70 protein-coding genes and 1 pseudogene are annotated in these 45,689 nt (G+C 62.1%); 19 read left to right on the plus strand and 52 right to left on the minus strand.

The window, feature by feature from the left end; genetic code table 11:
- Positions 1–763: 763 nt before the first annotated feature.
- The 51 genes from AB3X94_RS37115 to AB3X94_RS37365 all read right to left on the minus strand — a co-directional run bounded on the left by AB3X94_RS37115 (position 764) and on the right by AB3X94_RS37365 (position 34,926).
- Positions 764–1,225: a hypothetical protein gene (locus AB3X94_RS37115; RefSeq protein ID WP_368614113.1), complete on the minus strand. Its 462-nt coding sequence runs from the start codon at positions 1,223–1,225 to the stop codon at positions 764–766.
- 46 nt (positions 1,226–1,271) lie between these two features.
- Positions 1,272–1,838 (minus strand): hypothetical protein, encoded by a 567-nt coding sequence (locus AB3X94_RS37120; protein WP_368614114.1) that lies wholly within the window; start codon positions 1,836–1,838, stop codon positions 1,272–1,274.
- 41 nt (positions 1,839–1,879) lie between these two features.
- The gene (locus AB3X94_RS37125) at positions 1,880–2,092 is read right to left on the minus strand and encodes a hypothetical protein (RefSeq protein ID WP_368614115.1); all 213 of its coding nucleotides are present in this window, start codon (positions 2,090–2,092) and stop codon (positions 1,880–1,882) included.
- Position 2,093: 1 nt separating this feature from the next.
- Entirely contained in the window at positions 2,094–2,504 is a 411-nt protein-coding gene (locus tag AB3X94_RS37130; protein WP_368614116.1) for a hypothetical protein, read from the minus strand.
- A 5-nt stretch (positions 2,505–2,509) separates the two neighbouring features.
- Positions 2,510–2,683: a hypothetical protein gene (locus AB3X94_RS37135; RefSeq protein ID WP_368614117.1), complete on the minus strand. Its 174-nt coding sequence runs from the start codon at positions 2,681–2,683 to the stop codon at positions 2,510–2,512.
- 2 nt (positions 2,684–2,685) lie between these two features.
- Complete coding sequence (locus tag AB3X94_RS37140) at positions 2,686–2,853, minus strand: hypothetical protein (protein WP_368614118.1); 168 nt, start codon at positions 2,851–2,853, stop codon at positions 2,686–2,688.
- 22 nt (positions 2,854–2,875) lie between these two features.
- Entirely contained in the window at positions 2,876–3,190 is a 315-nt protein-coding gene (locus AB3X94_RS37145; protein ID WP_368614119.1) for a hypothetical protein, read from the minus strand.
- Positions 3,191–3,397: 207 nt separating this feature from the next.
- Positions 3,398–3,751 (minus strand): hypothetical protein, encoded by a 354-nt coding sequence (locus tag AB3X94_RS37150; RefSeq protein WP_368614120.1) that lies wholly within the window; start codon positions 3,749–3,751, stop codon positions 3,398–3,400.
- Positions 3,748–4,422: a division plane positioning ATPase MipZ gene (locus tag AB3X94_RS37155; protein ID WP_368614121.1), complete on the minus strand. Its 675-nt coding sequence runs from the start codon at positions 4,420–4,422 to the stop codon at positions 3,748–3,750. The genes AB3X94_RS37150 and AB3X94_RS37155 overlap by 4 nt, the downstream gene beginning before the upstream one ends.
- Before the next feature lie 115 nt (positions 4,423–4,537).
- Entirely contained in the window at positions 4,538–4,792 is a 255-nt protein-coding gene (locus tag AB3X94_RS37160; RefSeq protein ID WP_368614122.1) for a hypothetical protein, read from the minus strand.
- A gap of 98 nt (positions 4,793–4,890) precedes the next feature.
- Positions 4,891–5,082 carry a hypothetical protein gene (locus tag AB3X94_RS37165; RefSeq protein WP_368614123.1) on the minus strand — a complete coding sequence of 64 codons (192 nt, stop codon included), beginning with the start codon at positions 5,080–5,082 and terminating at the stop codon, positions 4,891–4,893.
- Between the two features lie 12 nt (positions 5,083–5,094).
- Positions 5,095–6,042 carry a hypothetical protein gene (locus AB3X94_RS37170; RefSeq protein ID WP_368614124.1) on the minus strand — a complete coding sequence of 316 codons (948 nt, stop codon included), beginning with the start codon at positions 6,040–6,042 and terminating at the stop codon, positions 5,095–5,097.
- Between the two features lie 68 nt (positions 6,043–6,110).
- Positions 6,111–6,680, minus strand: coding sequence for a hypothetical protein (locus AB3X94_RS37175; protein ID WP_368614125.1), 570 nt, complete (start codon positions 6,678–6,680; stop codon positions 6,111–6,113).
- An 11-nt stretch (positions 6,681–6,691) separates the two neighbouring features.
- Positions 6,692–8,773 (minus strand): hypothetical protein, encoded by a 2,082-nt coding sequence (locus tag AB3X94_RS37180; protein WP_368614126.1) that lies wholly within the window; start codon positions 8,771–8,773, stop codon positions 6,692–6,694.
- Complete coding sequence (locus AB3X94_RS37185; protein ID WP_368614127.1) at positions 8,774–9,190, minus strand: phage tail assembly chaperone; 417 nt, start codon at positions 9,188–9,190, stop codon at positions 8,774–8,776.
- Complete coding sequence (locus tag AB3X94_RS37190; RefSeq protein ID WP_368614128.1) at positions 9,175–10,179, minus strand: phage tail protein; 1,005 nt, start codon at positions 10,177–10,179, stop codon at positions 9,175–9,177. The genes AB3X94_RS37185 and AB3X94_RS37190 overlap by 16 nt, the downstream gene beginning before the upstream one ends.
- Entirely contained in the window at positions 10,160–10,846 is a 687-nt protein-coding gene (locus AB3X94_RS37195; RefSeq protein ID WP_368614129.1) for a DUF2612 domain-containing protein, read from the minus strand. The genes AB3X94_RS37190 and AB3X94_RS37195 overlap by 20 nt, the downstream gene beginning before the upstream one ends.
- Positions 10,846–11,997, minus strand: coding sequence for a baseplate J/gp47 family protein (locus AB3X94_RS37200; protein WP_368614130.1), 1,152 nt, complete (start codon positions 11,995–11,997; stop codon positions 10,846–10,848). The genes AB3X94_RS37195 and AB3X94_RS37200 overlap by 1 nt, the downstream gene beginning before the upstream one ends.
- Positions 11,978–12,346 (minus strand): hypothetical protein, encoded by a 369-nt coding sequence (locus AB3X94_RS37205; RefSeq protein ID WP_368614131.1) that lies wholly within the window; start codon positions 12,344–12,346, stop codon positions 11,978–11,980. The genes AB3X94_RS37200 and AB3X94_RS37205 overlap by 20 nt, the downstream gene beginning before the upstream one ends.
- Positions 12,347–12,479: 133 nt before the next feature.
- Positions 12,480–13,256 (minus strand): Gp138 family membrane-puncturing spike protein, encoded by a 777-nt coding sequence (locus tag AB3X94_RS37210; protein WP_368614132.1) that lies wholly within the window; start codon positions 13,254–13,256, stop codon positions 12,480–12,482.
- On the minus strand, positions 13,177–14,130 hold the full coding sequence (locus AB3X94_RS37215) for a hypothetical protein (RefSeq protein WP_368614133.1): 954 nt from the start codon (positions 14,128–14,130) through the stop codon (positions 13,177–13,179). The genes AB3X94_RS37210 and AB3X94_RS37215 overlap by 80 nt, the downstream gene beginning before the upstream one ends.
- Before the next feature lie 50 nt (positions 14,131–14,180).
- Positions 14,181–14,483 carry a hypothetical protein gene (locus AB3X94_RS37220; protein ID WP_368614134.1) on the minus strand — a complete coding sequence of 101 codons (303 nt, stop codon included), beginning with the start codon at positions 14,481–14,483 and terminating at the stop codon, positions 14,181–14,183.
- A 42-nt stretch (positions 14,484–14,525) separates the two neighbouring features.
- Complete coding sequence (locus AB3X94_RS37225) at positions 14,526–15,362, minus strand: phage baseplate protein (RefSeq protein ID WP_368614135.1); 837 nt, start codon at positions 15,360–15,362, stop codon at positions 14,526–14,528.
- A gap of 4 nt (positions 15,363–15,366) precedes the next feature.
- Entirely contained in the window at positions 15,367–15,573 is a 207-nt protein-coding gene (locus tag AB3X94_RS37230) for a hypothetical protein (RefSeq protein ID WP_368614136.1), read from the minus strand.
- Between the two features lie 8 nt (positions 15,574–15,581).
- Positions 15,582–17,222, minus strand: a complete 1,641-nt coding sequence (locus AB3X94_RS37235) for a phage tail tape measure protein (RefSeq protein WP_368614137.1) — start codon at positions 17,220–17,222, stop codon at positions 15,582–15,584.
- Positions 17,223–17,224: 2 nt separating this feature from the next.
- Positions 17,225–17,374, minus strand: a complete 150-nt coding sequence (locus tag AB3X94_RS37240) for a hypothetical protein (RefSeq protein WP_368614138.1) — start codon at positions 17,372–17,374, stop codon at positions 17,225–17,227.
- 23 nt (positions 17,375–17,397) lie between these two features.
- The gene (locus tag AB3X94_RS37245) at positions 17,398–17,922 is read right to left on the minus strand and encodes a phage tail assembly chaperone (protein ID WP_368614139.1); all 525 of its coding nucleotides are present in this window, start codon (positions 17,920–17,922) and stop codon (positions 17,398–17,400) included.
- Entirely contained in the window at positions 17,865–18,299 is a 435-nt protein-coding gene (locus AB3X94_RS37250) for a phage protein (protein WP_368614140.1), read from the minus strand. Before AB3X94_RS37250 ends, AB3X94_RS37245 begins: the two co-directional genes overlap by 58 nt.
- Before the next feature lie 12 nt (positions 18,300–18,311).
- Entirely contained in the window at positions 18,312–19,814 is a 1,503-nt protein-coding gene (locus tag AB3X94_RS37255; protein WP_368614141.1) for a DUF3383 domain-containing protein, read from the minus strand.
- 48 nt (positions 19,815–19,862) lie between these two features.
- Entirely contained in the window at positions 19,863–20,273 is a 411-nt protein-coding gene (locus AB3X94_RS37260) for a hypothetical protein (protein ID WP_368614142.1), read from the minus strand.
- A 52-nt stretch (positions 20,274–20,325) separates the two neighbouring features.
- Positions 20,326–20,691: a hypothetical protein gene (locus AB3X94_RS37265; RefSeq protein WP_368614143.1), complete on the minus strand. Its 366-nt coding sequence runs from the start codon at positions 20,689–20,691 to the stop codon at positions 20,326–20,328.
- Positions 20,691–21,176, minus strand: coding sequence for a hypothetical protein (locus tag AB3X94_RS37270; RefSeq protein ID WP_368614144.1), 486 nt, complete (start codon positions 21,174–21,176; stop codon positions 20,691–20,693). The genes AB3X94_RS37265 and AB3X94_RS37270 overlap by 1 nt, the downstream gene beginning before the upstream one ends.
- Entirely contained in the window at positions 21,151–21,687 is a 537-nt protein-coding gene (locus AB3X94_RS37275; protein ID WP_368614145.1) for a DUF4054 domain-containing protein, read from the minus strand. Before AB3X94_RS37275 ends, AB3X94_RS37270 begins: the two co-directional genes overlap by 26 nt.
- On the minus strand, positions 21,680–22,024 hold the full coding sequence (locus AB3X94_RS37280; RefSeq protein WP_368614146.1) for a hypothetical protein: 345 nt from the start codon (positions 22,022–22,024) through the stop codon (positions 21,680–21,682). The genes AB3X94_RS37275 and AB3X94_RS37280 overlap by 8 nt, the downstream gene beginning before the upstream one ends.
- 14 nt (positions 22,025–22,038) lie before the next feature.
- Positions 22,039–23,007 carry a DUF2184 domain-containing protein gene (locus tag AB3X94_RS37285; RefSeq protein WP_368614147.1) on the minus strand — a complete coding sequence of 323 codons (969 nt, stop codon included), beginning with the start codon at positions 23,005–23,007 and terminating at the stop codon, positions 22,039–22,041.
- A gap of 76 nt (positions 23,008–23,083) precedes the next feature.
- The gene (locus AB3X94_RS37290) at positions 23,084–23,572 is read right to left on the minus strand and encodes a hypothetical protein (RefSeq protein ID WP_368614148.1); all 489 of its coding nucleotides are present in this window, start codon (positions 23,570–23,572) and stop codon (positions 23,084–23,086) included.
- 28 nt (positions 23,573–23,600) lie between these two features.
- Complete coding sequence (locus AB3X94_RS37295) at positions 23,601–24,827, minus strand: DUF2213 domain-containing protein (protein ID WP_368614149.1); 1,227 nt, start codon at positions 24,825–24,827, stop codon at positions 23,601–23,603.
- An 8-nt stretch (positions 24,828–24,835) separates the two neighbouring features.
- Positions 24,836–25,084, minus strand: coding sequence for a hypothetical protein (locus AB3X94_RS37300; RefSeq protein ID WP_368614150.1), 249 nt, complete (start codon positions 25,082–25,084; stop codon positions 24,836–24,838).
- Complete coding sequence (locus tag AB3X94_RS37305) at positions 25,081–25,782, minus strand: phage minor head protein (protein ID WP_368614151.1); 702 nt, start codon at positions 25,780–25,782, stop codon at positions 25,081–25,083. The genes AB3X94_RS37300 and AB3X94_RS37305 overlap by 4 nt, the downstream gene beginning before the upstream one ends.
- Positions 25,783–25,846: 64 nt before the next feature.
- Positions 25,847–27,286 (minus strand): DUF1073 domain-containing protein, encoded by a 1,440-nt coding sequence (locus AB3X94_RS37310; RefSeq protein WP_368614152.1) that lies wholly within the window; start codon positions 27,284–27,286, stop codon positions 25,847–25,849.
- A gap of 10 nt (positions 27,287–27,296) precedes the next feature.
- Positions 27,297–27,953 (minus strand): glycoside hydrolase family 19 protein, encoded by a 657-nt coding sequence (locus AB3X94_RS37315; RefSeq protein WP_368614153.1) that lies wholly within the window; start codon positions 27,951–27,953, stop codon positions 27,297–27,299.
- Positions 27,953–28,111: a hypothetical protein gene (locus AB3X94_RS37320; protein WP_368614154.1), complete on the minus strand. Its 159-nt coding sequence runs from the start codon at positions 28,109–28,111 to the stop codon at positions 27,953–27,955. Before AB3X94_RS37320 ends, AB3X94_RS37315 begins: the two co-directional genes overlap by 1 nt.
- A 201-nt stretch (positions 28,112–28,312) precedes the next feature.
- The gene (terL, locus tag AB3X94_RS37325) at positions 28,313–29,842 is read right to left on the minus strand and encodes a phage terminase large subunit (protein ID WP_368614155.1); all 1,530 of its coding nucleotides are present in this window, start codon (positions 29,840–29,842) and stop codon (positions 28,313–28,315) included.
- A gap of 58 nt (positions 29,843–29,900) precedes the next feature.
- Positions 29,901–30,278, minus strand: coding sequence for a hypothetical protein (locus tag AB3X94_RS37330; protein WP_368614156.1), 378 nt, complete (start codon positions 30,276–30,278; stop codon positions 29,901–29,903).
- Positions 30,279–30,347: 69 nt separating this feature from the next.
- Positions 30,348–31,055, minus strand: coding sequence for a 7-carboxy-7-deazaguanine synthase QueE (gene queE / locus AB3X94_RS37335; protein ID WP_368614157.1), 708 nt, complete (start codon positions 31,053–31,055; stop codon positions 30,348–30,350).
- Positions 31,031–31,447, minus strand: coding sequence for a 6-pyruvoyl tetrahydropterin synthase family protein (locus AB3X94_RS37340; protein ID WP_368614158.1), 417 nt, complete (start codon positions 31,445–31,447; stop codon positions 31,031–31,033). Before AB3X94_RS37340 ends, queE begins: the two co-directional genes overlap by 25 nt.
- 3 nt (positions 31,448–31,450) lie before the next feature.
- Entirely contained in the window at positions 31,451–32,116 is a 666-nt protein-coding gene (gene folE, locus AB3X94_RS37345) for a GTP cyclohydrolase I (RefSeq protein WP_368614159.1), read from the minus strand.
- A gap of 22 nt (positions 32,117–32,138) precedes the next feature.
- Positions 32,139–33,011: a hypothetical protein gene (locus AB3X94_RS37350; RefSeq protein ID WP_368614160.1), complete on the minus strand. Its 873-nt coding sequence runs from the start codon at positions 33,009–33,011 to the stop codon at positions 32,139–32,141.
- On the minus strand, positions 32,998–33,576 hold the full coding sequence (locus tag AB3X94_RS37355) for a ParB/Srx family N-terminal domain-containing protein (protein WP_368614161.1): 579 nt from the start codon (positions 33,574–33,576) through the stop codon (positions 32,998–33,000). The genes AB3X94_RS37350 and AB3X94_RS37355 overlap by 14 nt, the downstream gene beginning before the upstream one ends.
- Before the next feature lie 173 nt (positions 33,577–33,749).
- On the minus strand, positions 33,750–34,268 hold the full coding sequence (locus AB3X94_RS37360; protein ID WP_368614162.1) for a hypothetical protein: 519 nt from the start codon (positions 34,266–34,268) through the stop codon (positions 33,750–33,752).
- Positions 34,258–34,926: a DUF1367 family protein gene (locus tag AB3X94_RS37365; RefSeq protein ID WP_368614163.1), complete on the minus strand. Its 669-nt coding sequence runs from the start codon at positions 34,924–34,926 to the stop codon at positions 34,258–34,260. The genes AB3X94_RS37360 and AB3X94_RS37365 overlap by 11 nt, the downstream gene beginning before the upstream one ends.
- 154 nt (positions 34,927–35,080) lie before the next feature.
- On the opposite strand from AB3X94_RS37365, the gene AB3X94_RS37370 reads away from it, so the two are divergent.
- From AB3X94_RS37370 to AB3X94_RS37430, 13 genes are all read left to right on the plus strand, one after another.
- Positions 35,081–35,338, plus strand: a complete 258-nt coding sequence (locus tag AB3X94_RS37370) for a hypothetical protein (protein WP_368614164.1) — start codon at positions 35,081–35,083, stop codon at positions 35,336–35,338.
- Between the two features lie 218 nt (positions 35,339–35,556).
- Positions 35,557–35,790, plus strand: a complete 234-nt coding sequence (locus AB3X94_RS37375; RefSeq protein WP_368614165.1) for a hypothetical protein — start codon at positions 35,557–35,559, stop codon at positions 35,788–35,790.
- A gap of 14 nt (positions 35,791–35,804) precedes the next feature.
- Complete coding sequence (locus AB3X94_RS37380; RefSeq protein ID WP_368614166.1) at positions 35,805–36,071, plus strand: hypothetical protein; 267 nt, start codon at positions 35,805–35,807, stop codon at positions 36,069–36,071.
- A 4-nt stretch (positions 36,072–36,075) separates the two neighbouring features.
- Positions 36,076–36,378, plus strand: coding sequence for a hypothetical protein (locus AB3X94_RS37385; protein ID WP_368614167.1), 303 nt, complete (start codon positions 36,076–36,078; stop codon positions 36,376–36,378).
- Between the two features lie 69 nt (positions 36,379–36,447).
- Positions 36,448–36,771 (plus strand): hypothetical protein, encoded by a 324-nt coding sequence (locus AB3X94_RS37390; protein ID WP_368614168.1) that lies wholly within the window; start codon positions 36,448–36,450, stop codon positions 36,769–36,771.
- Between the two features lie 52 nt (positions 36,772–36,823).
- A complete protein-coding gene (locus AB3X94_RS37395) occupies positions 36,824–37,687 on the plus strand; it encodes a DUF932 domain-containing protein (RefSeq protein ID WP_368614169.1) in 864 nt (287 codons plus the stop codon).
- On the plus strand, positions 37,680–37,955 hold the full coding sequence (locus AB3X94_RS37400) for a hypothetical protein (protein WP_368614170.1): 276 nt from the start codon (positions 37,680–37,682) through the stop codon (positions 37,953–37,955). The genes AB3X94_RS37395 and AB3X94_RS37400 overlap by 8 nt, the downstream gene beginning before the upstream one ends.
- Positions 37,948–38,151 carry a hypothetical protein gene (locus AB3X94_RS37405; protein ID WP_368614171.1) on the plus strand — a complete coding sequence of 68 codons (204 nt, stop codon included), beginning with the start codon at positions 37,948–37,950 and terminating at the stop codon, positions 38,149–38,151. Before AB3X94_RS37400 ends, AB3X94_RS37405 begins: the two co-directional genes overlap by 8 nt.
- The gene (locus AB3X94_RS37410) at positions 38,148–38,381 is read left to right on the plus strand and encodes a hypothetical protein (protein ID WP_368614172.1); all 234 of its coding nucleotides are present in this window, start codon (positions 38,148–38,150) and stop codon (positions 38,379–38,381) included. Before AB3X94_RS37405 ends, AB3X94_RS37410 begins: the two co-directional genes overlap by 4 nt.
- Before the next feature lie 44 nt (positions 38,382–38,425).
- Complete coding sequence (locus AB3X94_RS37415; RefSeq protein ID WP_368614173.1) at positions 38,426–38,608, plus strand: hypothetical protein; 183 nt, start codon at positions 38,426–38,428, stop codon at positions 38,606–38,608.
- Positions 38,605–38,868 (plus strand): hypothetical protein, encoded by a 264-nt coding sequence (locus AB3X94_RS37420; RefSeq protein ID WP_368614174.1) that lies wholly within the window; start codon positions 38,605–38,607, stop codon positions 38,866–38,868. Before AB3X94_RS37415 ends, AB3X94_RS37420 begins: the two co-directional genes overlap by 4 nt.
- Before the next feature lie 8 nt (positions 38,869–38,876).
- Positions 38,877–39,128: a hypothetical protein gene (locus tag AB3X94_RS37425; protein ID WP_368614175.1), complete on the plus strand. Its 252-nt coding sequence runs from the start codon at positions 38,877–38,879 to the stop codon at positions 39,126–39,128.
- Positions 39,125–39,394 (plus strand): hypothetical protein, encoded by a 270-nt coding sequence (locus AB3X94_RS37430; protein WP_368614176.1) that lies wholly within the window; start codon positions 39,125–39,127, stop codon positions 39,392–39,394. Before AB3X94_RS37425 ends, AB3X94_RS37430 begins: the two co-directional genes overlap by 4 nt.
- A 15-nt stretch (positions 39,395–39,409) precedes the next feature.
- On the opposite strand, the gene AB3X94_RS37435 is transcribed toward AB3X94_RS37430, so the two are convergent.
- Entirely contained in the window at positions 39,410–40,303 is an 894-nt protein-coding gene (locus tag AB3X94_RS37435; protein ID WP_368614177.1) for a hypothetical protein, read from the minus strand.
- An 842-nt stretch (positions 40,304–41,145) separates the two neighbouring features.
- On the opposite strand from AB3X94_RS37435, the pseudogene bet reads away from it, so the two are divergent.
- From bet to AB3X94_RS37465, 6 genes and pseudogenes are all read left to right on the plus strand, one after another.
- Positions 41,146–41,748 (plus strand): annotated as a pseudogene (gene bet, locus AB3X94_RS37440) (phage recombination protein Bet); the annotation flags it as partial.
- Positions 41,749–42,194: 446 nt separating this feature from the next.
- Complete coding sequence (locus AB3X94_RS37445; protein WP_368614178.1) at positions 42,195–42,842, plus strand: hypothetical protein; 648 nt, start codon at positions 42,195–42,197, stop codon at positions 42,840–42,842.
- Positions 42,826–43,560 (plus strand): hypothetical protein, encoded by a 735-nt coding sequence (locus AB3X94_RS37450; RefSeq protein WP_368614179.1) that lies wholly within the window; start codon positions 42,826–42,828, stop codon positions 43,558–43,560. Before AB3X94_RS37445 ends, AB3X94_RS37450 begins: the two co-directional genes overlap by 17 nt.
- A 176-nt stretch (positions 43,561–43,736) precedes the next feature.
- Complete coding sequence (locus tag AB3X94_RS37455) at positions 43,737–44,921, plus strand: tyrosine-type recombinase/integrase (protein ID WP_368614180.1); 1,185 nt, start codon at positions 43,737–43,739, stop codon at positions 44,919–44,921.
- An 18-nt stretch (positions 44,922–44,939) separates the two neighbouring features.
- The gene (locus AB3X94_RS37460; protein ID WP_368614181.1) at positions 44,940–45,341 is read left to right on the plus strand and encodes a hypothetical protein; all 402 of its coding nucleotides are present in this window, start codon (positions 44,940–44,942) and stop codon (positions 45,339–45,341) included.
- 13 nt (positions 45,342–45,354) lie between these two features.
- Positions 45,355–45,645, plus strand: a complete 291-nt coding sequence (locus tag AB3X94_RS37465) for a hypothetical protein (protein WP_368614182.1) — start codon at positions 45,355–45,357, stop codon at positions 45,643–45,645.
- Positions 45,646–45,689 lie beyond the last annotated feature (44 nt).

Raw genomic sequence — 45,689 nt, forward strand, 5'->3', positions numbered from 1 at the left:
ATCTGGACCGCGACCCCGACAATATCCGTATCACCAATATCGGCATTCGAGAAATTGGAACCGATAATTGGGTGTACGGTTAGTTAATGCCCTTGCGTCGTCATGCTGCGTTCAGTCTCGCGCGGCCAAGTCGAGCGGAGTGCTGCCAAGTGCCGACTGGAGCCGCCGTGTCATGCTTCACGGTGCGCGGCCGTGCCTTTGAAAAACCCTTGCGCTGTCCTGCTATGCCGAGCAATGCCATGTGACGCGTCGCCTAGCCGGGCAATGCCCCGCGGTGCCGGGCCCGGTCGAACAATGACTCGTCCATGTGCCGCCAAGCATCGCGTCGTCTTGTCCACGCCGCGATTGAAAACCCTTGTCCTGTGCTGCCGTGCCGAATCACGCTGAGAGCCGGTTTGCCATGCGTTGCCCAGCCCTGCCGAGTCAAGCGCTGCGCTGCCCCGCACCGCTCCGCCGTGAAAAATTCTGTACTGCCCTTGTCTCGTGTTGCCTTGCAAAGCCTCACTCGGACCGGACCAGCTATGTCGCGCCTGACCAAGCCATGCCGGGCAAGATCACAACAATCCTGTACTGCCCTTGTCTCGTGTTGTCGAGCCTGACCGGGACGAGCGAAGCCCAGAGACGCCGAGGCGAGCCGTGCGCCGAGCTGTCGAGCCTAGCGCTGTACTTGCCGGATTACGTCCTGACGCATCGAGCCTGATCGTGCCGAACCGCGACCCGCCATATCGGGCCGTGTCGTGTTGCGCGCAGCCATGCGGCCCATTCAGCTTACATCTTTCAGCGCGAGTGCGGCAGTCAGCGTACTTGAAAGCTCATGGCCCGAGCGGTCGACCTCTTTGCCGATGCGCTTCGCGGCCTTCTCGCCAGCCATGATCTCGGTCACCGCGAGTACGCTCAATGCGACGTTGTGCCGAACCTGCGTCTCACGGTCGAGAGCTGCATAGTCAGCACAGAGCACCGTGCGCGCGGCCTTGCGTGCGGTGCGTCGGATATGTGCCCGCGCCCTGTCGGCCGTGCGTACAATCTCGCAATCGTTGAGCCGTCGCAAACCGATGTCGCGCACTACATCAAAGACGCGGCGCTCATCGCGTAGCAGCCGGCGTCGTGCGGTATCAAGACAGTGCCTCGCCTCGCCCTGCACGTCGCGCCCGATCTTCTCGGATAGAACCGCATAACGGATCTCGTCGCCCACCGCGAGCTGCGCGAGCACGCGCATCAGGTGCATGGCATCGCTGTCCGGGTTCGGTGTAAAGTCAGCGCTCATGTTCGCATCACTCCAAGTCCAGCCACTTGAGTCCATCAAGACGGAAACGGCCATAGAAGCCGTTATTGCGCGGCCTGAAGCGACCAATGCCGATGAAGTTGCCCGCCTGCTTCAGATGATACTCAAAGACATCGCGTGTGATGGTGTCATCGAGCACAAGGAACTCGACGTCACCGCTCCATGTGTGGATCACAGGAAAGCACTTATCGACGCGTGAGCCGCCGCCGCGCTTGCCGTCCGAGGGCACGAACTGCCATTCGCCAGCCACGTCCTTTTTCTTGAACGGCAGGCGCAGCGGTTCGACGACGAGCACGCCCGCCTCAAAATGTTTCGTGTAGGTCGTCTTGCCCTTGCCCGGTATCTGCACCGCGAGATAGCGCGCGGCGTCCGACAGACAGTTCTTGAACGCCATCGGCGGGATAATCACGAAGTCCTCGCCATCGACGTGCAGCCTGTCGCGCCATGTGCGCGCCTCGTAGTCGCGTGCCGACTCCTTGTTCAGCTTCTCGGTAATGTAGTGTCTGGACTGGCTGTAGGGAGATATGCCAGTCAGAGTTGCGATTGCTTTTTTCATTTTCAGCCCTTCTCCTGAAATGAAAGCCATCCAACTACTTTCTATCTGTCGGAACGCTCATACCGCCCCAGCAGCAGCTCTACGGCGTGCCACAGTGGCGCGGTCTGAGCACTGCCCCCGCGCATCTGTCGAAGTGGAAACAACTCGTTATCGCGGCCCGGATCGTTGCGGTTGACCGGCACCCTGTACCACGCACGCAGCACGCAGAGCAGATCGAGCGCGAGCTTCAGGTCGCCCGTGGCTGCGTCGGTCATGCTAGAACCCGTGCCTTAAAGCCGTCATGATGCGCGGCATGTCCGAGGGCGTCGCGCCCGGTATGCCGACCATCCATCTAGGCGGCAGCGGTATCGTCTCGCCCTGCGGGCGCCACAGGTGCAGCACCTCGGCGTTGTTGACGTACTCGGAGAGCGGCGGGTGCAGCTGCATCACGGTTTCCTCGGGATCGAAGAAAAGCGCCTTCACATAGGCCATCTCGGGCCACGTTGGCAGGCGCTTCTCGTTCGCAATGCTCACGCTCACATGCTCCCAACCATCGCCGCAACCCGCGATGACCCATATACGCGTCGTCGTCGGCCGGATGCGCAGCTTGAACGCGCCGTGATACTGGTCGCCCGCGTCGCCATAGAGCGGCACGCGCCAGCGGTTGAGAAAGTTTAGTGAACGCACGTCCACTAACCCTTGCGGCCCTTGCGCGGTGCGCGCGCCGGGTGCCCCGCCTTCGCCGCGGCCTTGCGTGCCGTGTTGAGACTGATCGCGACGGCCTGCTTCATCGGCCGGCCGGCCTTCAGCTCAGTGCGGATGTTGGAGCGGATCGTGCGCTGGCTATAACCCTGTTTGAGCGGCATGGCTATCGCCCTCTCGTCGTGCGCTTGGCGTTGGTGCGCTGTTCGCTGGTCGGATACACGCGGCCCTCCGCGCGTGCCTTGCGCAGCGCCTCGCGTCGCGCCTCGGGCGGCATGTTGGCGAGCGCCTGCTGGCTCGCAATCACGCGCTCGCGTCTGAGTCTCGATGCCATAACGTCATCCTCCTGGCTGCTGTCATTGCCACGCGGGCCGCTCGCTGGCCGGTTGCAGCGAGTAGGCGATACAGTTGAATGCTTCGGCGTCGGTGTGGCCGTTGACGATCATGAAACCGGCGAACTCGCCGTGACGCACGCGCAGCGCGTCGAACATGCCCGCGCTGTCGCGGTAGATGATGGCTTGAGGGCGGTTCGCGCCGCAGAGCGCGAGGACGGTCGCGACGACCTGCTCGGCTGCGTTGGTCACGCTTTTTGCGCCGTTCAGGTCGTGGATAATGGGGATGCCGCCGATCTGGCCGACGAGTGCAAATTTCGCACCGCCTGCGTTATACATGGCTTCCTCCCGGTCGAGGGGTGAGGTGCATTGTGTTGCACGGTTCCCTAAACAGGAACCGTGCATTCATCCGCGAAGCCTTACGGAATATAGTTCAGACAGTTCCCCGCTGCCAGTTTTCCCACTACTTTTGTTGGCAGGTGAAAACCTTACGGCGTTGAAAGCTCACTTTAAAGCGCTTCAATCACAGCGCGAGCAATGAGTCAATCACTTTTCCACGGGGCCGATTTCCTTGATGCCCTTCTCCCGCAGCAGCCGGTTAATCTCGTCCTTCACCACGCGCTTGCAGATCGTGTGCATGGAGTCGGGCGAGTTGTCCGAGAGCCACTTGAGCGCTTCCTTCTCGCGGTCGGTGAGTCGCACGTTGACAATGTTCCACTCGCGGTCGTGCGGCAGCGTGAGGAAGTCGAGTTCGCCCGCCTTGAACGCGGGACGCGCCTTTCTCGATGCTGGCGAATGATGCAAGTCTGCGCCGGCGGCGAAGTGCTCGGCGGCGGCGCTACGGTCGTCGCTGCTGCTGTTGCCACGCGTGGGCGTCAGGTGATTGAGCTGTTTGCTCATGACGTATAAATCTCCGAGTACAGTTTGTCGATCTCATCCATAGCGCTGCGCGAGTCACGGCCGACACGCAGCTCGGTCACGCTTCGCCCGGCGCCCCACGCGTCCGGGTAAGCCGTGCGATCACTGATGATGGTGCCGCACAAAAGTCCCCGGAGTTCTTTGAATGTTTCGAGCGCGGCCAGAGTCGCCTTCAGCTCCAGATCCCGCCGCGCCGGGTGCGTGGTCACGCACGAGAGCACGACACGACCGCGAAGCTCGGGATTGACTTCCCGCGCGCCCACGAGCAGCGCCTCGATGGTGCCGAGCGTCCAGTTATCTGACGGGTGCGGCTTCACGGGCGTAATGAACCAATTGGCCCGAGTAAGTGCCTTGCGTAATTCGTAGGAGTCCGACCCGTTCGTATCGACGAAAATATGATCGTACTCGTCGAGCCACGCGTCTAGTTGGACGTCCATGTCGCGACCCGTGCGAACCTCGCAATCTATGCGCGCTGCATCAGGCTGGCCGCTGCGCGCGATGTGCCACTTGTCCGTCGTGTTCTGCGAGTAGTCGGTGTCGATGATGCCCACCTTCGCGCCCTTGCGCGCGAAGCACGCCGCGAGGTTGCCGGTAATCATCGACTTGCCGGTGCCGCCCTTCTGGCCCCCGACCACGGTGATAGTTGCTGTCATATGGTGGCCTATGCTTTGTTATACGTTACTATCATATCATTCGACAGTACGGGAAGCGCAAACAAAAAGGCCCGCGCCTTGTAGCACGGGCCTTGCGGGGATCGGGAGAGGGCGGCTACGGCCGCACGAGCGCCCGCGCTTCCAGTTCCTCGCGCGCGTGGCCGAGGCACCCGGTCGCGGGATCGAAGTTGGTGCAATGCCCAATCGCGATCCACTTGTGGCCGCGCGCATTGCGGATCACGAGGTCCGCGCGGATCTCTGCCGCGGGCTCGATGTCGCCGTCAGGCGAGAGGAAATAGCACAGCGTCTCGTCGTCCACGAGCATCGCGTGCCGTACCGGAATACTGTGATGGAAAATTTTCTCGCCCATGATCGACCACCGCGACATGCCCGCGCCCTCTTTTCATTTTATACACGCGCATATCATAGCAGTGCTCTCCATCACAACTACTGCGCAACCATTCCGCCCTATTTGTGAAAGCTCCGCAGCGTCTTGGCGAGGTTCGCGCGGCGCTTGGTTGTCGCGCTTGCCTTGCTTCCTTCCGCTGTGACCTTGTTGAGCTTTTTGACCGGAATGGTTTCTCCCTGCTTCACGCCGAGCGTGCGGCGCAGCGCGCCGGGCTTTTTGATCGCGCCTTGAATCCAGTTCTTCGTGCTCATGGTGTCACCTCCTTAAAGACGAGCGTCGGCGATCCAATCGCCGCTATTGGTCACGCTGTACCATCCCTGCGCCGTCACTGTCATCGTGAACATAAAGGAATTCACGGAGACGCCCTGGATGCTCCATCCAGTCGCATTGATGAGATTCACCGCAGCCGACATCGCGGGAGGTGCGCGTTTGGTGTAAAACGGCACGCTCCAACCCGGAACGCCGCTCGCGCTGGCCGAGAGATAAATCACAAAGGGCGGGAGAATTTCATAGAACCGTTGCACGCGCGCAAGCTCGGGCCCAAAACCTCGATACTCGAAAGTCGTCGGTGCACCGCCAGCTCCGCTCAGATTGTCCGAGCTATGCGGTGAGGACAATTCGAGCTGTAGCTCCGCAATGTCCACGTCGCCGACGGCCGGATCGAACATCAGGCCGGCCGAGAAGTAATGTGCCGGAAAATCGAACGGCTGGCCGGCCACGATAGCCGGGACGTCAATCCGTGCGGAGTACCGTTTGAAGGTCGTCGTTAAATCCCACGCTACGGCTTTCGAAAACTCCACCGTCCCGGCCGTTATTCCGAAAACCTGTGCCGCCTGTATGCCGACGACCTTTTTTGCGCCCGTTGGCGTGCGCAGCTTCGCGGAAATCGTGAGCGTGCGACCGGCCGCGAGATCCGCGTACTCGCAACACTGACGGAAAACCGGGAGCGTGCGGGCGGCGAAGGTTCCGGTGCTTGCGGTGGTCTGGGAGAAGCGCGCGAAATACGCGAGCCGCGCGCAGTCAAAAAGCCCTCGCTGCGGCTCGCCGTTGACAGTCATCAGTGAGATCGTGCCCGCACCGCCCTCGCCAGCGCGGGAATGCCAGAGGGTGGTCCCGTTGTACGCGGTCGCGAGCGTATTGAGTGGCGCTGAATTCGTGGTCCAGTGATCGAGCGCGCCGTCTACAAAGAGGTTGCGGTTTGCGAACGGCACGCGCGCACCGCCGAACAGATCGAGCAGCGCCGAGAGCTTCGTGAGTGAAAACATTGGCGGGCTCTCCCTTACTTGCATCCGATAACCGTCAGCTGGCCGCCGCCGAATGTGACGCCCGTATCCCACATAAGGACGAAACGGTCCATCATTTGCCCGACTGAGCGAGCGCCGCTACACCAGCCGCCGATCCAGACCGTACCGAAGGCTGCGGTGTTGCGGAACGGGCCGTGACCATTCCATGTGATCGGCCGGCCGGGGTTGTTCGGGTGCCGGTAAATCCGCATGTCCATGTCGATATAGCCGCCAGCATCCGAGCCGCCGCCGAGCACGGCGTAGGCGTTTTGCGGGGCGTCGTAGGCATTAATGCCCGTCTCGGGTGAGACCGAAAGCGTATGCCGGTTCAGATACATTCCGGGCGTATTCCACCAGCCGACGACCGGCATCCCGAATTGCATAACCAGCGCGTTGTTGGTGCCGCCTGTTGGAAAGGCGCACGACACGACGAGCCGGATCGTCTCGAAAGAGGGGTCTATCTGATAGATCGAGTATTGAGTCTCGCCGATCAGGGAACCCGAAAACAGAAGCGTCTCGGGCGCGACGACATCGCCAAGCCGCGCGAGCGTGAGGTTTTTCGACATAGGTCCCCCGTTCAGTTCGGCAGGCTTGAGGGCAAGCCGTAGAGCATGAACTTGCCGCGCTGGAACCCGCCAGCACCGACATAGATACGAAAGGCATTGATGGGCAAGCCGGAAAACGCGACAAGCTCACCCACGCCGACTGTCTGTCCTCGCGAGATAGTGGGTCCCGGCACCGTGCCTGCCATTTGCCAGCGCATCGACGGGAAACGGGCGGGATCGCTAAACGATGAAAAAATGTAAGTCGCTTCGTATGAGGCGTAAATGGGACTGCCGGCATTGTTGGACGCGCCGGACCACGGGTTTATCGTGGTTAGCTCGTTCTCGGGTCCGCTCGTGACGGGCGAGCTGGGAGTGGATGAAACGAAGGTCAGTGCGATCCGATAATTTGGCGTGCCGATCCACGTCGCGCCGTTGTCATTGGAAAACTGGAAAGCGAAATTCTGATTGTCGAGCGCGGGAAGCGCGCCCTCCATCACCAGCTCGTAGACATCGAAGTCAGTCAGGTTAGTAAAAGCAATAACCGTATTGCCCGTCGCGTTCCGCGCGTCAAGCAATATGCGCCCGACGCCGAGTGTCTTACATGCCGCTATACGGTCCTGCACGTCCGACAGGTTGGCCGAGCGCTTGAGGCAATCGGCAATCGTTATCGGCGCGAGCGCGAGCACGCCGAACTTCTCCGAGCCGTCAGCCGTGAAGCCCACGAGAAAGAACCCGGTCGGGTCGTCCGTATAGTCCGTGCCCGCGACAAGAAACACGCCGCGCAGCATGAGCCACGCGAAGCCGACCGTATGCGGGAAAGACACGAAGCTCGCGCCCGCCGCAGGCTGCACCCACACAATCGACGGAACGGTGAAGGATGAGCCGGTCGTCACGCCCTGCGTCTGCACTTCAATCTCGTCGTTGGCGTTGAGCGGGTCCGCGAAGTCGATATGGATGCTGTCGCCGTTGAGCGTGTAGTGCTTGCCGCGCGTGGCCGACAGGCCATTGCGCACGACACGCACGAATGGCGCGGTAAATCCCGGCGTGCGGATTGACAGGTCGCCGTCTGCGAACGAACCAACTACATCGGACGCACCGAGCGTGTACCACAGCGAATTAGGCTGCGTGCTCTCGGTGGTCGCTGAGGTGGCATAGACGCCGCTAGCGTCGGAAAAGAAGTTCTGCGCGATGCCCTGCTGCACGACGACCGTCGCTGTGTCCGCGCCCGCGACGCGCAGCGTGACGGAGAAATCGCCGGTCGTGAGGTTCTGCACGACGAAGTTCGCCGGGCCGTCGAACGTCACCGAGCGATCGGCATCAAGCTCGCCCACGAGCCGGAAAATCACGCTTAGTGTCTCGGTCGGCGTCAGCACCCGGTCGCCGCCCGACAGGTCAATCTCAAGCAGCCCGCCGATGTTCTCCACGCGCTGCGCGCTCGCCTCGGCGTCGGTCGCGCTCTGCGCGGCGTTCGCTTCGCTCTGAGCCGCATCGGCGGCGCTTTGGGCGGCGTTCGCCTCGGACTGGCTTGCTGCTGCCTCGGCGCTCGATGCCTGCCCAGCGCTTTGCGCTGCCGCCTGCTGCGAGGCGAGCGCAGCCGCCGCGTGCTCGCCGCTTGCCGTTGCGCTATCGGCCGCGGCCGTTGCACTCCCCGCCGCCTGCGTTGCGCTCTGCGCGGCTGCTGTTGCGTTCTGCTGCACGTTGCCCTGCGCGATGAGCACCGTGTCGCGTGCGCTGCCTGCGCTCGTCGCCGCCGCCTCCGCGCGCTGCATCGAGTCGAGCGCGTTGGCCGCATCGGTCTGCGTTGCCTGCGCGTTGTTTGTGGACGTCTGGGCCGACGCCGCCGCATTGTTTTCGCTCTGTAGCGCGGCTGCGGCTGACGCGTTCGCAGCGCTCGCTGCGTTCGTTGCCGTGGTCGCCCCTGCGGTGATCGCCGCCACATCAGGCGCGATCATGAGTTCGACGTTCGCGACGACCTTGCGGATCGACGGCACGAGCACGTTGTCTGCGGTCGTGTAGTCGGTGTCCTCGTCGCCATTGACCCACACATTGACGCGCTGCCGGTCAAGCTCGAACTCAGCGACGAGCGAGGGCAGATCGGTCATGACATCGGACATTTACGCCTCCTTTCCGGGCAGCGTCGGCCATTCGACATTGGGAAAGCCCGCGCGCCGGGGCAGCTCGCGCAGTTTCACGCGGTACACGCGCAGGCGTAGCAGGTAGTCGGCGTCCGCACCGGGCAGCGACGCGGCAACGAGGTCGGCCTGCTCGTCGATGAGCGAGCCCACAATGGAAAGCTCCTGCGCGACTTCGCGCATGGCTACTTCCCGCGTGTGCGTCTCGTCGATGCGCCACTCGCCCGTCTGCTCGTCAAAGCACACGAAGCCACCAACAGGCGGCGCTTTCGTCGTCGCGTGCGCCGGGATGAGGTATTGCCCCGGATTCATCGGATCCTCGTCGGCTTCCTCCGCGCCCACGTATGCGCCCGTCTGCGGGTGATAGCTGTAGACGCGCATGGTCAGTACTTGATGCACGCGAGCCACGCGATATTTCGCGGCCGCGTTTCCGTGATGCCCTGCCAGTCGGTGACGACCGAGTGCGCGTGAGCGCCCGCCGCGCCGATGGAGACGCCCACGTTATGCGCGTGCAGGCCGTCGCCCGCGATCCCGATGCCGGTCATCGCGGGCCGAATGGCGTCAATAACCAGCGTGTCACGATTGGTGAGTCCGCCGCCGTGCAGATCGGTGCCGGGCTGATTGGTCACGATGCCGCCGGTCAAGTGATAGTGGCCGTAATCAATCACGGCATGACCATGAAAGCCCTGTCCATCCGTCCACGCGGTCGCGGCGTGCCAGTGGTCACCCACTGCGAGCGCCGTGCCCGTGTGCCAGTGCGGGTGCATGTCCTCGCCCTGCCATGTTCCAAAGCCGCGCCCGCTATCGACGCCCCGCCCGTCATCCCACGCCCTGAGAAATTCGCCTCGGGCATCGGGCAGGTTGAATGTGTTGCCGTCCGGTGCGCCGTAAGTCGTGCCGATTGCAGCAAAGAGCGCCTGATAGCTTGCACGCGGGAGCGCAGCGCCATTCATTTTCAGCCAGCCCGCAGGCGCAATCGGGTTCGCAAAGAGCCCGACCATACCGGGAGGCGCGAGCTGCACAGAGTCCGCGGCGTCCGCGAGCAGTGCCCAGGTGTTCGGGTCGGTGCCCGGTGTCACACCGCTATGCGCGCGCCGCGCCCGGTAGATGCGCTCGCCCTGAGACACGAGCGAACCGGGCGCGTAGAGCGTCGTCGTCGCCCACTCGGCCACGCCGCGCTGAAGGAAGTATTGAGCCGCGTTATACAGCTCGTTCCAGAGCCCGTTGACCCATTCGACGGGAGGAAAGCCGCCGTTGCCGCCATTGTCGGGCGAGTCGAACGTGAGTCCCCAGCCACGCGGTACGTTGGGAAACGCGATGAGTTCGCCAACGTGCGCGTTCGAGGCAAACACCTGTTCGACCGGCCGGTTAACCAGTGCTGTTAGCATTTGCGAAGTCCTGAATGCGTTGCAGAGCCTGCGGCATCGTCACGTTGACAATGCGGTGAATCGTCGTGAACACCGTTGGATCAAAGTCAAAATCGGTGTTGAGGATGAGCCGCACGCCGACCGGGCGCGGCAGGATGTCCATGCGCTCAAGCACGAAGCGCACAAAGGGCGTCACCCGCGAGGAGATCGCGTAGATGGTGACGGTCATGTCGTAGTTGTCGTTTGCGTTGGCGAACGGGCCGCCAAGCAGCACGGTCAGCGCCTGCATGAGATTGGGCAGCGTGCCGGTCTGGTAATTCTTGATGACTTTCAGCCGGATCAACGTTCGCATCTCGTCATCGCTGGCCGAGGCGCTGTCGGAGAGCGCTGCACCGTAGCGATACCACACGCCGCCCGGTGTCTGCCCGTGCTGGAACGGCCCCGCATACGGGTTGTCCTCAAAGCCAAAGAACTTGCGCGGCAGTGCGCCGGCGAGGATGCGCGAGACGCCCACAATGCGGCCGATCACGTCGAGGCTGATGCCCACAGCGCGGTCGATGTCGTAGGTGCCGAGCATCGCCTGAAAGCCGGACCACGTAGGCGCGACCATCGAGTCGATGAGTTGCGCGTGCGCGCGTGCGCGCGGCTGGCCCCGGTACTGCCAGATAATCAGGTCAGCGTAGGCCATTACGTTGCGATCACGGTAATGAACACGTCTGCCGCGTCGATCACGGGCTTATCGCGCGGGCCGACAATAATGTCCGCGTCCGTAAGCGCATTGGGTGCAGTGCCAATCTGCAAGTCGCGCACGATAAAACCCGGCACCTGATACATGACGCCGTAGAGTTCTGTGTAGATCACGGGCTCACCAATGGTAAAGATCGTGCTCGCGAGTGCCCGCGCAATCGCATCGGTATCGATGTCGGTGAAGTTCAGCCGCCGCTCAACGAGCGCGGTCACGTAGATCGGCACGCGCGTCGGGCGGTCGAAGTGGATAAGCCGCCCACGGTTATGCCGGTCGAGCACCATCACGGTCTGTTCGCCCTGCATCCCCGTGCCCATTGGCTTGCGGTTCAGGATAACGGTGCCTATTGCCTCGTCGTCGCCCCCGTCCACGACTGCATTGATGCTATGCGGCGCGACGCCGTTGGCGTCTGTCGTCTCGCCATAATTCTCGAACACCTCCACGCCGATAACGCCGGTCACGGCGAGCAGGTTCGCGCGCATCCCGCTCACGTCATCGAACGCGGGCCGCTCGCGGCTCAGGTAGAAGCGCGAGCGCAGCGCCGGGTCCTGTTCCTCGTCCGCGCCGATGTCTGACGCCTGCGACGTGACCGCCGTTCGCCAGCCCGCGACGCCCGACACAATCTCCAGTTCGACATTGGAGCCCACGGGATAGGCTCCCGGCTGGTCGCTCTGGAAGTCGAGCCGCGCCGAGCCGTTGGCGTTGAGCTGCACCACTTCAGTGGAGCGCCACAGCGCGCCGGTCGGATCGCGCACCATCGCATCGGTATTGATGGGCGTGAAGGCCGCGCCCGACAGGATGACGCCCCGCAGCCACGAGACGCTACTGCGTACACGGCGGATGCCCGCGAAAGCAACGATACGGTCCAGGTTCGGGCCGCTTGCATAGTCCGGGTCCATCTGCCGCCACATCTCGCCGGCGAGTTCTTCCAGGTCCGCGAGCGCCTGCGACCATAGTCCGATGGCCTGCCCATCTGGCGAGTCCGGGTCGGTGTTGATGTCGATCCCGTATATCGCCTTCATGCCCGCGTCCAGTTCGGCAATAATGGCGTCGAGCCGCCGAACGACAAAGCCGTCAGGCGTTAGTTGGCCCATTGTTCACCACCGTAAGATCGAGCGTGTCGTCGTCGGTCGTTGCAATCGATACCTGCATGGTGAGCACGCGGTCCTCGGACAGATCGAGTATCAGGTCGTCGAGCCGCGCGACGCCCACCGTCTGCAGGATGGTCAAGCGCGCGGCGCGCTCAATGTCTACGAGGTTGCCGGGTCGCTCAAAGTCGTCGAGCCACGGCATGCCGTGGGTGAGGTCGAGAAACCAGTCGCGCAGGAACGAGAGCAGGCGCGTTCGCACGCGCTGCTGTGTGGATTCACTGCCATCCGCATAATTGGAAAGACCCTGTCCGAACGTCCAGTCCCCGAAATGGTCAAGTCGCCTGACTTTCATTTGCGCGCGCCCATAAAAAAAGGTCGCACCCCGTTACCGGGCGCGACCTGAGATACAAAGTCCGACGCGTGAAGGGTGAACGCGTCGGGATCGGCCAGCTTCTTACGGCTCTGCGGGGGCCTGGCCGGAAAACCTAATTGCGGGGCGGGCTCACGGAGCCGCCCTGCGGGTCGTCGTGAAAATGAGTGTCATGGCTTGCGACGTGCGCCGTCGCCACGTCGAGCGCGCGCATGATATTGGCCATCGTTGCATTGCCCGCACCGCCGTTGCCCGCCTGACTCGAAAGATCTCCTATGAGGTGGGTATTGCCATTGAGCACGATCCCGGCCGGTGCGTTGATGACAAACTGCCCCGCGCCGTTGAGCACGGTTGAGCCCGCCGCGTTGGCCTGCGTGATGGTGCCGTCCGGGTCCAGTTGCACCCGCTGCTGCCCGTCCACGCTTCGCAGCGCAGCGCTCTGGGCGTTATAGCCCGGTACTGCGCGCGGCAGCGGCGTCGGGCCGACGAGCGCAAAGCCGTCCGACAGGTCGTGGAGCCGGTAGTCCGCGGGCATGTCCTGCGACTCACTCTGCTGCCACGAGTCGATGCACCGGTCCCCGAAAATGACGAGGCACGGGTCGCCGGGCGCTATGGGCATGGTGCAGATATAGTTGCCGCCGCGTAGCGTATAGACGGGGACCACGCCAAGCTCGGGATACGCGTCGCGCGAGCCGTCCGCGAGCTGCTGGTCGATCATAAGTTGCACGGTCGCGGTGATGGACGCCGGATCAAACGACACGATGCGCCCCGGCATCGCCACGCGCACCTCGCGCTTGACGTTCTCCCCGTGCTCATCGAGCGCGCGATTGAAACCGCCGCCTGTCCACGGGTAATTTTCTGAGCCCATACGATTTCCTTGCGAGTAGCGCATCCACGCTGTACACGCGCGGCATCCACGGATGCGTGGCGTAGTACTCGTCCGGTTCCATGATGTCGATATCGTCGCCGGCACTCGCGCCCGCGCCGACCGCCGTCTTGCGCTCCACCTTCTGAAAAATCCCGCCCACGCATGTGATGGTGGAGAGCCAGTCGCCCTCCATCGAGTCACCAGCGTGCTGCAAGCCAACGATCTTGAAGTCGCCCGAGTAGTGCGGCAGGATCGATTGCACGCGCACGAGCCCGCCTATGTGAAGCTCGGGATTGCACAGGCAGCGCACTTCGAGCCCGTCATCGGACTGCTGCGGCATTCCCACCATGCCCGTGTCCTGCGAAATGAGCGGCCCTTCGTCGGCCGTCACAGCGGACGCGGGTAGCATCGTGAGTTCGCCGTCCTGTATGGACCAGTCCGCGCCGTTGGCCCGCGCGAGGTTGGAAAGATGGTCGCGGGTATTGCCCGAGTACACGCGCGGCCGTGCGCTCGCCAGCGTGCGCGTGACGGCCATCGGCCCGCGCGTCACACCCGGCATGGTGCTCGTGAGCGCGACCGCCGCCTCCGCGTCCGTTGTGCCTGCGGGCATCACCATGTTCACCCGCGCGCTGCTGTAGGCCGTATTGCCGTCGCCGCATTCAAGCTCGGTGATGAAGTCCATGCCGTCGCGCGACACGTTCGCGCGCACGATGTCGCCCGCGAAAATGAGCCGCAATGCCTCATAGCCGACCGACAGCGACATGACCGTCCACCGCTTTTCCAACAGCGCGCTCATGTGCTCGCGCGTGAGGTTATAGACCATGACCTTCGCCGGGTTCGGGTTCTTGTCGATGGTTTTGCGCACGTCGAACGACATGCGTAGGTTATTGATGAGCATGCCGTCCGAGCTTGAACCGATTACCAGCTCGAAGCGTCGCCCGAACTGCCTCACTGGCCAAGCTCCGCCGCGATGGTTGCAAGCACCGATTCGAGGGTATCGATGGCAAGCACGCAGCGCTTGCCCATGTCATCCACGCTCATCGGATCGAGGAACGCGGCCGACGCATCGAGCAGCAACAGAACCCATGCGCGGCCGAGCCGCTGGCCGAGCGGGATGCCGACCACGAGTGGCATGTACTGCGCGATCCATTGGCCCGTTGAGACGTCCAGTATGTTCGCGTACCAGTGCTGGCCGACGCTGTTCCAGACGATGGTGAACTGAAGTATTTCGCCGTTAAAGCGCACGGTCATCGCCTGATTAACCGTTGAGTCTGCGGGGATAAGGTTCACGGCTTACCCGTTTGTCTGCTCGGTGGCGCGCCACGCGCGCCCAGGGTGAAGCATGAAGTCGAGCGCCGACTGCCTGCCGGGTGTTACTTCCGGCGTCTTGATGTTGCCCTTGTTAGCGACGGCCGCCGCCTGCGCCGACGCGCGCCCGCTCATGTTCTTGCTCGCGCCTGCGGGCTTGGTGCCGCCACCGGGCGCACCCGCGACCGTGATGCCCGACACGGTCTGGGTCTCAACGATGAAAAGCTCACGCGCCGCAATCTCCAGCGTCGCGCTGCCGTCGAAGTGCTGATCCATCGAGACTGCGATGAGCAGCATGTTTTCGTACTGCTGGGAGCCCGTGACGATGACGACCGGATCGCCAGAGCGCTGCACCATGCGCAGATTGTCAAAACATTGCTCGACGCGCAGCGTGCCTGCGGACAGGTCGAGCGTCGAGGCTGGCGCGAAGTCAGGGAGCCACGGCGCGAGCGGGCGCGCGAGACTGAGTGCCGGGAAGTAGCTCGCATAGGGCGCGGCCATGCCCGACACGCGTGCCGCCTGTAGCCGCGTCTCGTTGGTGAAGGTCTGCACGGGCGCGGGCAGGCTGATGTAGTTGAGAAAATCGATGCTCGTGCGCGGCGCGATCATCTGCGCAGCCTCATAGTTGACCCCAGCCGGGAGCCAGTCCACCATCTGCCCGCTTATCGTGAGCCGTCGCGGTTCGAGCGCCGCATGGTCTGCGATGACCGCCCCGCTTTCCACCGGGTTATCGCTCACCCGCATCGTTGACTCATGGGACTCGCGCGAGGTCTGGTCAATATGCACCGTACCAATCGCACGGGAAATCACGTATACGTCCACGGCCTTACGTGCCCAATGTCATGCCCACGGCGCTACACACGACAGCGCCAGCGCGCTGCTGCTCGGGCGTGAGTAGCGTGGCGAGAATGTCGGCGCGGTGAAGGGCGCAAAACACCCGCAGCGCATGCTGTGCCGTGTCGTTGGTCTGCAAGCTCTCACAGCTTGCGAGCGTCATCAGCACGAATGCCACAAACCATAAAACGCGTCTCATGGTCGCTCCTACTGTTTAACGGTCGGTGCGTTGTTGACGTTGGCGCGGCGTCCAGCGCTGTTAATTGCCATCTCAGTCTCGCGTCCGGCCGCGTGCGGGTCGGTACTGTGGACGCTCACGCTCACCCGCTGGTTAATATTGGTGGTCGTGGGCGCGGCGGCCGGCGCGGGTAGTGGCGCAGTCACGCCGCCGCCAAAGCCCCCCGGACCAAGCTGGCCGGCCGGACTACCCGGCGAACCGATGGGCACGGTCCGCATCGCGGCTATCGCGCCGCTAATGCCCTGCCCGCGTGCGAGCGCGCCGACGATAGCGCCCATACGGCCGAAGGCGTTCTCGATGTATTGCCCGATGTTCTCCATCGTGCGCTTGGCAAACTCGCCAATGATCTTGAAGCCATTCAGGAACGCATCGACGAAGCCTTTCACGTCCCCATGTGCGAGCGCGACCAGTCCGACAATGCCGTTCGCAATAAGCTCGATGAGGGTGGCGAACGCATCGATAATGATTTTGAAAGCAGCTACAAACACGTCCGCGAAGTTGCGCCCGACCAGCTCGAGGATGAGTCCGATTACCTTCATCAGTGGCTCAAGGGCCGCGATGGCTGGCCGCACCGCCTCCGCTATCTTGTTGAAGTACTCAAGCATCGGCCCCCAGTTGATAGCCGATTGCCCGCCCTTCATGTAGACCATGAAGTCATCCACGAGCGCCATGAGCACGACGAGCGCCGCGATAACCCATGTGAGGGGGTTGAGAAGCATGGAGCGATTGAAGAACATCCACGCAGCGGCGAGCAGTAGCATCGCGCCGCGCCAGCCAATCGTTGGTCCTATCACGTCATCAAGCGCCTTCACGAAGTTGGACACCATCCCTATGGTGAGTGAGATCGCCTGATAGGCCATCGTCATGCCGCGGATGATGTTCTCGCGGTTCGCGCGGAACCACGATTTGAACGTGTCAATGGACCGGCTCATTTCCGGCACTAGCGCAAGGCCGATTAGCGTGCGGAGCTGCCCGAGCCCGAACCGCAGGTCGTTGAACTGGAGCTTTAGCCGGTCGGCTACCTCGGCCTGCTCGTCACCGTACACCCCCCACTCTCGCGCCCGGTCGATGAGCTTGCCGAATTCCTCGCTATTGAGCGCGAGCATGCGGCGCATGGACGGGTCGATGCCCAGACGTGCGAGGAACGCGCGCTGCTGAGGCAGCGCCATGTCCTGCATTTTTGCCTGTATCTGCCCGATCACGTCGGACACGTCGCGCACCTGCCCGTTGGCGTCGCGCACGGACAGGCCGAACTTGTCGAAAATCTTCGCGCCCCGGCCCACGCCGTTCGCCGCCTCGCCCATGACTCGGGTGAGGCCGACCATGGACTGCTGTGCGGCTTCGACCGAGGAACCGGTCTGCTCGGCCGCATAGCCGATTTCCTGCAGGAAGGCGACGGACGTGCCCGTCTCGCGCGCCACGTCGCCAAGCTCGGCCAGCTTGCCAACGGCATCGCCAAAATACGCAGTGATCGCACCGTAGGCGGCCGTTATGATGCCGAACGCCTTCGTCGCGGTGCCCGCGACCCGGCCCAGCTCCATGCGAAACGAGCGGGCTTTTGCGCTGTCCTCGGTGACGCCGAGCTTGACAAGGTACTCGTCGATGAGCATGGCTATCTCACCCGTCGAAGCGGCTGCTGTCGCGGCAGCGCCTGCGCCTCGGCTATCGCCTTATCCCAGGCGTCGGCGGCTTCGTGGAAGTCCATCACGTCGTCCAGGCTGTACACGGTGCGCAGCTCGTTGAGCGAACACAGGCCGCGCATGATGGGCTTGAACAGGAACCAGTCTATGGCGTCGCCGCCAAGAGCGACTGAGCCCGATCCAGAATGCGCTGAAACAAGCCGTTGCCACCGGGAAAAAAACGGGCGAACTGGAACACGAAGCCGCGATGCACGACCTGAACCCAATGGTCCGGGTAGGTGCCAAAGTGCGCCGCGAACCTCCCGCGCTCACCGAGACTGAAGGGCGCGCCCTCGCCCACTGCTGCCCGCGTGTTTTGCATGATGAAGTCGAGCACCTCGTCGGCTTCCTCGCCGTGCAGATGCGCGAGCGCGCGGCCGAACGGCATTTCCCGCACATGCCCCTTGGCATCGAGCACCACCGAGACATCGGCCAGCACGGGGCCGAGCCGTCGCACGTTGGCAATGGCGTCGGCCGCATTGCCCGGCACCATCACATAGCGCACGTCATCGATGGAGAACTTTTCCTCGCGCCTGACTTCGCGCTTGACTGCCTGATCCATTGCCTGCCCCCTCAGTTGAATAGCCCGACTTCGAGCCGCATCGCCATGCGCTCGAAAACCATCGTCCATGTCACCGGGTTGGCCGCATTGCCCCGGATATAGGGCGGTGCGACCGTGAAATAGCCCTGCTCGGCCGTCACCACGTCCTCGTTGAGCATGTCGCGGATGGAGAGCGTGAGCGGCACGAAGCTGCGGATTGACTGGCGCTGGGAGCGCCGCAGCGAATCGAGATAGTTGTTATCGCGCGAGTGCTGCTTGAGCTGTAGCACCAGCTCGCCCGACTCGTCCGGGTGCTGCACGAACACGCCAGTCCCGCCCGCGCCGATGGAAAGCTCGCCGTGATCGACTCGAAAATTGGCGTGGATAACGTCGCCGCCCTCGTGCCAGTCCTGAATGCGATAGTCGAGAATGAGCACCGAAACCTGCTTGGGATCGAAAACAGCCATGACGTTTCCCCTTTAGCGCACGAAATTGACGATGACATCGGCCGTGTGGATCGCGCCGGCGAGCTTGAGCGCGACCTGAATGGGCGGGGCGCGCCGTTGGTCGCGGTCGGTGTCGGAGAGGTTGTCAACCGAGTCGGCCCAGATGTACCAGCCCGTGTCGAGGTAGTCGCCCGATGCAAGCTCACCGAACTCGTCGCCCGTCCACACGCCCGGTGCGAATGCGCCATTGCGCACGCCGTCGCGGCACGCCTTCTCGATGGCGTTCACGAGCCGGTGCGTGCCGGGGTCGGTAAGCGGCACCTTGGTCGGGCTGAGGTACAGCACGTTGAAAACGTTGCGCTGCGCTTCGTCGCAGAACCAGTCGAGAATATGAACTTCGTCCCAATAGCGCCCGCCGATCACCGTGCCCTGCGCGACCATCGCCACGTCATCAAAGTACGCGTAGTAATTGATGCCAAGCGCCTCGGCCTGCGAGGCCTGCGTCTCGGTCAGCGGCTCAGGTGTCACAAGCGGCTGCTGCTTGAACTTCATGGTTATCGTGGTGTTGTTCGCCTGGAAGTTGACGGAGAGCGCGCGGGCGAGGAACGAGATAATCGCGTAGCGGTCGTCGTGGTCGTACTGCGCGACCACGCGGTAAGCCTGCCGGTCGTAGAGCTGGCGGAAAATATTGGTCGTCGCCTGCGAGAGGTTCGCGGCCGACATCGCGGTGACGCCGAAAACTTTCCGGTCTGCGCCCATGATGTAGTCCGCGGCGGCCGTGATGGTCGCGTCGTCGAGCGGGCTGCGCACGGCAACGCCCGCATACCAGTTGGACATGACTTCGGATAGGGATTGCATCGCCTCCGCAAGGGTCTGCGCGGGCTGCGTGACCTGATTGGTGCCGGGAACGAGATACGTTGGCGACACGTTGTCCAGTCCCATGATCGCGCCCAGGTAGCCGGAGCCTGAGCCCGTGACGAAGCCGAGCTGCACGCCCGCGCCTGTCACGCGGGACTGGATGATGAAGCGCGTGCCTACGTTGTCCCATATGCACGTCAGCCCGTCCGGTGTGATAACGGTGTCCACGGCCTGCGCGACGCCCGCGAACGTGGTCGCTTGGGACAGGTCGATGCCGCTGTAGTCGGTCATCACGCCGCTAATCGGGATGCTGAAAGAGCCGTCCGAGATTGCGGAGAAGGTTGATATTGGCTGCGTGACGGGTCGGCCGAACACGGCCGCAGCGGTCGCCGGGATAGTGTTCTCGTCCGCATCCCACCGCGCGACGATGAGCTGGCGCGGGCGCGGCGACTGCGCGAAAAACTTCGTGGCGGCGGCGTAAGTCTCGGACGTGAGTCCCCACGCCTGACTGACCGCCTCAAGGGTTGACATCGCAAGCCATTGGGAACCGGCGTCGTTAAACGGCGCGACTTCAGGGCTGAACAGCGCGAGCATGCCGAAATTGCGCAGCGCCGACGCGATGGGCGTCAGGTTGAGCTGCACGTTCACCACGCGCGAGAGCGGCAGGGTAGTGGCCATTTTTCCGGCTCCATAAAAAAACCCCGCACAGTGGGCGGGGTTAATGGTTCATTCGGCGTCGTCGTCGGGCGGTTCAACCCGTATATGCTCGGTGCCGTGCTCGTAGTGGACATCGATGTTCGCGCGGCGCATGGTGAGCAGTTCCACTTCAATAATCTCGTTGACACTGAGCACCAGATTGAACCGTGCCCGTTCCTCCTGCGTCCCGGCGAGTCCCGACAGGTCCGTGATCGCACCGAGGCTCACGAGCCCAGCGCGGACCTTCCTGAACGCCGCGCGCCCCGGCTCCGATTGCAGGATGCCCCACGCGAAGCAGGCCAGTTCATAAGCGTTGCGCCCGAACGCTTCGAAGGTGAGGGTATCCATGCGCGAGGTGGTCACGCGCTCCAGCTCGTTATGCCCGTCGAAGTCGCTGCGCGCCGGTCCCTGTTCGGTTGAGCTTGAGACATCGAGAACCACGAAAGCTCGGTCCTGCGTGGGTCCGTCGCTCCACTCCGCGCGCACGTCGCCGCTAGCCAGTCCCAAAAGCCGCGCCGTCTGGCGCCGCAGTTCGGGAAGGTCGCACCGCAAGGCAGTCAAAAAAGCCATAGTCGTTCCAGTCCTGCAGAAAGGTCACTTTGTAAATCTCGCCCTTCCAGTGCACCTTGTCGCCAAAGCCAAGCGGCTGCGCGGCGAAGATGTGGATTGTCGGGTGCGCGCGCTCGCCCTCTGCAAGCATGAGCAGATCGGAGGGCGTGGCCGGATGGACGACCGCGTCCACCTCGTCGGGCGCATACGTCGCGTCCCATTCCCCCGTCTCGTCCCACACGCCGGCGCGCCGCTCGATGGACAGCAGCACATGCCACGCTGGATCGAAAATGACTTCCCGCAGGTTCATCACTTCGTTTCTCCTGCACGGCGCACGACGCCGGTCGCAGCCTGCCGCAGTTGCCCGCTATCAATGAGAGGACGGGAGCTGCCTTTGCGCTTGATGGTCGCGGGTTTGAGCGCCTGGAAGGCGGGATTGGGGTTCGTGATTTCCTGCTGCACGCCCGCGCCCGCGATGAGCGCGAGCTTTTCAAAAGCCGCCTCCACACTCTGCTTGCCCGCGAATGCAAGCTTCAGCTCGCCCGCGAGCGTGCGCACATAGCGGTCTTTGCGGTTGATGACGGACTGCCGGATGAAGGGCCGCGCGGGGATGCCTGCGGCCGGCGCACCGAGGTCGTGGATTGCGGCGAGAGTCGCGAGCGAAATATTGCTGCCCTCATGCGCGCCGGTTTCGCCCGGATACCCTACGACGACTTCGTACTGCGCCGTCCGCGTAATCGTCGCGAGCAGCTTGTCGAGCTTGCTGAAGTTAAAAGGCGGGCCAGTCTGAGCCACTGTGCCACCTCCCTGAGTACTGGTCGCGCTCGTCGGGCGGCTCGGCATCGAGCGGGGTGCCCGGCAGGATCGGCGTCGCGTTGAGCACCAGTGCGCCCATTCCGACAATGCGGGCCATCGACCACCACTGGATGCCGTATGTCGTCAGGCCGAGGAAGTACGGCACGTCGCCCGCTCCGCCCGAGCTACTGCCCGCGCCAACCGCGCCATACGTGACCGCGAGGGCACCGGCTCGCCGGGAGAGCGTGTAGCGGAATATGCCTGTAGCCATGCCTCCACCAGCGTCAGTAGCGCTCTGCGCTCGCATGTTGGAGAGCGCAAGCAGGTGCGCGGCGAGCGTAGTGACGCCCTGCACATACTTTTTGCCCCACGGCGAAAAGCCATTCCACGGCAGCGCGTCATCGAGCGCCGCCTGTACCTGCTCGTCGCTGTTCTCCGCAAACTCAGGGAACCGCGCACGAAAGTCCTCGACCGTGACGACCGGCGCACGGCGCGCGGATGGGCTACTCATCGCCTTGCGGCGCGTCGCGCTTCTTTCCGCGCCGGCGAGACGCCACGTTCTCTGACTCGCCTTCCGCTTCCTCGCGGTCGGCCTTTTCGACTTCGGTCTCGGGCTGCTCTGCGTGCTCGTCCTCGGTCGTCTCGGTGAGCGTGCCCTCATCGACCCAATGCTTGCCGAACGCGCTTTCCTTGAACTTCGCCCACACCGTAGCGTCCACGGGCGTAATACGGCCCGCAGCCAGCTCGATATTGTGCGGCACGCCGGGAATAACGAGCGGTTGCTTGCCCGTGTTCTGTACGTAAACCATTGCGGGCGCGGACTCACCGCGCCCCTTCGGATCAGCCATGATGGTGTCACTCCTTAAAGCCCGTCTACATAGAGGGCGGATTTCGGGTACTTCCAATGCACCCCCGCATACTTGTATTCGGCCGGGATTTGCGTCTCGAGCCCGAACACCTGGGGCGCATGGAAAATGATCGGCATGGGGATATACATCACGAGGTTTCGCTGATTGCGCTCGTAGACGATCATCCGAGCCGTGTCGCCGCTACCCGCTTCGTCGAGGTCCGGCCCACCGACAAAATCCACGTCGATGTTGTGCTCTACGGTCGAGAGGTTGTTGTCCTGCAGAAAGCTCAGGATCGTCGTGTCGGAGTTGGGCGAGCGCGGCGTGCTCGCGATATGGCCGAACTGCGGGCCGGGGATGACGATGGTATCGACGATGCTGTTGCGCTTCGTCTGCGTCCACACCTGCGTAATCGCCCGGTTCACGTCCATGAGGATCTGATCGGGAGTCGTCGCCGGGTTGAGCCAGTCGCCGTTGATGGCTGGCATGATCGGCACATATGGGTTATTGAAAACGCCCGTCAGCTCATACTCGCCGTAGAGTCCGACGACATTCATATGGCGCTGGTAGGCGTCCATGCACGCGTCGGCGCGGTCGGTGTCGAGCGGGATATTGAGCCGCCCCGAGATGCGCAGCTCCTCGAACGTGAAGGCATAGGCTAGTGCGCCGCCCACGACCGGCACGCTCTCCATCGCGTAGAACACATCGACGCGCGGCAGATCGCGGCCCTTGAGCGAATGGCGACGGCCACGGCCCGCGAAGTCTTTCATCTTGTAATCAATGCTCGTAGCCCAATCTGGCGGCTCGTTGGATATCGGCACCAGTCGCTCATAGTCGAGCGGTTCGCGAAGCCGTTCATAGACTTCGGTTTCGATATAGGCGAGCTGCGAGACGAGGAACGCAAGTGCCTCGGGCGAGTCCACCAGTTGCAGTTTCGGGTCCGAGAGGAAGTCCCGGAGCACCTGAGTACGGTTCGGCTTCATTGCGCTCCCCTGATAAAAAAAGAGGGCCGACCGGTTCCCTGCGGTCAGCCCGAAAAAGCAGCGATAAGGCTTAGGTTTATGGAGGCGTTGCGGCGGCCTCTGGCAGCTTGATACGGTTCAGCCGCAGCAGCGCAATGCCACCTGCATCGGCTACGCTGTCCCAGAAAGCACCCGTGACAGGCAGCGCGCCGCCGACTGATAGCGTGCCGTCCGTCTCTGCGGACACGGGGTCGCCCACGTTGCAGCCCGCAACACAGATCGCCCAGATGCGACCGAACTCCATCACAGGCACGGCCGAGTTGGGCGGGTAGAACCACTCGCCATCTGCGTTCGCAGGCCATACGGGATGCCGCACGGTCACGCCCGTGACTTCACTGCTTGCGGTGAGCGGCACAATGCGCCCTTCCTCGTTCACTCCGACCGCGACTCCGACATCGACCGGCTCGTCCGTGCCGTTCGTGTAGCTCACGATGGAGCTGATATTGATGTCGGCGTCCATGCCTGGAATACCAAGCTCGAACAGCTTGTCGCCGTAGGTGCCCAGGTCGATTCGTCCAGTAGCCATGATGTCTGTCTCCCGATTAGGTGTGCCGTTACTTCGCCGCGGCGCGACGCGTGAGGCGGTGCGACTGCTGGCCGATCCACTTCGCGCGGGCTGCGTCCGGGTCGGGCAGACCGTCAGCGGTCACGGCTCGCGCGCCCTCCTTGCCCTTCTCCGCTTCCTCGCTGCGCATCGCGAACGTGAGAGCATCGGCAACCGGGTCGGTGCGGCGCGTGGACGAGCTCTCCGTCACGCTCGATGCGAGCACGGCGAACGCGGTGCGGATCGCGGTGTCGTCTGCATCGTTCAGTGCCTTGCCCGTGAGCACTGCATCGATGAGCGGCTTGCGCGCGTCGTAGTGCGAGGCGACGACTTCGCGCCGGATCGCTGCGCACGTCTTGCCGTCCGTGACGATCTTCGGCATCAGACGCTTCGCGTCATCGAGCGTCTTGACCCAATCGGCAACCATCGCGTCTCGCTGCTCGGGCGTCATCACGTCACGGCTCATGGAAGCAATGCGCGCGGACTGGTCATCGAGCACAGCCTGAATGGCGCTTGGATTGGAGACGGTTAGTTGCGCGTCTCCATATTTCACACTCGCCGCGAGCTGCTGCTTCTGTGTCTCGATGGTCGCAAGGGCTGCGGTGAGCTGCCCCTGTACCTTTTCGACGGCGGCGGCGGCAACGTCGTCGAGTTCCAATGGAATGCCATCGACCACAATGCGTCGCGTAGCCATCTTCCGTTCTCCCTGAGTTTCCGCATCAGCAATTGCGCACGCCGGACCACAGCGCGCGGCTCCTACCAGTGCCACGGAATTGACGCGGATATCCCGTTGCACTGCGTCGTACTTCTGCCCGTCCTGCTCGCCGGCAGTCCAGTCGAGCGTCGCGTCGTAGGTCGCGCTGAGTTGCCGCTTGCCTGCGGCGATCGCATCGAGCGCGTCCTGCGAGTGAAAGATGAGATCAGCAGCTACGTAGATCGCGTCGCGGTGCGCGTTCGTGACCGTGCCTACTGCCTTCTCGCGCCAGTTCGCGGGCGTCACGCGGCCAACATGCTCATGCGTGATCGGCGCGCTGTTGTAGCTCGCCATTGCGCCGGGCCTGAAAACTTCCTCGGGCGGGCGGTACACTGCGAATACCCGCATCGGGTCGCCGTCCATGTCCAGCTCGTAGGCGTGGTAGTACTGGACGCCCGTTCGTGCGACTCGCGCGGGCACAGTGACAAAGCCGTCCGGGTGTTGCACGCGGCGGCTCATGAGCACGTCGATAAATTCGCGCATGGCAGCTCCTAATGCGACGTGCGGCCGATGAGCATGTCCGCAAGCTCAACGGCGACATCGACCATCATGTCGCGCGACATACCGCTCGCCGCGCCCTTCGCCACGAGCGCACACATGATTTCCAGCGCGAAGCGCTCGCGCTTGCTCACTCCGACCGCGTGCGGCGAGGGCCAGCCGTGTGCTGTCTGTTCAAACACTTCGCCGCCGTCAAACGCTGTCTGCTGCGGGTAGTACGGCCCGCCGTCGATTACATTCATGCTGCTTCCTCCTCGCCCGCGTAGCCGAGCAGCGGTATAGCCACGCATCGGCAGTTCACGTCATGACCGGGATGCCCGGTTTCCGCTGGCGGGTCATCCCATGCGAACACCTGTCCCTCGTTATCAGCGTGGCTTTGCCTCACGCGCTCGTCGAGCGACGTTGACCAGCGGTAATGCGTGATGCCCAGATCCTGTTGCCGTACCTGCGTAATCGCCGCATTGGTCTTGGCCGTCTGGTCGCGGGCAATGAGCTTCGCGCGGTTCTGCGTCACGCCGTAGCGTTCCTCGATGCTCCCTGCTAGCGCCTCGTAGCGCTGGCCCTGTTGCACGCCGAGCAGCACCGTCTGATTCAATTCCGACAGGTACTGCGTCGGAATTGAGCGGATCAGGTTGACGTTCTGTGTGCGCGCGAGCGTGAGCGTGGGCTCAATGCCCTGCGCGGCGAGTATGGGTGAGATGTCGATGCCGTATGCGCTCTGTAGCGAGGCGGCGAGCGCCTGCTGCGTCTGCTCGTCCTGCGCCTGTATCATCTGCTCGGCAATCCACTCCGCACGCCAACCCATGCGGCCGACCGTCGCCTGCGATATGTCGTCGATGGCGCGGTTGATCGCGGCAAGCAGTGCGCCACTCGTGATGTCGCGCCATGCGTCGGTCGTCGCGGCATACATATGCTCGTTGCGCTTGAGCATGGGAAGCATGTACTCGTCGGTCGCATCGGTCAGCTCACGCACGAGCGCGAGAAGCGCATTGCGGTAGGCGAGTTCAGCCCTGCGGGACGGTCGCGATGGCCGGAGCTGGCGGGCTCGCAGCGGCAGGCGTCGCCCCTCCCGCTGCCGCCGCTGCTGCGCTAGCTGGTTGAGATTGAACACCCGGCACTCCCGGCAACTGCGGACCCGCAGCAGGCGGCGGCATGTAGCTCGCCAGTTCCTCGGCGGTCTGTATGTCGTCGTCGCTCACCGGGTAGGTGTTGTCGTTGCGAAGCTGCTCAAGCACCTTCGCCTCAGTGACGACGCCGCGATTGAGGTAAATGTCGTCGCGCTGCGCATTCCATAGCGCGGTCTGCGCCGTATCCTTGCGGCTCAGTTGCCACAAGGGTTTGAACGAAATTTCAAGATCCTCGATGAGCCGTCCGAACGCGTTCATTGAGAGGATCGAGTAGAGCAGTTCGAGCACGGGACGCAGGTTCTTTTCCTGCTTCGCCTTGAGCATGTCGTAGTAGTTGCGCATGTCCGACTCGCCCGTCGAATTCATGCCTCGCGGAGAGGTGCCGAAAAGTCGCGTGGCCGGTATGTCGGTCGCGCCCGCCATGCGTTCCATGAACGTGACCAGCACCTCGGGCACGCCCGCGAATGTGTTGACCTTCTTCTCGTAGCTGTCGGACGCGTCGAGCACGAGTGCGTGATTGACGCTTTTCATGAGCGCTGCAAGCTCGAAGCGCTTCTTTAGCGTCTCGGTGCCTTCGTCGCTCGCGAGCTGAATGCGAAGTTGATCGATGCGTAGCACGTCCACGCACGCCTCGAAAAACATCGACGCGGTGCATTCTGCAACCGTGTCATTACGCTGTAGCTCGTCGTAGAGCGACTGTAGAACGCTGTCACTCCACCACTGATTCTGCCGTTGCAGCGTGAGCGGCAATTGCGAGCCGTCCATGATGAGCAGCCGCGAGCGGTGTATGGTCTGCGCGCTCGGCCCACGGATGCGATAAAACTCCGGTCGCCAGTTCGGGTTGCGCAGGTCGATCATGGGCACGTTCGACGCCGGGAACACATGGTAGCGGTCGAGCGCGATGAGCCCATTGAGCGAGCCCTGTCGGATCGATTCCACGTCAAGCGGCGTTGCCGGGTCCTCGCCCTCGATGGACGGGTAGAGCGCGCAGCCGCCGTAGAGCCGCCCCCACTTGATAACGCTCGTCACGATGTCGGAGACGTTGTAATCGCGCTCGGCATCTTCCAGCGCCTCATGCGCGTCGCCATCGTCTGTTTCGAGCGTGATCCATTCGCGCGTCATGTCCTCGGCGGGTGCATCGACGATCTTGCGACAGAGCCAGTTGCTCGAATACATCGCCTCAAGCTCGCTCTGACTGATGCGGTGCCGGAACACATACCGGCCGTAGCTCATCTTGTCGGCGCGCGTCATCAGGCCCGCGACGAAGTTGCGCAGCGTGTCGAGCCAGTGAATGCCCGGCCGCGCGATGCTGCTCATCCTCAGTCCCCTATGCGAGCGCGGTGAGCACCCGCTCGATGTTCACGACGCGCGTCGCGTGGTGAATGGGCTTGACCGATGACTGCGGGTTGCCCAGGTTGACGGCGCGCGAGACGGCAAGCCAGTTGCGCGTGTCGGCCCAATGGTTCACGCGGTTCTCCGCCCACCACCACGCCGATGCGAGCGCCGCCGGTTCGGGCGTTTCAAGCAGCTCGGGCCGGTCGGTGAGCGGGAGATCGAGCGCGAGGCCTGCGGCCGTGTAGTTGCTACGACCGGTGAGCTGTATGAGGCCGCGGCCGATGAAGCGCCAGCCGTCGCCGCTCGCGATATTGCCGTTGCCCATGCGCCCTGCGTACACCTGATTGGCAAGCGCCTCGGGCCGGTTCGCAAGCGAGCGGGCGAGCGCATTGGGAACGCGATGCCGGCCGCTTTTGTCGCCCGTTGAAAACCTGCTCGGCCACACGTCAGCCATGCGCTGCGCGCTGTAATTCATGTTCTCAACGAGCCGGGTGAACATCGCGGACTCGTAGGCGCACTGCCCGATGAAAGCCGCCACGCGCACCGGAGTATTGATGTCGAAGCGCTCGCAGGCCGTGTTGACGGGTTCGAGCCAGCGCCCGACATCGACACCCGGCACCGCGTGCGCGAGCGTGTGAGCGGTGAACATCAGGCCCCGCCAAAATGCTGCTGGATGAGTACTTGCGCCAGCTCCCATAGCGCTAGGCCAACAGCAATGAGATTGACCTTGGGCACGTTCACGACCAGCGACGCCGCAACGAGCGCGACGAAGGACAGGGCCATCAGTACTATCGCGAAGATCGACATGGAGAAGCCTCCACTACGGATAACGTAATGAGCGCTACGGGGCACGAACAGGAGTAAGCAACCTGTAGGGAAAGCACACAAATTAGTGTGTTGGCACGGCTCGCGGTCGCGTCGAGCCGTGGAACAACATGCGCAGACTGGCTTGCTGCGCCTTATGCCGCCTGAGTTTGCGACCCGGCAAGAGTTCTTTTGCGTGATGTTTCACGAAACCCAATTGAGCACCGTGCCCTCGATGAGTAGCTGGTGCACGGCATCGCATAGCACGTCCACCTGATCGTCGAAAGCGTGTGTGTCGTCCTCGGTGAAGGCTTCGCACTCGGAGATAAAATCCGTCACCCAAGGCGCGTCCTCGGGCAGCACGACAAGCCCTGCCTCGCAGCTCGGAGCCGCGCCCTTTACGCGGATGCTCTTGTCTTTGTTGCGCGGGATGCCGAGGATCGGGATGCCGCCCTTGCGACGGATTTCCTGAATGAGCCCGGTCCCGCTTGATTTGTCCTCAACCATCAGCGCCGAGAGCGGGACGTTGGTGCGATGGTCGTAAGGCTTGCACTTGTTCCAGAAGTCGATGGCGTTGCGCTTCAGCTCCGGCGACTCCCATCTGTCGCGGATGAGGTTCACCGCGTAAATGCGGCCGTCCGAGCCTAGCGCCCACTCCATGAATACCGTCCAGTCGTTGCGCTCGCTGGTTTTCTGAGCCGTGTCCGCGATAATCAGCCGCCGAACGATGCGCGGCAGCGCACGCCAGCGCGGGAACCATTGCCCTTTGAGCAGGTTACCGCCTTCCTCGGTCGGCTTCTGCTGGTACTGCGCGGAGAACACCCGACGCCCGATGCGCTGACCATCGCGGTTCGTGCCGCCCTGCTCCATCGCGAGCAGTTCTTCAAGCGGCTCCTTGTAGGGCCAATAGCTGAAGCGGCCCTTTTTATCGGTCACGCTTGCATCGATGCAGCGCCGGTAGTTGTAGGCGTAATGCTTGACGTAGTGCGCGTCGATGAGCGCGGGGATTTCGACGTAGTGCCAGTCGCCGGGAAGCCCACCGTCTTTGATAAATCCCGTGCAGTCATCGACGGCCAGCCGCTGCATGATGACGATAATCGGCGTCTGCGAGTTCGCGCGGCGGCTCTTGACCGTTGACACCAATCGTCTGTTCGCGCGCTCGCGCAGAGGCTTGCTGTACGCGTCGTCGATCTTCAGCGGGTCGTCGAGAATGATCGCGCCTTGAAACCCCGGAACCATGCGCCCCGCGCGAAACCCGGTGATCTGCCCGCCGAGCGCGACCGCGTACACGCCGCCCGCCGTGCGGCCGTCCACCGTCACGTTCCAGCGCTTCAGGCTGCGGCTGTCGTCGCGCAGGGTGCGCGGCCACATCGCCTGATACTCGTCGGACTGGATAAGCTCTCGCGCCTTCTGGCTGTTGAGCAGCGCCAGCTCGTCGCCGTAGCTGATATGGAGGAAGCGCGCATATGGGTTAAGTGCGAGCCCTCGGGCGATGAGATTGACGACGACAAGCTCTGTCTTGCTCGCACCGGGCGACACGTTGATAACCACGTTTGCCCAGGTGCCGTCGATGATCTTCTGCACCGCGTCGCAGATGACGAGATGGTGCCAATTGAGGCGAAACGGCACGCCCTCGCGCAGCTGAAAAAAGTAGCTGCTGAAAAAGACATGATCGTCCTCGCACGCCTTGCGCCGCGATTCGAGCCGCCATTGCTCCTGCGACGTGCCGCGCATCCACGCGGGAGGCGGCTTGCGATTCGTGCGGAACGGCAGGATTACCGTGTCCACGGACTCACCCGGTCAAACGCTTGCGCCCGTATTTTTCCAGCTCGTCCTCAATGATTGCGCGCGCCGTTTCCTCGTTCTCAACCATCGGCGTCGCGTCGCTGTCGCGCGGCGGGACGCCCTCAGCGTCGGAGAGCTTCCAGCCCGCGCGTGAGCGCAGGTAGAAAGTCGCCGCGGACACGACCGGCGCGCTCTCGCGCTCGGTCGTCGCAATCCGGTACAGGTTCCACGCAACCCGCGCCGTGCAATGCTCAACGGAGATAGCTATCTCTTTTTTGAACGCACGGACGAGCGTGTTGTAGGTCACGGGCCTGCCCGACTCCGGGTTGATGACGTGCTGACAAATGTTCGCGAGCGGCACGCCGCAAAGCAGCAGCGCGCGCACGACCGCCGTGTCCTCTTTGGTGGGCAGGAACTTGCGTCCCGCGTGAGCACCGTTGCGAGCCATGATTGGCTACCGGATATTGATGAACTTGTGGGTCTGTAGCGAGACGCGCCAGCCGTAGCGGTGGGCGGCTTCGATGCACAGCTCGGTCGCCGTGCGCGACTCGGAGAGCGGCTGTAGCCAGATCGGCGTGCCGTGCCGTTCGCTGTACGGCTGCAATCGCTCGAGAACGGTTTCGATGTCGCTGCGCTTGCCGACTGGAAACTTGAACTCGTCGGCGCGCTCAAGCGCCCTTTCGAGTACCTTACGCCCGCCCGGCATGTGGTACTTCGGACTCACCGTGAGAAAAGCCGTGCGGCCGACATAGGGCGTATAGGTGCCTGACGTCTCAACCTGCACGCGCTTGCCCGTTTTCTGCAGCCGTCCGATGAGCTGGCGCAAGTCGTACTGACAGGGCTCGCCGCCCGTGATGACGATATGGCGTGCTGCCGAGTCGTGCGCAACGTCCGCAAGCTGCTCCACGTCGAACCAAGCCCAGGAGCCTTCCGCGAGCGCGGTCTTCGCCTTTACCTCGCCCTGGCTCACAAGCCGCGCCTCGTCGCGCGGCCATGTGTGCTTAGTGTCGCACCACGGACAGCCCACGTCGCAGCCCTGCATACGGATGAACAGCGCAGGCGTTCCCGTAAAGCCGCCCTCGCCCTGCAATGAGTCGAATGTCTCATTGACTGGAAACCAGTGCGCAGCGACGTGGCTCAGACCGTGTACGTTGCACTGCATTTGCGGGTTTCCTCCACGCATACTGATTTGAGCCGAACGCCCGTGCCTCCAAGCAGCGCGGGGCCAATCACGGTGGTGAGATATGCGGCCATGCTCTCGGCTGTCGGGTTAAAAGGTAGCTTCACAATGGTCGGGTCGTACTCGCGCAGGCTCACATAAAGCGGGTCTTCGATCCAAAGCAACATGCGATGGTCCCAGTTTTCCTCAAGCCACACGCAGAGCTTTGATTTGATGGCGCCGAAGTCGATCACGCGCCCGAGCGCGTCGAGCGCGTCAGACTCGCAGCTGAAGTGGATGCGATAGTTGTGGCCGTGCAGGTGCGCGCACTTGCCTTCGTGGCCGTACACGCGATGGCCGCAGGAGATGTCGTGATAGCGGGTAACGGTGAGCATGATTCAGAACTCCTGTCCGCGCACGATGCTCATGAACTCGCTGCGCGCCTCGGGCTTCTCCCGCAATGCGCCGCGCATCACACTGGTCGTCAGAGTCGTCTCATGCTCGCGCACACCGCGCGTCGTCATGCACGAATGGGTCGCGCGAATAACGACGCCGAGTCCGCGCGGCTCAATGAGCCGTTCAATCGTGTCCGCGAGCTGCACGACTGCTTCCTCCTGAATCTGCGGGCGCGACATGACCCAATCGGTGACCCGGTTGAACTTCGATAGCCCGATGACACGCTCGCCCGGTATCACGCCGAGCCACGCGTTACCCGTGACGCTGCACAGATGGTGCGAGCAGATCGAGCGCACGGTGATCGGTCCGACCGTGTAAAGCTCATCAAGGTTCTTCGCGTTCGGGAACTCCGTAATCGCTGGCTGCGGCTGGTAGCGACCTTTGAAAACCTCGCGCACATACATATGCGCGACACGGCGAGCCGTGCCGGCCGTGTTGTGGTCTTCGTCGATGACGAGCGATTGGAGCAGCGCGCGCACATGCGTCTCGGCTTCCTCCTGTATCGCGTCAAGTTCTCCGGCCTCAAGCCAGTTCGCGATGTTGTCATTCGCCCTGTACGGGATGCCCTGCTCCCGCAGGCGTTCGATGACCTTCGTCGAAGTGTTCACGGTTTCACAGTATGGAATTGCGCTATGCGGCCGCGCGTGCATTGTGAAGGCTCCTGTAGCTATCGAGTACCTGAAGAAATAGCTTCAGGTTATAGCCGGATGAGATCGCGTTAAATAGCAGCGTGCCGATGCGCGCTTCGAGATCGAATTGCAGGTACATCGCGCTCGCCGCGCAGATGAGCCAGTTCGGGCTCCATATGCCGTGCCACGCGTCGCCGCGCGCAAGCCGCTCGGGCTCGATGCCGAATGCGCGGATGCGATCAAAGACCGCCTGCTCCCTGCATCGCGCGAACTCCGCGCGATCAAGAAAGAGCGTGCGACCGTGACCCATGTAAAGCCTGATGCAGCCGTAGCGCGCGCCGTTTGCCCATGCTGACGAGTCGCACATATAGGGCCGGTAGTGCTTCAGGTACTCCATATTGGTAAAGCCGAGCCAATGCACGCGCCGCGTCCCTGCGAGTCGCATCACGCCGTTGATGAAGCCCTTGCGGCGAGGGGTGCCCACACCGCTCCCTATTCCGACGACATCGGAGCTTGCGTAGTAGCGCTCAAGCACTGCGGGCGTGTCGCCGCGCGTGAAGATCGGCAACGGATGGAAGCCGCGTTCGAGCATCGTGTCGTAGTTGCGCAGGCTCGCGACCGGGTCTCCGATCACATCGAGCGTGAAGTAGCGCCACGGCTTGACGGGCAGTGTCGTCAGGAACTCGCAGTACTCGTCTAGCTTGACTGTGCGCCCCATTTTCCACGCGGTGAACGCGCCCGAGTCGACGAGTAGCCGCACGTCTTTCCTGCGCTGCAGATCGTTGAGCGCATCGTTGTCGAAATAAGGGTACGAAAGCAGCATATTGACCATTGGCCCCGCAGCGCCTTCGCTCGCCGCGTCACTGAAGCTCATGCTCAATATCCGCATCGGTCAATGCAGCGTCGATTGCCTCTTTCGCAGCTTCCTCCTGCGCGGGCTCAACCAGCACAGTCACTCGTACCTTCAACCCCTCAAGGTTCTCGCCGTCGCGCTCGTGCGGCACGAAGTCCGTCTCCCAGCCATCGACGATAAAGGCTATCTCCGAGTCGGAGAACCCGGTCAGAGACAGATCGAAACCCATCTCCTGCAAGCCCTTCATCTCGACTGTCAGCAGCGCATCGTCCCATGACGCATTGAGCGTGAGCTTGTTGTCCGCGAGCATGTAGGCGCGCTTCTTCGCCTCCGACCAGCCACGCGCGACCATCGTCGGCGCTTCGTTGTAGCCAAGCTGGCGAGCCGCGAGCAGCCGCCCGTGACCTGCGATGAGATTGCCGTCCTCGTCCACCAGCACCGGGATCGTCCAACCCCACTCGCGCATCGACGCGGCGAGCTGCGCTACCTGCTCGTCGCTGTGCAGCCGCGCATTGCGCGCGCTCGGGATGAGCTTTTCAATCGGCCAGCGACTTACTTCGTCGGCTGGCCATTGGGTCTCGTTCACAGGTGCTCCGGGAGCCTAGAGTGGCTTGAACGCTACTGTGCTATACGATGCAATCACATCATATGACAGTATGTATATCCGTACAGGCAAAAAGAAACCCGGCGCGAGAACCCGGCCGGGTTATTGGGAGTGTGTGAGCCGTTCGGAGCGCATCCGTCCAGCCTCGTATCATCTTAGTAAATTTCCGCGTTTTTGTATGCTTCGGCGTCCGGTTTGTACGCATTTGCGTTATCCGCGTTCAAGCGCCGGACCTCGTTGCAGCGCTCGGCCAAGGTGCGGCGGAATGCGGACAGCGTGACCACGCGATCCTCAATTGAGCGCCCCGCGATGAGCGCCTTCTGATCGGTGATTGCGCGCGAGCGAAAACGCTCGATGCCCGACATGAGCCCGGCGCGACTGAGCTGGAAGTGATCGAGTAAAGCCGGGACGGGGATGCAGTGCAGGTAGTAGCAGAAAAAGCGCTGCTTGAGTTTGCCCGGTGGCTGCGCCTCTATCGCCTTGTTCAGAAAATTGAGTTCCTGAGCACAGGGCGCGTCCGGCCCGTCGAGGACCGTGGGATCGGGGATGCGCATTTTCGCGAGCAGGTTCTTTGGCGGTGGCGGAATATAAAGACGGCGGGAGTGATACCACGCTGACCAGCGCAGGCAGAGCAGATGGTCCGCGGAGTCGCGGCGATGGTCGTCACGCAGCATGTGTTGTCTCGGTCTGGGTGAGCTGGTCCATGTGGCGCAATGCGGTGGCGCTGTCCCGTGCGTCAGGCCAGAGAAAAGAAAGGGCTTGCGGCGTGTGCAGGAATTCGACGACGCGCTGATGATGCGCGCGAAACTGAGGTTCTTCGAGTGCGTCGTAGGAGATCGAGCGCGGCACTGCGATGAGCACGCCGTCAGGACCGGGCACATAGTCGGCGTGACCAGCGCCGACCGTCGCCCATGCGCGCAGCGCCTCGGGATCTGAGAACACGGCCTGCGCCTCAAACAGCCGGCGAAGCATCGCAAAATGAATGCCGTGCGGCACGGGACTGCGCGGCGGACTCCATGAGAGCCCAATCGTTTCGCCCGGCTGCATTGAGTTGACGTGCTCAAGATAGCGCCTGAACTCGCGCTCATCGGCTTCTGTCACGCCAAGCAGGGTATCGCTGTCTGTTTTGACTAGCAGGATGCGCGGCATCGGTATGCACTCCCGCATACGCATAAAGCTCGCGTCGCGCGACGGCCGCAGCAAAGTTCCCGTGCTGTGCTCGCACGCGCTCGACGAGCGCCAGGGCAAGACGACAGTCTCCACGTCGCAGAGCGGCAGCAGCAAGGGTGAAGCGCAGCCAGCAGCGCGCTCGCTCGATGTCGTGCCGGTCAACAGTGCCCATTCCGCACATGATAGTCCGCAAATAGTCCAGTTGCACCGACTGTAATGGCAAACCGTGTTATTGTTATATGTTGCACATATCACAGCACCGCACGCAGCCACAGCACGCCACATTAACGCACACGAGGCAAGGGATATTCCACACATGACGACGACGAAAACAGTCGGACGCGAGAGCGGCACGCTCGTCGCGGGTTCGCTGCCCTGGCAGCTCGCGCAGCTCAAACCGGGCGACGCCCTGCTATTCCCTGACGGGCCGTACCGCTCGCAGGGGCTGAACGTCGCGATGAACCGCTTCGCCGCCGCGCACGGGGGCCGCTTCGCGCTAGCCGTGTGCATCGGCACGCCGCAGACGTTCGACGGCACGGCGTTCCGCTTCTACCGGATCACCCGGATCGAATAACCGGCGCAGCGCTCGCAGGGGCGGCACGGGCGGCACGCGGGAACGCCTGCGCGCATATACATACAGGGCGCACCGCGACGACCCCGCACAATTGGCACGTCGCGCGCAGCATGGTCGGACCCTGTTTTTAGAATACATACTCTAAATTTTTTATTGTTATACGCCGCGTATAACAATAATATACATACAAGGAAGTAGCAAACAGAGAGGAACCTGAAATGACACTGAACGCAACGGCACTCACCGAGTACGAGGAATGGGAAGCCGAATTCGCAGACCTTGAGGGCGCTTGGGAAGAAGCAAGCGCCGATCACGGCGACGCACTCAACGCCGTCGAAGACGCTGAACGGGCGCTTGAGCGCGCGAAGCGCAAGGTCGAACGCACGCGCGAAGCTGTGCGGCGCGCGAAAGCGAAGGTTGATGCACATCTGGCGGATTGCCCGATTGACTGAGAGAGGAACCTGAAATGAGAGTCGCTGAACTGATTGCAATGCTCGAAGAGATGCCCGAGGACGCCGAAGTGCGCCTTGCGCAACAACCGAACTGGCAGTTTGAGTACGCCATCGGTGAGGTCGTGATGGTTGGCCCCGACGCCCGCCCCCCAGACTGGCAACCGGACCCCGACGACGACGACGACGACGAGCAACCCGAGGAAAACGTGGTCTACATCGCGGAGCGCGGGCAACTTGGGTATCTGCCCGGTGTCGTGTCGCGCGAACTTGGTTGGAGGTGAGGAAATGGCTTACACGGCACAGCAGGTAGCCAACTACCTGCGCATGAATGGGTTCACGCCCGGGCGAGTGTCCGAGGCAGATGAGCAGGAGGACGGGCAGGTGCAGCTCGCGCATGGTGTGTATGTGCAGGTGGGCGAGTCGTATGTCATCGTCAACGTGCATACCATCGAGCCGCAGATTGGCGACGTGTTCTGGAACTCGCCCACCTACCCCACACCGGTCGCGGCGCTGCCCACAATCCGGCGTCTCGTGAGCACCCCGCTCAGTGAGGTCGAGGACAAGCGCGCGGCGCTCGGGTGGAAGTAACAGTACTGGTTTTTTGTACAGTGCGTACTATCATACGACTGTATATGATCACGTAGCATAGGAGTGTATATGATGGTAGAAACGGTTATCGCCCCGTCCCGGCGCGTGCTCGCGGACCCGGCGACGTTCGAGCTGTTCGCCGCGCATGTCGCGACGGTGCGCGCGGAGATCGTGCGGTGGGCGATGCGCAAGATGAAGGCCGAGCGCGAGCGCGCAGCGCACCGCGCGCAGCACGGGTTCACGGCCGAGGACGCGCATTTCTACGAGACGGTCGAGGAGTACGCCGAGTGGCAGCGCAGCGCCGAGCGCGAGCTTTACGAACTGCTCGACACCGCCGAGGGGCGGGAGTTTACACAACACGAACAGGCGTTAAGCGCCGCTGGTGCACGCTGATTTTTCACGCGCGCTTTACTTGGCACTACCAATCTTTGTAATGGAGTTGAAAATGTCCGCATTAGCCGCCCGCATGGGCAAAGCCGTTCAGTTCCGCGCCGAGCGCCCGCTGACCGATGACGAGATAGCGCGCGTCGCGCCCTCGGTGTTCGCCAACGAGCCGCACGCTTCGCGCAGCGCCCGCTACGCGTATATCCCCACGAGCAAGGTGCTCGACGGGTTGCGCAAGGAGGGGTTCGAGCCCTTCATGGTCGCGCAGGGGCGCTGCCGGGTTGAGGGCAAGGAGGACTTCACAAAGCACATGCTTCGCCTGCGCCACGCCGACCAGATCGCCGGGAGCGAGGCGAATGAGATCGTCCTCATTAACTCGCATGACGGCACGAGCTCGTACCAGATGCTCGCCGGCCTGCTCCGCTTCGTTTGCGCGAACGGCATGGTGTGCGGCGACATCCTGCAGGACATCCGCATCAAGCACACGGGCGACATCGTGCATGAGGTGATCGAAGGCGCTCACACGGTGCTCGACGGGTTCGGGCTCATCCGCGACGTGACCGAGGAAATGAAGTCGATCCGGTTGCTGCCCGCCGAGCAGGGCGTGCTCGCCAATGCCGCATTGGTCGCGCGGTACGAGGACCGCAACCTGCCGCGGCCGATTGAAGTGGGCGACGTTCTGCGGGCACGACGCTGGGAGGATCGCGACGACTCATTGTGGGCGACGTTCAACCGCATTCAGGAAAACATCATCCGGGGCGGTGTCCAGGGCCGCAATGCTCAGGGGCGCCGGATGACGACGCGCCCGGTGCAGGCAATCGACAGTGACGTAAAGATCAACCGCGCGCTGTGGACGCTCGCGCAGGGCATGGCGGAAATCAAGTCGGGTCGCGCAGAGGCGACGCCTGAGATCGAGCTTGCGTAATCAACACGGGCGGGCCATCGCGCCCGCCCATACTGGAGCAGTCACCATGTCATCACGAAGCCGCAAGGCACGCGAACGGTTCCCCGTTCAGAATGCCGACGACCTTGAACACCACGAGTGCGATGGTTTCCGCTGGGAACTGCGCGACGCGCGTGGCATTTTCTGCTGCTACGTGTGCGAGAAGTGCGAGGCAGTGAAGCGCGCGCAGTACCGGGACGACATTTTCGAGGACTCGCAGTATTGGTCAGACGAGGCAATCGATGAGTAAAGCTGGCACTGACACGAGCAGGCACGAAGCCATCGAGCACGCGCGCATCGTCGCGAGTGAGACGATGCTGCCGCAGACCGTGTACCGCGACCGGGATAGCGGTGGCTGGTGGCACATCAATTTTGCCGCGCGACGGCTTGAGCAGCGCGGCTGCGAACTGCTCGTGACCGTCCTGCCAAGGAGGTACTTTTCATGAGCTGGAATCTTGACACACCGGAAGGCCGGTTCGCCGCTGCCGAGGCGCTTGGTCCCGAGGGCTATAACCGCGCGATGCTCGAGAAGTTCGAGCGCGACACGGTGCAGGTCGTCAACGGCCACCCTATTCGCCGTGTCGCCTCACGGTTCGGCCAGCTTTTCATGGTCGATGGCACCGGACTCGCGTTCTACACGCTCGCGGAAGCCATCACGCACGCCGAGCATAACTGAGGCTCTAATATGCGTTGCTATACTGTCATATGATGGGAGAGCATATGAGCGACGACGAAAGTATCATCAAGCTCCTGCAGGAAATGAACGAGAAAATGGAAGCGATGCGCGACGAGATGGCTACAATGCGTCGCCGTATCACGCGACTTGAGCAGGGCGCGGCCGACCAGTCGGAGCGCATCGACCAGCTAACCGAACGCCTCCGCACGGAGGCACAGCACACATGACCTATAACGCATTCTCCGCGCGCAACAAGCTAGTCGAGAAAGGGCTGACCGCCGAGCAGGCAGAGACGCTGATCGAAGTCATTCAGGAACACGACGAAGCGACCGGGCAGGGACTTGCCACCAAAGCCGACCTGACCGAGCTGAAGGCTGAAGTACTCGGCGCAATCAGCCAGCACGTCAACCGGCTATATATCGCAATCTTCGGGCAAGGGCTCACGCTGCTCGTGGTCATCTACGGCATTCTCAAGACGATGCACTGAGGTAAAGCATGCACGACGATCTGAAAGACATAACAAACACCGACCTTCGCCATATCGTGAGGAAGTGTCTCGACGTGAAAGACGCTGACGGTCCCGGCGCGCTCTCGACGGGCGAAGCGCTGGCCGCTGCTATCGTGCTCAATCGACCCGAATGGCTCGCGCGCATGAACTACACACTAGCCGAGGCTATCGACCGCATCGACGACTCATGGTTGCCGTTGCTACGCAAGGCCGAGCGCATCATCAAAGAGCGGGAATGAAGAACGTCCGCACTGAATTTGGCAACCTGATAGACGCACTGCTCGACGGCGCGATCATTGAGCCGCCCGAGCTGTCGGCGCTCTGCGTCGCGATGTTCTCGGAGATCACGGGCATGCCTGCCGACGAGCTAACGCGTCTCGACTGTCCGCCGCGCGATCTGCCGCCCGGTTCGCTCGAACGCGCCCAGGGTGTCTATGCACGCTACCTGCCGCTCGCCGCTCCGTACCTGCTCGGTGAGTGGAGCGCGACACGGGCGAACGCATAGCATTTTTCGCCATTTTTAAGCAGTCACATTATCCACAGATTTTGTGGGCAACCCTGTTGGTAACTGGCTCGACGCGAGCCGTCGCGGTGCGAGCTTCGCCGCGTCGCGAGCCGCCGCGAGACAGCCCGCAGCCAGGTCGCTGATCCGTGCGGACGCAGTTGCCCGCATGGGCGTCACCACGGGCACAACGGCCGGCACATCACACGGCACCGGTTCAACCGGTTTCGACGCGCGCAGCGCCGCGCGTATGTTGGCGACAATCGCACGCCAGCACCCTAGCAGGGCCGATGACGTGTAGGTCCTGCCCATGCCCTTAAACTCGCTCGCCACACGCCTGCACAGCTCCACGAACCCGATGCCCAACTCCGCGGCAAGCGGTCGCAGCCGTTGCTCGACTTCATCGCGCCACGCCATGCCGATTGCCCGCACGGGGATCCACTGCAGTCGCACGCCCATGCTGCGCAGCTCATCGCGAATCCCGGACCAGCCGGGTTGCTTCGCCTCGGGAAACTGTCGCGTCGGTTCGGTTGTCGATGTTTCCTGTTTTTCTAAAACATTAAAACTAAAACCTTTAAAACCTAATAGGGCATCGTCTTGCGAAGCGCTGTCGTCGGGCGCTTTGCCTTGCTGCGCTTGGGTTTGAGAGCTATTGCCATCGTCCGAAAAATTTTTTCGGGCGTGGAAAATTTTTTGAACAAGACCGATAGCACGGGAGAACTCGCGCCAGTGTTTGACGCGGTAGTAGTCGGTGACATCGAGCAGCGCACACAACTCGTCCCGGTCGGTGGGCAGTGCAAGGCCGTCTTCGAGGAATGTGAGTGCGGTGAGGGCCGCGCCTCGCGCGGCGTCGGAACAGGCGCGGAGCTGTTCGCGAAGAGTCGCCAGCGTGTCAGCCTGGCGCGTTTTCATATCATATGCTAGCATTTGTCCTGCTCCATTCGTGATGCTCTCTGGCAAACGGTGGGCCGCCCGCTCCGCAAGGAGCAGGTGTCAACCCGGTGAGGGGTCACCGGGGGAGTTGTTTTAGGGCTCGTTCCTTGGGTTGGTTCAGAGCCGCTACTGGCGAAGTTAGCTGTGCAAGAAAGGCGGTCGTTCTCAGGCGACTGCCTTTTTTGTGTCTCCTGTCATCAAACATTGCTTGACCGGTTCGTGCCCCTATGGCACGATTCCAATCACTTTTGGCTCGACCAAAAGAAAACGGCTGCAAAAAGGCCCCGGCTAACTACCCGGAGTTTTTGAAACGCAGTCTTCAATTTGGCCGTCACGCCTTGCACTACTAAGCCTCGAACGCTACCAACGTTCGGGGCTTTTTTATTTCCGGCTAGCGCCGCGTCACGCGCGAGCTGCCCGGCCGAAAACTGTCTGATTATACATATATCACCCTCCGACCCCTGGAAAAAATTGCTCGCAGGGTCTGGGTTCAGATGATAGACCCGTTGCCCTGCGGTCGCCAATAAATTTCACGCACGGTGCGTAGTTGCTTTCCGCCACGCGCGGCCTATGCTGCGGGTATGCGCGCGAACGTCTCGAGCGCATCAGCAGCACAGGCGCATGAGCACGACATCATACCGCACCGATCACGCGCAAACCCTTGTCGCGTCGGGTTTCCACTCCTGCCTTCCCAATAAATCAGGTGTACGTGTATGTTATTATATGCGTTGCTATCATACGACCGTATAGCGTCGCATATGACGGCATAGCACCGCGCAGCGATACCCCTGTCGCTGGCGGTCATTCGGAGAAACCCTTACATGAACCAACCCAACTCATCCATCCTGCGCGAACGCTTCGCGGAGCGCTACGGCATCGGCAGCGACGAAGTGTTCGACGTGCTCAAGGCCACCGCATTCAAGGTAAAGGACGGCGAGGCGACCGACGCGCAGCTCATCGCGCTCATGATCGTGGCCGACCAGTACGGGCTGAACCCGTTCACCAAGGAAATCTACGCCTACCCCGACAAGCAGAACGGCATCGTGCCCGTGGTGTCGGTCGATGGCTGGACGCGGATCATCAACGAGCACGCGATGTTTGACGGTATCGCGTTCACCTACGACGAGAAGTTCGTGGAGCTTCCGGGGCTCAGGAAGCCGCTGCACGCGTGGACCGACTGCACGATCTGGCGCAAGGACCGCTCGCACCCGATCACCGTGCGCGAGTACGCAATCGAGTGCTATCGCGAGCCCTTCGTCGGACAGAGCAAGTTCGGCAACGGCAATAAGGAATACACGGTGAGCGGGCCGTGGCAGTCGCACCCGCGCCGGATGCTGCGACACAAAGCGCAAATCCAGTGCGCGCGCCTCGCCTTCGGCTTCGCGAACATCTTCGATCAGGACGAAGCCGAGCGCATTATCGAAATGGGCGCCGCCATCGAGGCTGGCAAGGAACGCGACGACCCGCTCATGCCCCGCGCATTGGAGAACGCGCCGACCGCAGCCGCGCAGTTCGTTCACCCGTCAACGAAGCAGCGCGAACCCGTCGATATGTATACGGCCGCGCCCAATCGCTTCGCACGCTCTGACAATGCTCCGCCGCCCGTGCAGCGCGCAGCGCAGGCCGAGGATGTCGCCGTCATCGAGCATCCCGAGGAAAACGCACCTAACAGTCAGGCAGAGCTAATACAGGGCGACGGTGACGCGCCCGCTAGCGCGAGCGCGCCCCCGCCAACCCCTGTTCCGCAGAACATGCTTAACATTCTCAAGCGAAAGATGGAAACGGCGGGCAAAAATGAAGTCGATATGCGCGCGAAGTTCGGCTTCGACCTGTCCGGCGTCAACAAGTCGAACTATGCCGAAGTGCAGGCGTGGGCGACGGCGTGACCGACCGACTCCAATTTGACCGGGCTGCGCATCGCTACAGCGTCAACGGGCAGGAGCTTCCCGGCGTGAGCCGGGTACTCTGGCCCGTGTCGCCGTGGAACGCGGAGAACAATCCGGGCGTGTCGCACGAGGTTCTGCAGAACAAGGCGGCTATCGGCCGGGCGGCTCATCGCGCCATCGAGCTCGACATCGCGGGCCAGCTCGACGCGAGCACGCTGCACCCGCTCGTGTCGCCCTACTTCACCGCGTGGCAGCGTTTCCAGTCCGAGGCGCAATACCTCGCCGCGGAATCCGAGCTGCGGGTGTGGCACCCTGGGCTCGGCTATGCCGGCACGCTCGACTCGCTTGGCTACCTGCACGACCGGCCCGCGCTCGTTGACTTTAAATGCACCGTCGATGTCGGGCCGACCGTTGGCCCGCAGACCGCAGCCTATCGCGAGGCGGCAGCTTCGACGCCTGAACTAGATCCTGAGCTGCGCGAGATTGCGCGCGATGCAAGGCGCTGGTGTCTGCAATTGAAAGCAGACGGCACCTACCGGCTCGTGCCGCTCGATGACCCCAACGACCTGCGGGTTTTTCTCGCACTCCTTACCGTTCACAATTTCAAGATTCGCCATGCAAACCACTATTGAACCGACCATTGCCGAAGCGGCCATTGAGCCAACCCAGATCACGGTCGCGATGCCCCGCGACAATGACAAACAGTTTCAGCGGGCGCTTGCGGAGGCTGCGGTCGCAAACGATTACGTCATCGACTCGCAGGATATGTATGAGTACGCCGCGCACCAGCTGACCGTCTACAAGCAGCAGGCCGAAGCGCTGGAGGCGCGACGCACCGCGATTACCGGACCAATGAACGTCGCATTGCGCAACGTCAATGCCCTGTTCAAGCCCGTCTCGGAGAAACTTGAGGAAGCATCGCGCCTGCTGCGCTCCCGGATGCTCGAATGGACGCGCAGGGAGCAACAGCGCATCGCGGCCGAGAACGCGGAGCGCGAACGGCAGGCGCGTGTGCTGCGCGAGGAACTTGAGGCGAGAGCCAAAGCGGCAGCTCAGGGAGGGCGAGCCGAGGAAGCATTTGCTCTGTCGCAGAGCATCGATGTGATGAGCGCGCCGGTGCAACCCGTGCAACCTGCGAAGGTTCAGGGCGTATCGACGCGTCAGGTTTGGACGGCAGAGTGTACTGATTTACATGCGCTGGTGGCCTATGTTGCGGCTCACCCTGAGTACCTGAACCTGCTACAAATTAATCAGACGGCGCTAACTGCGCTCGCCAAAGCGCAGAAAAAAGCCCTCGCCATCCCCGGCGTGCGCGCCTTCGACAAGGGCACGGTCGCCGTGCGCGGCTAGTCCTTAATGTTCAGTTAAGGTAAGCATATCGTATAGCATCGTATGCTATAACAGCATGTGATATGACAGGAACCCGGTCTATTGGGCCGGGTTTTGCTTGTCTATACTTTGGGACGGGAACATATATCAAAATAAACCCCGCTTGAAGGGCTGCAACCAAGGGCATCAAACATTCTATGGCGTCAAAACGCATAAACCGCAAGCATGGCCACCTGCCGTACCGGATGGTCATTAACAAAAATGTCTACTACTTCCTCCGACCGCTCCCTGAGAATCGACATAAGGCCGTACCACTCGGCCATGTGACGGAGCCGGGGCGGACGGATGAGCAGCTACTGGAAGCAGCGCTTGCCAACTACCGACGACTCGTTGCCGAGGTGACAGGACAGGAGACCCTTGGGTTGCTCATCGACCAATGGCTCGAAAGGTTTGCTCCGCTCGATGCCCCGACAGACGGGTCCGCAAAATTTGAGTATCGGACAGTCGTCAAGTATCGGAAGATGGCGAAAATTATCAATGCGGAGATTGGCGACTTACTTGTCAACAAAGTGAGGCACGCGGACATCGCGCGCTTCATTGATGGGAGGTATGCCGACAGACCTTGGTCGGCCAATGCCTACAAGGCTTTTCTATCGAATATTTTCAAGTGGGCAGTCAGGCGAGGGATGAGGGAGACCAATCCCACGCGCGAGCTTGAGGAAATGAAAGAGCCCACACGGACACGCTATATCAATGACGAGGAGCTTTACTGGATTCTCAAAGTCGCTCCGCCAGTGGTTAAAGTGCTCGTGCAGCTCGCCGCCATCACAGGACAGCGTATCAGCGACCTTTTAGATTTAGAATGGTCCGCAGTATCCGACCAGTCTATCTTCCTTCCTGAGTTTGAGGACGTGGGGGAGCTAGGCGACGTTGGCTTGATGTTCTATCCGTCAAAGACCCGCAAGACAACTGGGCGCAAGGTTCCAGTGCGTATCACTCCGCAGCTTCACGAGGTTTTGCTTGCAGCTAAAGCATTGAAAACCCAGCCTAGCGATTATGTCGTGCGCAAGAAAGACGGCGGCAAATACACTTACGAGGGCGCACGAGCAGCGTTCAAGCGGGCAGTGATGAAAGCCGAGCGCGCCTACATTATCAATTGCATCGCAGAGCAGAAACTACCAAAGCCCGGCATGTTTGTCGGGCTGCACTTTCATGATTTAAGGCGACGCGCACTCACCAATGCTGACCTGCAGAACCTCGATGCCCAGGCACTAGGCAATCACTCAAGCCCCGCGACGACACGCCGAATCTATAATGCAGCGAATCGCGAGGGTGGACCCGTCAAGCTAGTTGACCCTTCGACAGACCCTGTTTTCAGGTGAGACTTTACGGGAGGGCCGATGTCTGAGAGTCGCGATTATCTAAAACGCATTGTCGTGAACTACCTGCGCCTCGGCATGAGTGACGCAGAGGTTAAAGACCTGCTCGCCATACTTGAGCCTACCTTTGAGGGCTCACCCACTGACGCAGACCTTGAGCGCATTGGCTATGTCCGCCCATTTAAAACTTTAGCGGACGGCCGGATTTGTGCGATTATGCCGATGGCTGCAATCGATGTCCTGTGCGTCGATATTAACGCATGGGGTCATAACGATTGCTACTATTACAACGCCAATGCCGGTGCAGCATCAGCGCTTGAAAAGTGGGACGGTAAGGGCGAGCCGGAAGGCTGGTTTCGTCATCCCCCAAGCGGCCGACGCCGCACCAACGGAGACCCCACACGCGAATATTTTCAGCCCTAGAAAGGAGCTTTAAATGGTCGCAGCAGCAGGCACCCCCGTTCGCACTATCTCAGGTAATCGGGAAATCAGGCGATATCAAAACTACTGGTATATATGCCTGACGCGTGACGAGCTAAACGAGTATCCCGGCGTTCACTGGCACGGCTGGGTGCTCATCCACAAATACAAGTTCTGGAAACGTTGGGGCGAATGGTACGGCGAAGACGTGGCGCGCTATTACTATCTGGACCGCGACCCCGACAATATCCGTATCACCAATATCGGCATTCGAGAAATTGGAACCGATAATTGGGTGTACGGTTAGTTAATGCCCTTGCGTCGTCATGCTGCGTTCAGTCTCGCGCGGCC

Origin of the sequence: Paraburkholderia sp. BR10923, assembly GCF_040948765.1 — a bacterium.
Lineage (GTDB): Bacteria > Pseudomonadota > Gammaproteobacteria > Burkholderiales > Burkholderiaceae > Paraburkholderia > Paraburkholderia youngii.

Bases quoted from the DNA above. Each gene is read 5' to 3' on its own strand.
- AB3X94_RS37380 (WP_368614166.1), top strand. From the start codon at position 35,805: ATGAGAGTCGCTGAACTGATTGCAATGCTCGAAGAGATGCCCGAGGAC.
- AB3X94_RS37435 (WP_368614177.1), bottom strand. From the start codon at position 40,303: ATGAAAACGCGCCAGGCTGACACGCTGGCGACTCTTCGCGAACAGCTC.
- AB3X94_RS37190 (WP_368614128.1), bottom strand. From the start codon at position 10,179: ATGCTAACAGCACTGGTTAACCGGCCGGTCGAACAGGTGTTTGCCTCG.
- AB3X94_RS37205 (WP_368614131.1), bottom strand. From the start codon at position 12,346: ATGAAAGTCAGGCGACTTGACCATTTCGGGGACTGGACGTTCGGACAG.
- AB3X94_RS37460 (WP_368614181.1), top strand. From the start codon at position 44,940: ATGTCTGAGAGTCGCGATTATCTAAAACGCATTGTCGTGAACTACCTG.
- AB3X94_RS37160 (WP_368614122.1), bottom strand. From the start codon at position 4,792: ATGGGCGAGAAAATTTTCCATCACAGTATTCCGGTACGGCACGCGATG.
- AB3X94_RS37200 (WP_368614130.1), bottom strand. From the start codon at position 11,997: ATGGGCCAACTAACGCCTGACGGCTTTGTCGTTCGGCGGCTCGACGCC.
- terL (WP_368614155.1), bottom strand. From the start codon at position 29,842: ATGCGCGGCACGTCGCAGGAGCAATGGCGGCTCGAATCGCGGCGCAAG.
- AB3X94_RS37115 (WP_368614113.1), bottom strand. From the start codon at position 1,225: ATGCACCTGATGCGCGTGCTCGCGCAGCTCGCGGTGGGCGACGAGATC.
- AB3X94_RS37180 (WP_368614126.1), bottom strand. From the start codon at position 8,773: ATGTCCGATGTCATGACCGATCTGCCCTCGCTCGTCGCTGAGTTCGAG.
- AB3X94_RS37230 (WP_368614136.1), bottom strand. From the start codon at position 15,573: ATGAGACGCGTTTTATGGTTTGTGGCATTCGTGCTGATGACGCTCGCA.
- AB3X94_RS37455 (WP_368614180.1), top strand. From the start codon at position 43,737: ATGGCGTCAAAACGCATAAACCGCAAGCATGGCCACCTGCCGTACCGG.
- AB3X94_RS37140 (WP_368614118.1), bottom strand. From the start codon at position 2,853: ATGGCATCGAGACTCAGACGCGAGCGCGTGATTGCGAGCCAGCAGGCG.
- AB3X94_RS37175 (WP_368614125.1), bottom strand. From the start codon at position 6,680: ATGTCGAAAAACCTCACGCTCGCGCGGCTTGGCGATGTCGTCGCGCCC.
- AB3X94_RS37305 (WP_368614151.1), bottom strand. From the start codon at position 25,782: ATGCTTCCCATGCTCAAGCGCAACGAGCATATGTATGCCGCGACGACC.
- AB3X94_RS37285 (WP_368614147.1), bottom strand. From the start codon at position 23,007: ATGAAGCCGAACCGTACTCAGGTGCTCCGGGACTTCCTCTCGGACCCG.
- AB3X94_RS37465 (WP_368614182.1), top strand. From the start codon at position 45,355: ATGGTCGCAGCAGCAGGCACCCCCGTTCGCACTATCTCAGGTAATCGG.
- AB3X94_RS37350 (WP_368614160.1), bottom strand. From the start codon at position 33,011: ATGAGCTTCAGTGACGCGGCGAGCGAAGGCGCTGCGGGGCCAATGGTC.
- AB3X94_RS37195 (WP_368614129.1), bottom strand. From the start codon at position 10,846: ATGGCCTACGCTGACCTGATTATCTGGCAGTACCGGGGCCAGCCGCGC.
- AB3X94_RS37390 (WP_368614168.1), top strand. From the start codon at position 36,448: ATGATGGTAGAAACGGTTATCGCCCCGTCCCGGCGCGTGCTCGCGGAC.
- AB3X94_RS37120 (WP_368614114.1), bottom strand. From the start codon at position 1,838: ATGAAAAAAGCAATCGCAACTCTGACTGGCATATCTCCCTACAGCCAG.
- AB3X94_RS37430 (WP_368614176.1), top strand. From the start codon at position 39,125: ATGAAGAACGTCCGCACTGAATTTGGCAACCTGATAGACGCACTGCTC.
- AB3X94_RS37145 (WP_368614119.1), bottom strand. From the start codon at position 3,190: ATGTATAACGCAGGCGGTGCGAAATTTGCACTCGTCGGCCAGATCGGC.
- AB3X94_RS37150 (WP_368614120.1), bottom strand. From the start codon at position 3,751: ATGAGCAAACAGCTCAATCACCTGACGCCCACGCGTGGCAACAGCAGC.
- AB3X94_RS37370 (WP_368614164.1), top strand. From the start codon at position 35,081: ATGACGACGACGAAAACAGTCGGACGCGAGAGCGGCACGCTCGTCGCG.
- AB3X94_RS37215 (WP_368614133.1), bottom strand. From the start codon at position 14,130: ATGCTCATCAATAACCTACGCATGTCGTTCGACGTGCGCAAAACCATC.
- AB3X94_RS37415 (WP_368614173.1), top strand. From the start codon at position 38,426: ATGAGCGACGACGAAAGTATCATCAAGCTCCTGCAGGAAATGAACGAG.
- AB3X94_RS37155 (WP_368614121.1), bottom strand. From the start codon at position 4,422: ATGACAGCAACTATCACCGTGGTCGGGGGCCAGAAGGGCGGCACCGGC.
- AB3X94_RS37240 (WP_368614138.1), bottom strand. From the start codon at position 17,374: ATGCGCGGCCTGTGTTCGCTCAACGAGCTGCGCACCGTGTACAGCCTG.
- AB3X94_RS37320 (WP_368614154.1), bottom strand. From the start codon at position 28,111: ATGTCGATCTTCGCGATAGTACTGATGGCCCTGTCCTTCGTCGCGCTC.
- AB3X94_RS37310 (WP_368614152.1), bottom strand. From the start codon at position 27,286: ATGAGCAGCATCGCGCGGCCGGGCATTCACTGGCTCGACACGCTGCGC.
- AB3X94_RS37385 (WP_368614167.1), top strand. From the start codon at position 36,076: ATGGCTTACACGGCACAGCAGGTAGCCAACTACCTGCGCATGAATGGG.
- AB3X94_RS37295 (WP_368614149.1), bottom strand. From the start codon at position 24,827: ATGCGCGAATTTATCGACGTGCTCATGAGCCGCCGCGTGCAACACCCG.
- AB3X94_RS37235 (WP_368614137.1), bottom strand. From the start codon at position 17,222: ATGCTCATCGACGAGTACCTTGTCAAGCTCGGCGTCACCGAGGACAGC.
- AB3X94_RS37410 (WP_368614172.1), top strand. From the start codon at position 38,148: ATGAGCTGGAATCTTGACACACCGGAAGGCCGGTTCGCCGCTGCCGAG.
- AB3X94_RS37125 (WP_368614115.1), bottom strand. From the start codon at position 2,092: ATGACCGACGCAGCCACGGGCGACCTGAAGCTCGCGCTCGATCTGCTC.
- AB3X94_RS37250 (WP_368614140.1), bottom strand. From the start codon at position 18,299: ATGGCTGTTTTCGATCCCAAGCAGGTTTCGGTGCTCATTCTCGACTAT.
- AB3X94_RS37395 (WP_368614169.1), top strand. From the start codon at position 36,824: ATGTCCGCATTAGCCGCCCGCATGGGCAAAGCCGTTCAGTTCCGCGCC.
- AB3X94_RS37255 (WP_368614141.1), bottom strand. From the start codon at position 19,814: ATGGCCACTACCCTGCCGCTCTCGCGCGTGGTGAACGTGCAGCTCAAC.
- AB3X94_RS37340 (WP_368614158.1), bottom strand. From the start codon at position 31,447: ATGCTCACCGTTACCCGCTATCACGACATCTCCTGCGGCCATCGCGTG.
- AB3X94_RS37425 (WP_368614175.1), top strand. From the start codon at position 38,877: ATGCACGACGATCTGAAAGACATAACAAACACCGACCTTCGCCATATC.
- AB3X94_RS37220 (WP_368614134.1), bottom strand. From the start codon at position 14,483: ATGACCGTGCGCTTTAACGGCGAAATACTTCAGTTCACCATCGTCTGG.
- AB3X94_RS37165 (WP_368614123.1), bottom strand. From the start codon at position 5,082: ATGAGCACGAAGAACTGGATTCAAGGCGCGATCAAAAAGCCCGGCGCG.
- AB3X94_RS37450 (WP_368614179.1), top strand. From the start codon at position 42,826: ATGCAAACCACTATTGAACCGACCATTGCCGAAGCGGCCATTGAGCCA.
- AB3X94_RS37405 (WP_368614171.1), top strand. From the start codon at position 37,948: ATGAGTAAAGCTGGCACTGACACGAGCAGGCACGAAGCCATCGAGCAC.
- AB3X94_RS37265 (WP_368614143.1), bottom strand. From the start codon at position 20,691: ATGAACCTGCGGGAAGTCATTTTCGATCCAGCGTGGCATGTGCTGCTG.
- AB3X94_RS37300 (WP_368614150.1), bottom strand. From the start codon at position 25,084: ATGAATGTAATCGACGGCGGGCCGTACTACCCGCAGCAGACAGCGTTT.
- AB3X94_RS37280 (WP_368614146.1), bottom strand. From the start codon at position 22,024: ATGGCTGATCCGAAGGGGCGCGGTGAGTCCGCGCCCGCAATGGTTTAC.
- queE (WP_368614157.1), bottom strand. From the start codon at position 31,055: ATGCAGTGCAACGTACACGGTCTGAGCCACGTCGCTGCGCACTGGTTT.
- AB3X94_RS37360 (WP_368614162.1), bottom strand. From the start codon at position 34,268: ATGCTGCGTGACGACCATCGCCGCGACTCCGCGGACCATCTGCTCTGC.
- AB3X94_RS37290 (WP_368614148.1), bottom strand. From the start codon at position 23,572: ATGGCTACTGGACGAATCGACCTGGGCACCTACGGCGACAAGCTGTTC.
- AB3X94_RS37245 (WP_368614139.1), bottom strand. From the start codon at position 17,922: ATGGACGATGGTTTTCGAGCGCATGGCGATGCGGCTCGAAGTCGGGCT.
- AB3X94_RS37315 (WP_368614153.1), bottom strand. From the start codon at position 27,953: ATGTTCACCGCTCACACGCTCGCGCACGCGGTGCCGGGTGTCGATGTC.
- AB3X94_RS37375 (WP_368614165.1), top strand. From the start codon at position 35,557: ATGACACTGAACGCAACGGCACTCACCGAGTACGAGGAATGGGAAGCC.
- AB3X94_RS37135 (WP_368614117.1), bottom strand. From the start codon at position 2,683: ATGCCGCTCAAACAGGGTTATAGCCAGCGCACGATCCGCTCCAACATC.
- AB3X94_RS37420 (WP_368614174.1), top strand. From the start codon at position 38,605: ATGACCTATAACGCATTCTCCGCGCGCAACAAGCTAGTCGAGAAAGGG.
- AB3X94_RS37275 (WP_368614145.1), bottom strand. From the start codon at position 21,687: ATGAGTAGCCCATCCGCGCGCCGTGCGCCGGTCGTCACGGTCGAGGAC.
- AB3X94_RS37210 (WP_368614132.1), bottom strand. From the start codon at position 13,256: ATGCGCTACTCGCAAGGAAATCGTATGGGCTCAGAAAATTACCCGTGG.